Origin of the sequence: Campylobacter sp. CH186 (genome assembly GCF_004378925.1) — a bacterium.
GTDB lineage: Bacteria > Campylobacterota > Campylobacteria > Campylobacterales > Campylobacteraceae > Campylobacter_D > Campylobacter_D jejuni.
Genome location: NZ_RYYB01000007.1, coordinates 8,567 through 66,237, shown reverse-complemented (window position 1 = coordinate 66,237; position 57,671 = coordinate 8,567). Strand labels below are relative to the sequence as shown.

The window sequence follows — 57,671 nt, the reverse complement described above, 5'->3', positions numbered from 1 at the left end:
ATTCTTGATTAGATAAGCTTTCATTATTTTTTATTTTTTTAACTATTTTTTCAGTATCTCTAACATTAAGTTTTTGACCTATTATGCTATCAACCAACATTTTTTCATCTTTTTGATCTAAACCAACCAAAACTTTAGCATGACCCTGAGAAATTTTTCCAGAAGCAATCAACTCTTGAGTTCTAATATCTAAATTCAGAAGTCTTAAAGTATTTGTTATTTGAGTACGAGACTTATGAATAAGTTCTGCTAAATTCTCTTGAGTAATTTTATGAACTTGCATTAAATCCTTATAAGAATTAGCAAGCTCGATAGGGTTTAAATTCTCTCTTTGTATATTTTCAATAAGAGCCAATTCTCTAAGCTTATTCTCATCAATATCAGCAATAAAAGCTAGAATTTCTTTTTTTCCTAATGCTTTCACTGCTCTTAAGCGACGTTCTCCAGCAATTAAAATAAATTTATTATTTTTTTTAAATACAATAATAGGCTGAATAAGTCCAAATTCTTTGATAGAATTAGCAAGCTCATCTAAAGCTTCTTGATCAAAATTCTTTCTTGGCTGGAATGGATTAGGTGAAATTTGATCAATTTCTATCATAGTGCTTTGATTTTTATCAAAACCTAATTCTTTACTATAAACAGTATCCATATCACTAATTAAACTGCTTAAACCTCTATCTTTATTTAACCCCATTATAATTATCCTAATATAGAATACGCCAAATTTTGATAAGCAACAGAACCTGGTGATTTAATATCATAAAGAATTATAGGCTTTCCAAAACTTGGACTTTCTGCAAGTTTTACATTGCGAGGGATCACAATAAAGTCATCTTCATTTCCATTAATAGTAAAAAGTTGTTTTTTAAAATTTTGTTTCAAATCATCTACAACATCTTTAGAAAGATTATTTTGAGAGCTATACATTGTCGGTAAAAATCCACGAACCCTGAGTTTAGAATTAATAGTTTTTTTGATAATTTTAATTGTATTTAAAACCATAGCTACACCCTCAAGCGCATAAAATTCACACTGTATAGGGATAATTACGCTATCACTTGCTGCAAAAGCATTTATAGTAATACTTCCAAGAGCAGGCGGAGAATCAATAATAATAAAATCATACTCATCAATCACTTCTTGAATTTGATTTTTAAGCAGCATTTTTTTCTCATTATTTTCACCTTTAGCAAGCTCTTGCTCTATACCTACAAGACCTATATTTGAAGGAGCTAAATGAAGTTGTGGCAATTCTGTTTTTAAAATAATATCTGAAAGCTTTTTTCTTCCTATAAAAACATGGTAAATATTATATTCATAATTATTACGATTAAAACCAAGTCCTGTAGTCGCATTAGCTTGCGGATCAACATCAATCAAAAGTACTTTTTTCTCAGCCACAGCTAAAGAAGCGGCTAAATTTACTGCTGTTGTAGTCTTTCCTACTCCACCTTTTTGATTTGCTATTGTAATAATTTCGCTCATCTTAAACTATACACCCTTTTATCACCTAGTAAAATTGAACCATCTTCATACAAAAAAGAATTTTCAAGTGAAAAAACTTTACCTTCATGATGGACGCTAAATTTTCTTGATTTTTCAAATTCTAACATATACTTGCTAAAAATATTCTTCCATAAAATTTTTTTTTCTACTTTTTGCAAAAACTCACTCACTAAATCTTTAAGCGAAATTTCTATATCGCATAAAGCTGTATTTTGGGGTGAAAATTTGAGATTTAAACCCATACCGCCTATGATAAAATTTGAAATTTTAGCACTTATAACCCCTCCAGCTTTTTTATCATCTAAATATAGATCGTTAGGCCATTTAAGCCAAATTTTAGAACCTTTTTCTTGTAAAACTTCTTTAAGTAAATAAGCAAAATAAATACTCACAGAAGCTAAAGGTAAATCTTTTGGTAAATCTTCTTCTTTAATACAAAAAGAAAGATGTAAATTTCCTTTAGAGCTTTGCCAAGAATTTTCCCTACTTCCAACTCCATTTGTTTGTTCTAAAGCATAAATAGCAAAATTTTCATCAATCTTTCCATTGCGTATTTGCTCGCATAAAAAAAGATGAGTTGAGTCTATACTTTCAACACAAACTATCTTCACTTTTAAGCCTTTTTCCATTTAAATAAGTCCTACCATCAAGAGCTTTTTTTCCACTTTCTTGAAGTTTTTTAATACGCAAAACTCCTTGTTTGCAAGCAAGCAAAAAACTTTCTTTTTCTAATTCTAAAATTTCACCCATCCTAGCATTTTGTTTTAATTCATCCACAAGTTCAAGTTCTAAGAATTTAAGTCCATTTTCCAAGAAAACTCCAGGCCAAGGGGTAAAAGCTAGATATTTTTGATAAAGTTCTCTTGCATTTTGCAAATTTATAAGCCCATCTTCTTTTTTGATTTTTCTACAAAGCGTTGCTAGACTTTCCTCTTGTTTTTTAGGGGTAATTTTATCAAAATTTAAAAGAGTAGTGAGGATGAGCTTAGCGGCCAAATTTGCTAAAAGTTCAAAAACTTCACTTGAATTTTTATCTTTTATATCACACTCTAAGCTTTCAAGTATAGCACCTGTATCAAGCCCTTCTTCCATGAGCATGGTGCAAACTCCACTTTTTTCATCTTTATTTAAAATCGCACTTTGAATCGGACTGGCACCACGGTATTTTGGAAGTAAAGAAGCGTGCAAATTCACACAAGGTGCTAAATCCAAAATGGCTTTAGGTAAAATTTTTCCATAGGCAGCAACCACGATAAAATCAGGATTTAAATCCTTAATCTCTCTTATAATATTTTCATCTTTTAAAGAACTTGGAGTAAAAATAGGAATACTAGAATAATTTTGACTTAAAAAAGCCTTAGTATCACTTGGAGTTAAAATTTGCTTTCTACCTACAGCTTTATCAGGCTGAGTAAAAAGTGCTACGAGTTTAAAATTTTCATTTTCTACTAGTGCTTTTAAAATACAAGTTGCATAAGATGGAGTACCCATAAAAATAATTTTTTTCATTTTTTCGCTTTGTGTGAAATTAAAAGTTTTAATTATAGCTTATTTGATTTTAAAAGAGAATTTAATAAATTAATCACTCAAACAAAGTTCCGCCTATTTGTTTATTTTCAAGCAAAAAGGTTTCAATTACATTTAGATTAAAGCCACTTGCTAAAAACATTTTTTTATTGTGTTCAAGTAAAAATTTAGCTGCTTTAAGTTTGGTTACTATACCACCTGTTCCGTGCTCACTACCTGTTTTTATGGTTGCTTGTAGCCATTCTTCTTTAATATGAGTGATTTTTTCTAAACGCTTTGCATCACTAAATTCACTAGGATTTTTATCGTAAAATCCATCAATATCGCTTAAAATCACAAGCAAATCCGCATCAAAAAAATACGTAGCATAAGCACTTAGGCTATCATTATCACCAAAGACAATTTCTTCTATGGCTGTAGCGTCATTTTCATTAATAATAGGCAAAATTCCTAAATTTATCATCATATCGATAGCATTTTTTGCGTGTTTAGTAGCTTTTCTAGAGTCAAAATCCTTACCTGTAAGTAAAATTTGTCCGCCTAGTTTGCCAAACTTGGCTAAAAGCTCGTTATAAACACTGATTAAAAAAGGTTGTCCAATAGCAGCTAAAACTTGTTTATTAATGAGGTTTTTTCTATCGATATCTAGTTTGGCGTGTCCTGCTGAAATAGCCGCTGAAGTTACTAAAATCACTTCATATTTTTCCATGAGTTTAGCTAAAAATGCGACTAAATTTTTAAGACGCTCAAAACTTAAAGTGTTTTCTTCGCTAATCACATGAGAACCCACTTTAACAACTATTCTTTTCATGCTTATTCCTTAAAAAATTTTTATAATTTTAGCCAAAATTTCATATAAACTAGTTATTTTTTGAAAAAATAGGGAGTGTTTGAAATTTTTAATATAAAACACTTCCTAGATTGTTAAAATTTTTATTTGTTATTTCTTAAAGTTTTAATTTCTTCTAAAAGCATGAATTTAAGTTCTTTAAGTCCTGTTTTTTCAAGGCTTGAGACTTTGATTAAAAAGCTTTGTGAGTTATTTATTTCTTTGAGATAATTTTCTAACTCATTAATGTTTAAAGCAATTTGCTCGGCAAATTCTTCTCCTAAATTAACACTATCACTTTTTGAAATCATGATACCAAATTTACGCCCAAAAAGTTCACTGGAAAATTTTTCAAGTTCCTTTCTTAGCACTATAAATTGTTCTTTTAAAGGCATTTGCCTTATAGGATCTAATACAAAAAGCAAAAAGCTCGTTCTTTCTATGTGCTTTAAAAAGGCAAGTCCTAAGCCTTTGCCTCCACTTGCTCCTTCGATAATCCCTGGAATATCAGCCATAACAAAGGAATTATACTCATCTACATCCACGAGTCCAAGTTTTGGAGTAAGAGTGGTAAATTCATAATTTGCAATTTCAGGTTTTGCATTTGAAACAACGCTTATAAGAGTAGATTTTCCCACATTTGGAAAGCCTACAAGCCCTACATCGGCAATAAGTTTAAGCTCAAGTCTGACTAAGCGACTTTCTCCTTTTATGCCAGGTTGTGCGTAATCAGGACGTTGATTAGTGGCGTGTTTAAAATGAGTGTTGCCAAGTCCGCCTTTTCCACCTTTTAAAAAAAGCTCTCTTTGTCCTTCTTTGGTAAGATCGAGTAAAATTTCATTGGTTTGCGCATCAATAACTTGCGTTCCTTCAGGCACTATGAGTTCTAAATTTTCACCCTTTTTGCCATTTTTATTACGTCCCATTCCACCAGCACCATTTTGTGCGCGTAATTCTCTTTTGCCTTTGAAATTTACAAGAGTGTGGGTATTATTATCACATACGAAAATAATATCACCACCATTTCCACCATCTCCCCCATCAGGGCCACCAAGTGGAACATGTTTTTCACGACGAAAACTTACAGCACCTTTACCACCATCGCCTGAAGCTAAAGTAATTTTAACACTATCAATAAACATTTAAATTGCCTTTGACTTTAAATTTATAAAGCTAAATTTGAGTAAATAAAAGAAGTTAAATTTATAAATTTAAAGTTTTCAAGACGCTAAAAAGCGTCCTAAAAACTTATGCAGGATATACAGAAACTTTTTTTCTGTCTTTGTCTTTTCTTTCGAATTTTACAAAACCATCAATCAAAGCAAAGATAGTATGATCTTTTCCCATACCTACATTGTTACCTGCATGAGTTGCAGTTCCTCTTTGGCGGATGATGATATTTCCAGCTCTAACAAACTCGCCACCAAATTTTTTAACACCTAAACGACGACCTATAGAATCGCGGTTATTTTGAGTTGAACCTTGACCTTTCTTGTGTGCCATTCTTTACTCCTTAAGCTTTGATATCTTTTACTACAACGCGAGTAAATTGTCTTCTAAAACCGCGTTTGAGTTTAGAATCTTTTCTGCGTCTTTTTTTGTAAATCACAACTTTTTTATCTTTTCCGTGATTGATCACTTCCAAAACAACTTTTGCACCTGCTACGAAAGGCGCACCTACCTTTAATTCTTTATCATTGATAGCAAGAACTTTGCTTACTTCAATACTTGCTTTGCTTTCAGCTTCAAAGTGATCTAGTTTTAGCTCATCGCCAACACTTACTTTGTATTGCTTTCCGCTGTGTTTGATAATAGCATACATTGCTTTTCCTTATAAATTGGTAGTACCATAAAGCACCGCAATAACGGATTTAAAAGCTTTAGTGGTTTAATAAAATTTCGATTTTACAAAATTTTTCTTTAATTTTTGATGAATTTAAGAAAGGATTTAGAGTTTGAGAAAAATCAAACTCTAAAAATTTAAAAGCCTAGATTTACTCCGCCGCCTTCTTGGGTTTGATAATTTGCATCACGACCTATAGTGTAGCCATTTCCACTATTGCTACCAATTAAAGGTCTACAAATATCGCCCACTTTTACACTACCTTCTGTGATTTTTGCATAAGAAAGTTTAGGGCTTGTGCGAGTGATTTCAATACTTCCTGTTTTGCTTTCTACTCTTCCTGTATTTTCTTTTGTATAAGTATCTTTTATAGCCTTGCCAAGAGCAAAACATTCATAAACATCACCTTGATTTAAGCTTTGAGAAAATACCACTTCATTGTTTTCAACAGCTGCAACCTTTAAAGGATAAATTGCATTTAAAATATCTCCTGCAATACGATTTGCAATTTGTTTGAGTGCAGCTTCATTGGCACTAAGACTATTGTCTTTAAGATTGACTTTCATACTTAAAGTATTAGAAAATTTAATTTGTCTTGTAGCAAATAAAAGCACACGATAATCTACGATAACTTCAATTTCAGTTTTGCTTTTTCCTGTTAAATTGCTTGTTTTTTGTTTACCTTCAAGTCCTGAAATAGAAAACAATAAAATATAATCTGTTGCTAACACATTTTTAAGTTTATAAACTTCATCGCTAGCTGCGTCGCCACTTTTGATTAAAGCTTTTTCCATTTCATAATAGCCACTAGAATCACGGTCTAAAACATTAAATTTACGACTTTGCAATAAATCAGAAATGATTTTTTGTTGCAAAGCTGAGCCTATACCTCTTTTTGCAGCATCTGGAGTAGAATCAAAAACAGTAATACTTCTTCTATTATCTGCACTTAAACCTGGAGCTTGATACTTTTTTGTTGTTGTGGTTTTTTTAATCACAACTTTAACATTAAACCCGTCATTGGTTTGGATTTTAGAAATCACTTCATAAGAGTCAAAACTACCTTTTGTAGCACGACGAATTTCATCATTGAAGCTTTTTTCTAAATTTTGTCCATTTTTGTCTTTTGTACTTTTAGTTTTAAAATTTGTACTTTGACTTAAACTACCACCATACATACGAGATATGGCATCAGCTAAAGCTTTACCCACGGCTTGTTCGTAAGTAACACCATAACCTTCTCCTTGTGCTTGTTTTGTCGTGCTAGTGGTGACAACTTTAGCATTTAAAAATGCAAAAAAAACTAGTGATACAAATAAAACTCTCATTGATTTTCCTTAAAAATCATCTACATCAAGGTTTGATGAGTGTTTTACACTAGGTATAACTTTTTTTGGTGTGCTAGATTTTGGTGTTGCCCCATAGTTTGGATCAAATCTTTTATTAGCAGCTTCTATACTGCCCATAGAATAATAACGTATCGCACCTACTACTCTATAATCCCCCTTATCCACACTCCAAATTCTAGCATCTTCAATTCCTAATAAACTCATACTTGAATCAGCACTGAAATCTTTTGACATTTCTTTTATTAATGAAGTTTGAGGTCCTGTTTTTTTTGTATTGTAATTAGTAGTATCTCCTTGGGCAACAGCTTTAATCATAGCTTTTTTTATTTTTTCTTTTGTTGAGCTATCTTTAATGTTTGCTGATACCGAAGAAGATAAAAACGATGATATGAAAGCATCTGCTCTGCCTTTAGCACGCTCTTCTTCCTCTTCTTGATAATCTGCATTCATTCCTTCTTCTTTTATGAAAGAAGACATACCATAAGCTAAAATTGCTGGACGACAATTTTCATTAAAAAAGTATTTTATACCCAAATGAGAAAGCAATGCATCATCATCCATAGCATCAGCTATATCATCAGGATTTTTGCATTGTTCTTTTTTATCTGTAGGTTTTGATTGATGTCCTTGTTTTAAATCTCTAGCAAGTTGTAAAGAATTTGGCGTAGTATAAGCTAAAACACCTACTTGATAGCCATCTTCATCATTTACTATAAAAGTTTCATAAGGAATTAATCCTGTAATTTCATCCATGGCAGTTTTTGTAAAACCTTGATTATAAGTGTTTTCAAAAATTTTATCTTCAAGTTCTGCTACAAATTTAGAATCTTGTTTTTCAGGTGGTAGTTTTTGCGCAAATTCAGATATAAGCTTACCTATAAAATCAAAAATTTTATCTGCATCTGCTTGTTTTTCTTGTAATTTTTTTAGTTCTACATCTGCTTTTTTTTGCATTTCTTGATTTAATTTATCATCAGGAATGGTTTTATGAAAATAAGATAAAGTTTCTTTAACAGCAATTATCCCTGCTTTTGATAAAACCATATTAGCTTTAAGCTTTAAAACAGCTTCGGAATAAGCAGTTGCTAAATAATCATAATATTGCGAATCATCAGGTCCTACATCAATAGAAGCTTTTGCAGTATAAACTACAGCTTCAGGATTTTTTCTTTTAAGAGCTTTGCTCGCTTTATTCATAAGATTTGATAAATTCTCTGTTTTAGGTTTTGTAACTGGTGTTTGTTCTGTTTGTTCTGGCTCAATAATTTCTACAGGCTGGGAACCTTGTGCATAAAGTAAACTTGCCATAACTAAAGAGCCGATAAATAATATTTTTTTCATTTCGTATCCTTTTAAAAATCATAAAAAAAGCCCAAGCTAAACACTTGAGCTAAAAATTTTATTCATAAATTAATTTTTATTTTACCAAGTAACTGATTTACTAGAACCGGTTTTATCGATAGTTTGTTCATCTTCCCAATAAACTAAACCTGATGTTAAATCAGTAAGTCTTAGTAAGAAAAAGTATTCTACTTGAGTTTTACCATTGCTAAGTTTTACATTATCTTGTCTAATTTTACCCGCAAGAGAAAAATCAGGCGATACCAATGTCCCTTTTTTTGCTATGGTTTTTTGATTAAACTCATCATTATCTCTTAATTCTCTTACATCTTCACTCATGCTATCAAGTGCTCCGCCTGCAGCAACTGCTGAAGTTAGAACAAATTTACCTGATTTTCTTAATGCAGAAGTGATTTTTGCGGTAAGTTTTTCAGTATCGATTCTTTGCGGGGTATCATTCACAACCCTACCAATAGCAATAACCTTTCTTGTACCTGGTTTAATATTTGCAAAAGCAGGATCGCTTAACATACTATTTATCATAGTTTCAGCTGCACTTTCAAAATCTTGTCTATCAAGACCCAAGGTTAAAGCATCGTCTTTTTTCACCTGACTTGCCTTTCCATCTGTATAAGCTGTTTGCGCACAACCACTAAAAAGCAAAGCTCCAATAAGAGCTGTTCCTAAAATTTTTGTTTTTTTCATGATTTATCCTTCCTAAAATGAGATTAATTTTTTACTTTAATTTCTAATCTAAAATCCTTCGCTCTTGTATCAGATGCAAGTTTACGAAGAATCACCTCTTGTCCTGCTGGAATTCTAAGGGCTTGATAGTCCTCATTTAAAACATCTCTTAGCACAAAACCATCTTTATCTAACCAATCCACTTTATAAATTAAATCTTTAGCAAAAGTACTGCGTAAAATCACTTCAAATTCTAAATAACCATTGCTATTTATACGCTTTTGAAACTGTTTTACTAAACTTTTTGGTAAATTTGAACCTAAAATTACAGTATTTTGATTTGAATTTATTTGATAACTTGGTGCACAAGCACTAAGTAAAAACATTAAAATAAATAAAATAATTTTTTTCATCTTTTAGCCTTATTTTTCCATGATAGCAACACTTGCAGGTAAATACGGAGCAAAAGAACGCACTATCACAAGAGCATTTTTATTTTTATCCAATGATTTTTGAAACAAAATATTGCCTTGTGGATCTTTGATTTCTAAATTTCCGTCGTTTTCTATTATTGCTATGGCAATGCTTTTTGGCAAACCTCTCCAAGAACGCACATCAGCTTTGTTGGTTGCAGCAGTTGCTACTGCTGTTGCAAGACTTAGCCATCCACCTGTAGAGTCATTATTTGCAACAGCTACATTTAAAGTGGTTTTAATTATAGTTTGAGCTAAGGCTTTAGCAATCATTACAGGCATATTTATTTTAAATTCAGTAGCGACAATATTGTCTAAATCTACAAAATCATTTGTATTTTGACCATTTATATTTAAATTTGCAAAAGAAGCTTCCCTTTTTTTCAAGGTTTGTAAAGCAATATTTGTGCTAATAATTTTTTTATCCACTATAAAAGGTAAGGTTAAAGCAAATTCATCCTTAACTACACCAAATCCATTTTCATAAACTACAAAAACATATTTTTTAGCTTTTTTGACTTTTATTTTTGTGGCATATTCTTTAAAAATTTTAGCCTCTTTTTTGATAGTTTTATTTTTTGGATAAATAATAGCTACTTCTCTAAATAAATCTGCAGCTTTTCTATAATCTTTATCCATAAAGAAAAATATTGAAGCAAGATAAGTCGCATAAGGATTTATGAAATTTTTTGTTGTATCAAATTCTTTAAATAAGTTGTCATATTGCTCTTCTATAACTTTTGAATTTTCATTCATATTTTTATCATAATTTTTATCTTCTTTTGCCTTATCTAAATCAGCACGATTTTTTTCAATTTCTTTAGCAAAATATTCTTTTGCCTTATCTTGACGCATTAAAGCACGATTAAACTCAACTCTTGCATTTTCATAATCATCTTCTTCCATATAGTTTAGAGCTTTATATATATTAACCATAATTCTTTCATATAAAGAACCATCATAATCAACTATAGTATCATTAAGCAAGGTTGTACCAACAAATTTAGCTGCTTTAGAGCCTACATTTTCTAAATCCACATCATATTTATAAGATTCTTCCGCAGCATCAAAAAATACATTACTTTTGTTAAAATCACTACAATTTCTAGCAATCAAACCTGCATTTAATCCTGTATAAATGACATCATCATTTTTTTTAATTTTTTCTAAATTTTGATTGAAAAAATCATCACCACAATATTTTTGTGTTAAAGCATTTTCAAATGTTGTATTTTGTTTAACCTGATTAACACAGGCTGTTAAAAAAAGGCAAACAATACCTGAAAAAATCAACCCAACTTTTATCTTCATTAAATTCCTTTCTTAAAGAAAATTAAAAATGAATATTATAGCGTAGTATATACTTAAAAACTAATGAAAAAATTTTAACCCTAGGAGAGAAAAACCTAGGGTTTGATTTAAATAAGCATAGGAGCTAATACAAAGCCTAATGCTACAGCAATTGCAATAGCTAAAACTCCTGGTATAAAGAAAGAGTGATTAAATATAAATTTACCAATTCTAGTCGTTCCTGTATCATCCATTTGCACAGCACCAAGTAAGGTTGGATAAGTTGGAAGCACAAAAAGTGCCGAAACTGCTGCAAAACAAGCTACAAGCATATAAGAATCGTGCGGATTTGCTGCTGAAATTCCTAAAGCAGTGATAATTACAGGTACAATGGCCTTTGCAGTTGCTGCTTGAGAATATAAAAGCATACTTGCAAAGAAAAATGCAACTGCTAACATAGCAGGGGTTTGTTTAACCCAGTCGCCTGCTACTTCTTTAATAGAAGCTTCGTGTCCTGCAACAAAAGTATTTCCAAGCCATGCTACACCAAAAACGCAAACACAAGCAGTCATACCGCTTTTAAATACACTAGTGTCAAGAATTTTACCTGGTTCAACTTTACAAAGCCAAGTGATCAAAGTTGCTGCAGTAAGTAAAAAGCTCATAATAGCTGCATCTCTTGGAACCACAACAGGATCAATCCATTTAATATTGCTTGAAATTGCAGTTGCATAAAGTACAACTGCCAAAACAGTGATCAAGAAAATTCCTACTGAAAGTTTAGCACCTGGTTTATCTTCACCATGTAAAATAGATCTTGCATCTTTAACAAGTCCTGCTTTTAAGCGTTCTTGATAAACACTATCTTTGCTTAAATCCATAGGAGTGATTAAACTCACTATAAAAGCTGCAAGTATGCAAGCTATAAAAGTTGTACTGATCCAAATTCCAATTAAAGTTGGATAATTCCATCCAAGCGGCTCTAAAACTCCGCTCATATAAACCACAGCTGCACTCACAGGAGAAGCAGTGATTCCAATTTGCGAAGAAACAACCATTAACGAAAGCGGAACACTAGGTTTTATGTTTTGAGATTTTGCAACATCGACTACAACAGGCATTAAAGAAAATACTGCATTTCCTGTTCCTGCTAAGATTGTAAGCAACCATCCACAAGCTGGAGCTAAATAATTTATAAATTTAGGGCTTGATCTTAAAATTTTTTCTGTCACCCTTACCATATAATCAAGTCCACCTGCTTGTTGCATAGCAGAAATTGCTGCAATAGCTGCAGCAATAATTAAAATAACATCCCAAGGAATATTACCAGGTTTCATACCTAAAACAAGTCCTAGTATAACTACGCCTAATCCTCCAGCATAACCTATAGCAATACCGCCTAAACGAATACCGATAAAAATCGCCCCAAGAAGGACGATTACTTGCAAAATTATCATTATATCCATATTAAATCCTAAGTGCTATTTTTTAGCTTCCATGTGAGGATTTAGCATATTTGATGGAGTTAAAATTTCATCAATTTGTTCTTTACTTAAAAGCCCTCTTTCAAGTACAATATCAGCCACTCTTTTTCCAGTATTCATTGCCTCTTTAGCTATAGAGGCTGAATTTTCATAGCCAATATAAGGATTTAAAGCTGTTACTATACCTACTGAATTATAGACAAAGTCTGAACAAATTTTTTCATTTGCAGTAATACCATCTATACATTTATCAGCTAAAGTATACATTGCTTTTTCTAGCATTACAATAGAATTAAATAAGCTATACGCTGCAACTGGTTCAAAAACATTAAGTTGTAATTGTCCACCCTCGCAAGCAAAAGTTACAGTTACATCTGCTCCGATAACAAAATAACAAACTTGATTAACTACTTCAGGAATAACAGGATTTACCTTACCTGGCATGATAGAACTACCTGGTTGCATTTTTGGAAGATTAATTTCATTAAGACCACATTTTGGACCACTACTTAAAAGTCTTAAGTCATTACATACTTTAGAAAGTTTTGTTGCAACACGTTTTAAAACACCTGAAATTTGTACATAAGCTCCCGTATCTTGAGTCGCCTCAATCAAATCCTCAGCCACAGTATATTCAAAACCTGTCACTTCTCTTATTTTTCTTTCTACAACCTTGGGATAATCAGGATGAGAATTAATTCCCGTTCCAATAGCAGTTCCACCCAAATTGATCTCTAAAATCAATTTTCTAGCTTCTAATACTCTTTGTATATCTTCACCTATCATTACAGCAAAAGTTTTAAATTCGCGACCTAAAGTCATAGGCACAGCATCTTGCAGTTGGGTTCTACCCATTTTAAGAACATCTTTAAATTCTTCAGCTTTTCTCTCATAAGCTTTTTTTAGATGTTCCATAGCTTTTGCCAAATCACTTAAATAATCATGCAAGGCAAGGTGTAAAGCTGTAGGATAAGCATCATTAGTACTTTGGCTTAAATTAACATGATCATTTGGATGAAGATATTGGTATTCACCTTTTTTATGACCCATAAGTTCAAGCCCTATGTTTGCTATAACTTCATTAGCATTCATATTTGTACTTGTTCCAGCACCTCCTTGGATCATATCTACTACAAATTGATCATAATACCCCCCTTCTAAAATTTTATCGCACGCTTTAATAATCGCATCTTGAATATTTTTATCCAAAAGACCTAATTCATGATTTGCCATAGCTGCAGCTTTTTTTACTCTAGCCAAAGCTCTAACAAAGCGAGGAAAATCTTTTAATCTATCATGAGAAATATCAAAATTTTCAACAGCTCTAAAAGTTTGCACTCCATAATAAACCTCATCAGAGATTTCTAATTCCCCAATAAAATCATGTTCTTTTCTTGTTCCCATTTTGAACCTTTCATAAAAATATTTTAATTTAAAATCAAAAATTTTTGATTTAAATCATAAAATAATGATATTGCATTTTTAGTTAATAATTGGTTAATAAATAAACTACTTTCAAATACAATAAATTAAGTATTTTTATATCCTAATTATGTCTTTATATTTAATTTTTATTAATATAAAAAATTTTATTTACTTCAAAAAAAATTAATATATTTTTGTAAGCTTTTTTGTTAGAATAAAAATTTTTAATAATTTAAATAATTAGGAATAATATGGAAGAAATTACAATAAACATAGATAAGATTAAAATAAATGATGACTGGAAAGAATTTTTAAGAGACGAATTTCAAAAAAAATATTTTCTAGAAATCAAAAAACAATACCTAAATGCGATTAATCAAAATATAGTTATTTATCCGCCTGCGAATTTAATCTTTAATGCTTTTAATTTATGTCCTTTAAAAGAAATTAAAATTATTATCCTAGGACAAGATCCCTATCATCAACCAAATCAAGCAATGGGGCTTAGTTTTTCGGTTCCAAAAAATATAAAAATCCCACCAAGTCTTAATAATATTTTTAAAGAATTGCAAAATGATTTAAACATCACTCCAGCAAAAAGCGGAGATTTAAGCTCTTGGGCAAAACAAGGAGTTTTGCTCTTAAATTCTATTCTTAGCGTTGAAGCAAATAAAGCAGCTAGCCATAGTTCGTGGGGTTGGCAAGAATTTAGTGATGCTATAATACATAAATTAAGCAATGAAAAATCAGGACTTGTTTTTATGCTTTGGGGAAATTACGCAAAAAACAAGGAGATTTTGATTGATAATACTAAGCATTTGATTTTAAAAGCAGCCCACCCAAGCCCTTTAGCTAGAACAGGATTTTTAGGTTGTAAGCATTTTTCAAAGGCTAATGAATTTTTAAAAAAAGTTGGTAAAATTCCTATAGATTGGAAAATAGTTTAAAAAATTATTTTAAATTTTAATAAAAATATTAAAATATATTTATTTATTTAAAAATAAATCATATTTCTATGAAATATATTGTAATAAAATAACTCAAAAATTAATTCTTAAGGAGAAAAATGAAAACCATTGGTATTATGGCGGAATGAGTTTTGAAAGTACTATTACTTATTATAAAACAATAAATCAAGCTATAAATGATAAATTAAAATCTTTAAATTCTGCAAAAATTTTACTTTACAGTGTTAATTTTGAAGAAATAGAAAATTTACAAAGCCAAGATAAATGGCAAGAAGCTGCACAAATTTTAAGTCAGTGTGCTAAAAAATTAGAACTTGCGGGGGCTAGTTTTATAATAATTGCAACTAATACTATGCATAAGGTTTTTGATGAAATTCAACAAAACATAAATATCCCTATTTTACATATTGCAAAAAGCTCTGCTAAGGCTTTAAAACAAGAAAACATACAAAAAATTGGTTTATTGGGTACTAAATACACAATGGCTCAGGATTTTTATAAAAAAATGCTGATTGAAGAAAATATTAGCGTTATTACTCCTAGTGATGAAGATATAAAAATCGTTAATGATATTATTTTTAATGAGCTTTGCAAAGGTGAAATCAAGCAAGATTCTAAAGAAAAATATTTAAATATTATAAATAAACTACAAGAAAAAGGGGCAAAGGGAGTGCTTTTAGCTTGCACTGAAATTGGTTTATTAATATCCAAAAATGATACAAATATTAAAATTTTTGACACAAGCCTTATTCACGCCCTTGATGCTGCTAATGAAGCTTTAAAAGATTTATGATTAAAAGATGCCCAAAAATGGGCAAATTGCAATATTTTGAAAAGATTTATACTTATATCGGTTTAAATCTTATCTTGCTTTATAGTTTGCTATCTTTTTCTAATTGATTGATATTTAGCATTATAAATTTATAGCTTAGATAAATTACTAAAGGCCAAGCCAATAAAAACAAAGCATGTAACATTTTTTCTCCTTAATATGCGTGATCATCGTTTGCGATTTCTTCGCGTGTGATTTTTACTTTATCCATTGCATTCCAAACATAGATAATATAAGCTAAAACAAAAGGTACAAGTAAAGACACATAAGCCATGACGCTTAGAGTATAATAGCTTGAACTTGCATTTTTTAAAGTTAAAGAACTTTGCAAATCACTTAAAGATGGGTAAAAAGCACTTTGACCTAAACCAATACTTGATAATAAAGCAAAAACCGTTAAAACCGTTCCAAGTCCTAGGATAAAAATAGCTTTAGAGCAACCTTTTGCTCCTTGAACCATACCTAAAAGCACTAAAATCACACCGATAGCAAGCAAGATAGCAAAAATCATTTGATTTAAGAAATTATATAAATACAAATTCGCACTCATGCTTACAACTCCATTGGCATCTACGCTAAAACCATCTTTTAAAAAAATCCACGCTAAAAAACCTAAGAAAAAAGGTAAAAATAAAATACTATTGATCATAAGTTTTTTCATAGCTCTTATTTTGATATTCTCATCATTGATATTGTTCATAAAATACGCTGCGCCTAAAAGTCTTGCTAAAAATACTAAAGCTAAGCCTAAGAGATAATTAAAAGGATTGAGTAAAAGTTCTAAGCCGTGCAAAGGGTTTTGCCAAGAAACAAAATTATGCTCATTTAAGATAAATTCAGAACCGCTAAAAAAGCTACTTACTGCAACTCCGATTAAAAATACACCTAAATAGCCATTAATTTTAAGAAAAATTTCATAGGTTTTAGAGCCATAAACATTATTTTCTTTTTTACGATACTCATAAGCCACAGCTTGTAAAATAAAACAAAATAAAATACAAAGCCAAGCCCAATAAGCTCCGCCAAAACTTGTACTATAAAAAAGTGGAAAAGCTGCAAAAGCAGCTCCGCCAAAAAGTACGAGAGTTGTAAAACCAAGCTCCCATTTACGCCCTAAAGAATTGACTAGCATGGTTTTTTCAAGCTCATCCTTGCTAAGCTCATCGATTAAAGTTTGTCCACCTTGGACAAAAAACATAAAAACTAAAAGTCCGCCGAGCAAACTTAAAATCAACCACCAATAAATTTGCAAACCTTCGAGTTCTAAACCAAAAAACATCATTTTTCTCCTTTGCCCATAAGTGGAGTATGCTCTGCATGTGCGTCAAAACCTTTTTTAATCTGAGTAAGTATGATTTTAACTTCTGCAATCAATAAGGCTGTAAAAAGTACTGCAAAAATCCAAAATGAAATTTGAACATTGACTTTTCCAAGTTGCGTTGCTGCGATATGTACAGGAAGTAAGTCTTGAATTGCCCAAGGTTGTCTGCCTACTTCAGCAACAATCCAGCCTGCTTCAGCGGCGATATAACCCAATGGAATGGATAATAAACATACCCAAAGTACTTTTCTAAATTTCTCAATATCATTTGCCATAGTAAGATAAAGAGTAACGATGAAAAGTAAAAAGAAAAAACTTCCCAAAGCAACCATGATATGAAAGCTATAAAAAGTTAAAGCCACAGGCGGAATAGTATCGCTTGGTTTTTCTAGATATCCATAGCCAAAATCTTTAAAATGAGTTTCTAAAATAGATTTGTGATTTGCCATAGCTATTGTATCATTGTTTTCTTTAGCAAGCTTATAGTCTTTTAGAGCTTGTATAGCGATTTTTCCTCTATCGATACGATTTTGCATAGGTTCTATACCTTTGCTTTCATTTCCATAGATTAAATCTTCAATTCCTGGTACAAAAGAATTTGGATCACGGTTTCCTAATATAGAAAGAGCGTAAGGTATAGTAATGTCAAATAAAAACACACTTTCGTTATTATCTATGGTTTTTTTAGGGTTTAAGATTCCAAAAGGTACAAGTCCTGCACGATGTTCACCTTGATAAACCCCTTCCATAGCTGCAAGTTTCATAGGTTGAGTTTGAGTTACACGGTAAGCACTTTCATCTCCGCTGAAAAACAAAAAGATTGAACAAACCAAACCAAAACTAGCTCCTACAACTAAGCTTTTTTTAGCCTCGATAATATGGCGTCCCTTTAACATAAACCAAGCTGAAATTCCCATTACAAATAAAGCTGAAATCACATAACCACTGCCTATGGTATGTAAAAATTTTGAAATAGCCACAGGAGAAAGTGCTACTTCAAAAAAGCTTTGCATTTCATTTCTTGCTGTATCAGGGTTAAAGCTCATTCCTACAGGATATTGCATCCAACCATTTGCCACTAAAATCCAAAAAGCAGAAAGATTACTTCCTATAGCCACACACCAAGTTGAAAGTAAGTGAAAACCCTTACTTACTTTATCCCAGCCAAAAAACATAACTGCAAAAAAAGTAGCCTCTAAAAAAAATGCCATAATACCTTCAATCGCCAAAGGTGCACCAAAAATATCTCCCACAAACCAGCTATAATTTGCCCAGTTTGTTCCAAATTCAAATTCCATTATAATACCTGTAGCTACACCGATAGCAAAATTTATAGCAAATAATGAAAGCCAAAATTTGGTGATTTTTTTCCATCTTTCATTTTTAGTTTTTACATAGATAGTCTCCATGATAGCAATGATAAAAGATAAGCCTAAGGTTAAAGGCACAAACAAAAAATGATAAAGTGCAGTTAAAGCAAACTGCGCTCTTGACCAATCAACGCTATTAAGTTCGTTCATTTATTTTCCTTCGAGTGTAAGATTTTTGAGTACAAAAGTGCTTTTTTCTTTGTCGCTTTTAAAAATAGAATTAAAATTTACATCAAAAACAAAAAGTTTTAAAATCACAAACATAACAAAAAGTTTGATAAAGATAATTTTCCAAAGGGTCTTTCCAAGAGTTAAATTTTTAAAACCTTCTTTGTAAAAATTAAAAATTTGAGAAATACTAAAATATAAGTGTTTAAGATGCATGTAAATTCTACCTTTAAAAACAACAAAATAAAACATTTTAAGAAGCGGAAAATTATAATGAAAATTATGTTATTATTTTCTTAAAAAATTTAAATACATAATCAAGGTTTTTAATGCAAAAAATTAAAGTTTTTATTTTTTTTATGATTTTTTTCTTTAATGCATGTTCTTCTAAATTTTGAAAATGTAAATCCTTTGGGGCGTTCATTTGGAGAATTTGAAGATACTAATTCTTTTTCTTTAAAACTAGGACTTGAACCTATTTTTCCTACTAATCAAGAAATTCCAAGTTTAATTAGCAATGCTGATTTAGTACTTATTACTCCTATTACCCCACCTTTAACTAGAACAAGCAATAGTGCCAACAATAATGCAGTAAATGGAATCAATCCTCGCTTTAAAGACGAAGCTTTTAATGATGTTTTAATTTTTGAAAATCGCCCTGTGGTTTCTGATTTTTTAACCATTTTAGGCCCTAGCGGAGCAGCTTTAACGGTTTGGGCTTTAGCACAAGGAAATTGGATTTGGGGTTATACTTTAATCGATAGCAAAGGATTTGGCGATGCTAGAGTTTGGCAACTTTTGCTTTATCCTAATGATTTTGCAATGATTAAAAATGCCAAAACCAATACTTGTCTTAATGCTTATGGGAATGGAATTGTCCATTATCCTTGCGATGCAAGCAATCACGCACAAATGTGGAAACTTATCTCTATGAGCAATACAGCGGTTCAAATTAAAAATTTAGGAAATGGAAAATGCATACAAGCACCTATTACAAATCTTTATGGTGATTTTCATAAGGTTTTTAAAAATTTTTACTGTAGAGTGTGCAAAAAAAGATAATTTTGATCAACAATGGTTTTTAACTACTCCGCCTTTTACCGCAAAACCTTTATATCGCCAAGGAGAGGTGCGATGAAAAAAATTATATGTTTATTTTTATCTTTTAACCTTGCTTTTGCGAATTTAGAAAATTTTAATGTCGGCACTTGGAATTTGCAAGGCTCATCCGCAGCCACAGAAAGCAAATGGAGTGTTAGCGTAAGACAACTTGTAAGTGGAGCAAACCCCTTAGATATCTTAATGATACAAGAAGCAGGAACTTTACCAAGAACAGCCACTCCAACAGGACACCATGTGCAACAAGGTGGAACACCTATTGATGAATATGAGTGGAGTTTGGGAACTCTTTCAAGGCCTGATAGGGTTTTTATTTATTATTCTCGCGTTGATGTAGGAGCTAATCGTGTAAATTTAGCTATAGTTTCAAGAATGCAAGCTGAAGAAGTGATTGTTTTACCTCCACCTACTACAGTTTCAAGACCTATTATAGGAATTCGCAATGGAAATGATGCTTTTTTCAATATCCATGCTTTAGCCAATGGAGGAACAGATGTAGGAGCAATTATCACGGCCATAGATACACATTTTGCAAATATGCCTCAAGTTAACTGGATGATAGCAGGGGATTTTAACCGTGATCCTTCTACTATAACAAGTACAGTGGATAGAGAATTAGCAAATAGAATTAGAGTGGTTTTTCCAACTAGTGCAACTCAAGCAAGCGGAGGGACTCTTGATTATGCAATTACGGGAAATTCAAATAGACAACAAACCTATACTCCACCGCTTTTAGCGGCGATTTTAATGCTTGCAAGTTTAAGATCTCATATAGTTTCGGATCATTTTCCAGTAAATTTTAGAAAATTTTAGGACATTTAATATGAAAAAAATTATTACTTTGTTTTTATGTTTATAACTTTAGCCTTTGCAACTCCTACTGGAGATTTGAAAGATTTTACCGAAATGGTTTCTATAAGAAGCTTAGAAACAGGAATTTTTTTAAGTGCCTTTAGGGATACCTCAAAAGATCCTAATGATCAAAATTGAAATATTAAAGAAATTGTTTTAAGCGATGGGTTAAAACAAAAAGATAAATTAGCTGATGAACTTCCTTTTGGTTATGTGCAATTTACAAATCCAAAGGAAAGCGATCTTTGTTTGGCCATCTTAGAAGATGGAACCTTTGGAGCAAAATCTTGTCAAGATGATCTAAAAGATGGTAAATTAGAAACTGTATTTTCTATAATGCCAACAACAACTTCAGCTGTGCAAATTCGTTCTTTAGTTTTGGAATCTGATGAATGTATAGTAACTTTTTTTAATCCAAATATTCCTATACAAAAAAGCTTTGGAATAGCCCCTTGCACCCTAGATCCTAATTTTTTTGCTGAAGTAAATGAACTAATGATTATAACCCCACCTTTAACAGCTGCTACCCCTTTAGAATAAGATTTTTATCTTGTTCTATTTTTATATTTATTTAATATTTATGATATTACTAAAATACACAAAATAATTAATAACAATACGATGTAATTTACTTTACTCTATAATTTTTTTATTTTAATTTAATTTTTTGTTACAATAAATTTATACATAATAATTATCAAGGAGGAAAAATTGGAGCAAATTTTAACATGGCAACAAATTTATGACCCTTTTTCAAACATTTGGCTAAGTGCTTTAGTAGCATTTTTACCTATACTATGTTTTTTAGTTTGTTTGGTTGTTTTAAAACTTAAAGGCTATCAAGCAGGTTTTTTAACTGTTATACTTGCTACTTTGGTAGCTTTATTTGCCTATAAAATGCCTTGGAATTTAGTGGGTGCAAGTTTTATTCAAGGCTTTACAAATGGTATGTGGCCTATAGCTTGGATTATCATCGCGGCAATCTTTCTTTACAAACTTTCTATCAAGTCAGGTTCTTTTGAAATCATTAAAAAAAGCGTGATGAGTATTACTCCAGATCATAGAATTCAAGTGATTTTAATAGGTTTTTGTTTTGGTTCATTTTTAGAGGGTGCTATAGGTTTTGGTGGTCCTGTGGCTATAACTGCTGCACTTTTAGTAGGACTTGGCTTGCGTCCTTTGCAAGCTGCAGGGCTTTGTCTTATCGCAAATACCGCTCCTGTTGCTTTTGGTGCGGTGGGAATTCCTATCATTGCTATGGCAAATCTTGTCGGCATAGAACAGCATTCAGTTTCTGCCATGGTAGGTAGAATGCTAGTTCCTTTAAGCCTTACTATACCTTTTTTTATAGTTTTTTTAATGGATGGATTTAAAGGCGTTAAAGAAACTTTTCCAGCTATTTTAGTTGCGGCGCTAAGTTTTACAACTACTCAATTTTTAAGCTCAAATCACTTAGGAGCAGAATTGCCTGATATTATTTCAGCTGTAGTTTCTTTAGCGGTTACAACTATATTTTTAAAATTTTGGAAACCAAAAAATATTTTTAGATTTGACAATGAAAGCAATTTCACTCAAGATAACACACTAAACTTTAATCAAATTCTAAAAGCTTGGTCGCCTTTTATTTTACTCATTGTTTGTATTATCATTTGGACACAACCTTGGTTTAAAGCTCTCTTTGATAAGGACGGAATTTTAAGCTATACAAGTATTACTTTACAATTTAGCAATATCACAGCTGGAATTTTAAGTCCTTCTATCACAGGCATAGGAGAAGCTAAACCTTTATCTTTGGCCTTAGGTGTAGATTTAATCAATGGAAAAACCGTAGCTCAAGCAGGAACAGCGATTTTACTTGCAGCTTTTTTGACTATAGCTATTTTAAAAATCAAAGCCGAAGATGCAGCAGAATGCTTTTGGGCTACTTTAAAAGAAATGGCCATACCTTGTATCACCATAGGTTTGGTTGTGGCTTTTGCTTTTATTTCTAAAAATAGCGGTATGAGTACTACTTTAGGACTTGCTTTTGCACACACAGGCGATGCTTTTTCTTTCTTTTCGCCAATCATTGGTTGGATAGGAGTATTTTTAACAGGCTCTGATACAAGCGCTAATTTACTTTTTGGAACCTTGCAGCAAGTAAGTGCTCAAAAACTAGGTATTAGTGAAGCTTTATTTTTAGCGGCTAATTCAGTAGGTGGAGTCGTTGGAAAGATGATCAGTCCACAAAGCATTGCTATAGCTTGCGCGGCGGTTGGACTTGTAGGAAAAGAATCTGATCTTTTCAAATTCACATTAAAATATTCTGTAGCTTTTATTGTTTTAATAGGAATTTGGACTTGCATTATAGCTTTTTTCTTACAAGGAATCATCCCTGAAGTTATAGTGAAATAATTAAAAATTTAAGTTTTATTTCAACAAATATTCGTTTTTAGAATATTTGTTGGAAATTTTACTTTGCTTTTATTTTTACAGGATTAGAATATTTATCCTAAATTATCCCAAAAGGAGAGATGATGAAAAAGGTGTATTTTTACGCCACATGCTTAGGAACCGCTGCTATGCAACAAAGCGTTTTAAATGCAATAAAACTTTTAAGGCGTGAAGGTATTGAAGTGATTTTCAAAAAAAATCAAACCTGTTGTGCTCAACCTTCTTTTAACTCAGGTTATTTCGATGAAAGTCGTGAGATTGCTTTATATAATGTAGATTTATTTGATAAAGATTATCCCATCGTTGTGCCAAGTGGTTCTTGTGCGGGTATGATGAGTCATGACTATAAAGAACTTTTTAAAAACAGACCCGAATTTTCTAAAGTCAAAGATTTTAGCTCTAGAGTTATAGAACTTTCACAATACCTTGATGAAGTTTTAAAAGTAGATTATGAAGATAAAGGTGCACCTATAAAAGTAACTTGGCATTCTAATTGCCATGCTTTAAGAGTGCAAAAAAGTATACAAGCAAGCAAGAATCTTATCAAAAAACTAAAAAATGTGGAATTAGTAGAACTTCAATACGAAGAAGAATGTTGTGGTTTTGGTGGAACCTTTTCAGTAAAAGAGTCTGAAATTTCAAACGCTATGGTAAGAAGTAAAATCAAAGATATACAAAATAGTGGTGCAAAATATCTCATCAGTGGCGATGGAGGTTGTCTTTTAAATATAGATGGTACAATGAAAAGAATGGGTTTAGATATAAAAGGCATACATTTATATGACTTTTTACTTAAACGCTTAGAAGGAGAAAGACTATGAGTCAAAAAATTCCTCACGAACAAATCGTTCAAATTAAACTCAATGACAAACAAATGCAAGAAAATTTAATGACTGCCATGCATACTTTACAAAAAAATAGACTCAATGTTATCGATGCTAGATTTAAAGATTGGCAAGGTTTAAGAGCTAAAGCTAAACAAGCTAAAAACAATGCCTTAATGAGTTTAGAAGAAAGGCTTTTAGAATTTGAAAAAAATGCTACAAAAAATGGCATTAAAGTGCATTGGGCAAGTAGTGATGAAGATGCCTGTGAAATCGTCTATGAAATCATGAAAGAAAAAAATATTACCAAGCTTTTAAAAGGTAAATCTATGGCAAGTGAAGAAATAGGCCTAAATCACTACCTAGAAAAAAAAGGTTTAAAAGCCATAGAAACCGATCTTGGAGAGCTTATTTTACAGCTTAATGAAGAGCCTCCTTTACATATAGTTGTACCTGCTATACATAGAAACCGCCATGAAATCGGAGAAATTTTCAAAGAAAAATTAGGAGCAAATTTAGAAAACGATGAACCTGAAAGTTTAAATGCGGTAGCTAGAGAACATTTAAGAAAAGATTTTGAAGGCTTAAAACTTGGACTTAGTGGGGTCAATTTTGCCATGTCAAGAGAAGGAGCTTTTTGGCTTATAGAAAATGAAGGAAACGGTAGAATGTGCACTACAGCACCTGATATTCATATCGCACTTTGTGGCATAGAAAAAGTCATGGAAAGCTTTGAAGATGCGGCTACTATGGTTTCTTTACTCACTCCTTCAGCCACAGGACAATTTATACCAACTTATAACAATATCATTACAGGCCCTAGAAAAAATGGGGATTTAGATGGTCCTAAAGAAGTGCATGTGATTTTATTTGATCACAATCGCTCTAAAATGTTAGCTCATGAGGATTATTATGAGGCTTTGCGTTGTATTCGATGTGGGGCTTGTATGAATTTTTGCCCTGTTTATGATCAAATCGGCGGACATGCCTATCAAACCACTTATCCAGGACCTATAGGAGAAGTAATCAGTCCTAATATTTTTGGTATAGATCATACAGGAGATATTTTGAATTTCTGTTCACTTTGTGGGCGTTGTTCTGAAGTTTGTCCAGTGCAAATTCCTTTGGCTGATCTTATTCGCAAATTAAGATGCGATAAAATAGGACAAGGTAAAAATCCACCTTTAGGAGCAAACAAAGTTCATTACAATGCCCTAGAAGCCTTTGCTTTTAAACAATTTAAAAATATCGCAACCAATGGCGATAAATGGCGTTTTTCACTTTCAAAAGCACATTATTTCAACTGGGCAGTGCAAAATTTCGCAAGCGTTTTGCCTGTGATTAAAAAATGGTACGCTTTTAAAGAATTACCTCAAATTAAAATGGATCTTTATAAAGAAGTGCAAAAACTAGAAGGAGTAAGCTATGAGTAAAATCGATGAAATTTCAAGCAAAAGTAAAGCAAGTATTTTAGAACATCTTAAAAAAGCTTACAAAGAAACAGACTTTACGCGTATTGAGAGTATAGATCCTGTAGAACATATCCAAACCACCCAAGATATGCTTGCAGAAATGAAGCAAAAAATGAGCGATAACAAATACATCGTTGAAAATGCCACTAAAGATACCTTAGAAGAAAAAATCAATGAAATTGTCGCAAAATATGGCTTTAAAAGTATGATTTATGGGGCGGATTTAAATTTAGATTTAGAACAAATCAAGGCAGAAAAGAAGATTTGCTTTGATAAAGAAATCGAAAATCTAAGATCTGAAGTTTTTCATAGTGATTTTTCCATTATTCATGCAAGAGCAGGAGTAAGCTCTCACGGAGTTGCACTTATACCTTCAAGTAAAACCCAACCTAGAATGCTAAGCCTTGCACCTAAACTTTGCATAGTATTACTTAAAAAAGAAAATGTTGTTAAAAGTCTTAGCGAAGCTTTAAATTTAGTAAAAAAAGAAAATGAAATTTTACCTACTAATATCTTATTTATAGCAGGGCCTTCAAGAACAGCAGATATAGAACTTATCACTGTTTTTGGTGTTCATGGGCCACAAATTGCACATATTATTATTTACTGATTCTAGTTTAGAATCAGTAAGTCTTAATTTTTAATATTAATTATATATATTTTTTATACTATACAAATATAAATAAAATAAATAATTTCTAATTAATAATATTTTAATAAAATATAATGTAATATTTCACTCAAATATATTAAATTAATTTTAAATACAAAAATTAAAGAAGGTGCTTTTGGATAAATTAATTCCAACTTGGAATGAAAAATACAGTATTCATGATACAATGATTGACATTCAACACCAAAAGCTTTTTGAACTTGCGGGTAAGGTAGAATATTTGATTGATAAACCCGTTTATAAGGATGAGATTAAAAATTTACTTGCTGAATTTTTTAATTATATGAAAGATCATTTTTATCAAGAAGAGCGATACATGGAACTGATTAAATATCCAGATATTGAAACACATAAAAAAATTCATAAACATATTATCCAATCCATGATAGAACTGATTAAAAATATTAAATCCGCTAATGATTTAAAAGAAAAACTTTATTTAGCTGTTAAAAAATGGCTTTTAGAACATATACTTTATGAAGATATGAAAGTTGAACAATATAGAAGATCTTCTTTAGCTTCTGAAGATGATAAAGAGGTAAGCTTTGAAGAAGAAGGCGATGAAGAACTTGAAAATGCTGTTTATCTTTATATTTGCAAGTGCTCAGGTGCTATCCATGATGTGCCTTTTGGAATTCATGAAAAAATCAAATTACAAGGTAAGAAATTCAAATGTAAAAAATGTAGAGAAGCTTTAGAATTTTATAAGGTTTATTCGGAGGGGTTTTAAAAAATATTTCAACTAAATTTTATTAATTAAAAAAGCCATTAATATATAAAAAATAGAAACTTTTTATATTTAATACTATTTATATCTTATTTAAAAATATTAAGTTTTTATTTTATTTTAAATTTAAAATGTGTAATATATCATTAATAATATATATTAAACTTTTGTTTTGGAAGTAAAGATCTTGGATAAATTAATTCCTGTTTGGGATGAAAAATATAGTATCAATGATGAGAAAATAGATGCTCAACATCAAAAACTTTTTGAACTTGCAGCAAAAATAGAAAATGCGGTTTATAAATTTGTTCAAAGAGATGAGTTAAAAGAAATTTTAACAGAACTTTTTAACTATATGAAAGAACATTTTAGTAATGAAGAAGATTATATGCAAGAAATTCATTATCCTTATTTAAATGAACACAAAATCATGCATAAAAATATCATTCATGATATGTCTTATCTTATACAAAACATAAAAACCACTAATGATTTAAAAGAAAAACTTTATACTATAATGTCAGAGTGGCTTTTAGAACATATATTACATCATGATGTTATGATAGGAAATTGGCTTTCGGATCAAATTTTAAGCAAACAAGAAGAAGAGCTTGAAAAAATCAATGAAGAAATATTATACGAAAACACTCCAACAACTCCTACCGCCAAACAGGTAAAACATAAAGAATATGAATTTATCTATTCTTGCCCTTGTAGAACAAATCACATACTTTCATATACAGAACATCTTGACATTCTTTGTCATAAAAAACAATTAAGATGTAAAAAATGTCAAAAAAATTTATTCTACGTTAAAAGTGAGTTAAAGGATTAAAAATGTTTCCAAAATGGGATGATAACTATAGCGTTCATAATGCAAAAATAGATGAACAGCACAAAAAACTTTTTGAACTTGCAGGTAAAGTAGAGTTTATGTTTGATAAACCTGTTTACAAGGATGATGTAAAAGCTTTATTGGCTGAATTTTTTAACTACATGAAAGATCATTTTAATGATGAAGAAAAATACATGAAACTTATAGGATATCCTGACTTAGAAGAACATAAAAGAATTCATAAAGAAATCATTCAATCCATGATAGATCTTATTAAAAATATAAAGTCCACTAATGATTTAAAAGAGAAGCTTTACACAGTTTCTAAAAAATGGCTTTTAGAACATATACTCTATGAAGATATGAAGGTTGAACAATACAGAAGATCTTCTTTAGCTTCTGAAGATGATGGGGAAGTAAGCTTTGAAGAAGTTAAAGAAGAAAAAGATGATGAAAATGCAGTTTATCTTTATACATGTGAGTGTGTGGGACAAATGCATGATGTGCCTTTTGGAATTCATCAAAAAATTCAACTTAAGGGCGTAAAATTCAAATGTAAAAAATGCAAAGAAGCCATACAGTTTTATAAAAAATATTCAGAAAATTTCTAATTAACTATTTATGCGTTAAAATAATAAATAAAGTATAAGTTAGACAAAGAAGGAAATTTAATGGATAAAAAAATAAAATATTTTATTTTGGATAAATTTAACTATTCCTATCCTATACTAACCAAAGATACAAAATGCTCATTTTGTGAAAATTTTTTCCCGATAGAATATAGCTCAAACTTAAAAACAATAGAAAAAGAATGTCCATTTTGCAATAATAAAATGGACATTAAACTTAAAGACTAAGCCTTAGTTTTACTTACAATATTAATAATATTTGAAGCTACTTCATCAGCAAGTTCTAAATGAGAAGTAAAACCTACACAAGAACAATTAATCTCACCTAAAACATATTTATCATTGCCCTTTTCATCAGTATCTAAAATAAAATCAGCCGTCCAAATCAATGGTAAGTCGTAATTGCCTAATTTTTCCCTTACCTTAGGAAGCTCGCCTAAAAACATATCCACCAAAGTTTTCCAATCTTCTGGCTTATCATAGCGATATTTTGCCCCACTAAAAAGCGTAGCAGAAAAAGCATCAGCATCTTCGGCTGGTTTTTTATGCACTACATTTACAGGGGTGTTATAAAGCATTAAAAGTCTGATTTCACCTTCTTTAATGCGCGGTAAAAAAGTCATATCCACAAGCATACCATTATCACCTATGATATATTGCTCACAAAAATCCATAAATTCCCCAAGCTCTCTATGTTCTACATGATTATCCTTAGCTTCTGTGCATTTGATTTTTGTGTTTAAAGGCAAACTATCTCCACTAACATTATCCTCTACACTCACACGCCAAATTCCCTCTCCTGTAGAGCCACGATTTTGTTTTAAAACCCTTTCACCTTTAGCCAAACTTTTTGGAAAATTTTCTTTAAAAGTCTTAATATCATAGTAAGCATAAGTATCGCTTGGAACAAGATCAGTATCTGCTAATTTTGTAAGTGCATCTTTAGCGCCATAACCTATCATAGCATCAGGATGAGGCATGCCTACAAGCTTATCGGCACAAAGTTTTCTTAACATATCAAAATACTCATTTTCTTCTTTAAGATTGCCAGGATTGATGCGAGAAACATAACCATCAAAATTTTCTTTCACATATTTGTAAATTTCATCTTTTTTACCCACTTCAAAAAAAATCACCTCAGCATTCCAACCCTTAGCTTTTAAGGCATTTACCATAGGCATGGTATCTTTTCTATAGCCATCTTCACCTTTATCACTCCCACCTTTAACTTCGAAAAAAACAATATTTTTTTTCATTATTTTACTCCTTATCTAAGATATAAATAATTATTGCATAAAAATATTACAAAAATTAAATAAAAATATTTATATATTTTATCTAGCGTTTATAAAACTGCTATTAGTCTTATAAGCGATTTCGATTAAGCTTTTACTTATCAAGCTTGATGTTTGTCCTTCTAGGCGATTAAGAAATTTATCAATCTTATCTTCTTCTTTCCAAGCAGGATTTGAAACATTAGCAAGTTTTTCAAGCTCCTTTTTAGCATTTTCATAATTACTAAGCTCATCTATAAGACCAAGCTCCTTAGCTTTGGCAGCTAAAAATACTCTTGCATTTGCCCATTGATCTTTTTTATTAAGATCTAATGCTCTTTCCTTGGCAACAAAACCTGTAAAAAGATCATAACTTTGATCAATTAAACCCTGTAAAAAATTTCTTTCATTCTCATTCCAAGCTCTTGCAAAAGTTCCAGCACTTTTAAATTCACCCGCTTGAATAGTTTGTTCTTTAATACCGAGTTTATTAGCCAATCCGCTTAAATCAGCTCCTTGCATAATCACACCGATAGAGCCTATAAAACTTGCTGGATTGGCTAAAATTTTATTTGCTCCAACTCCTGCTAAATAACTTCCACTTGCCATAGTTCCGCTTGCATAGACAAGCACAGGCTTTTTAATTTTTAAATCCTTTATAGCTAGAGCTAGTTCCATACTAGGAGCAAAAGCTCCACCAGGAGAGTCTATAACAAAAAGCACTCCTTTAATATTGCTATCATTTTTAGCATTGATAATTTTTTCCAAAACCGCAGAGCTGTCAAAAATTTCACCCTTTAAATCAATGCGTTCTAAATTTGCAAGATTGGAGCTTGAATTTGCACTAGGCATTAAAATCCATATAACAATCAACAATAAAACAAAGGTTTTAAAATAAGTATTGATAAATTTTATACCGCATCCTAAAGCCTTAAAAAATGATTTTAAAATTTGCATTCTTTTCCTTTTATAAATAATTTATCCACTTCCTTAGCATTTAAAATAAACTGCAAAGGAGCTTGCTTTTTATCACATTCTCCTAGCTCAAATACGCTAAAATCAGCAATTTTACCTTTTTTAAGCTCTCCTAAATTTAAATTTAAAGCCCTTGCAGGATAAAGCGTTGCCATTTGCAAAAGCTTAGAAGCTAACTCCAATAAATCAAAATTCTTATGTATAAGCAAATTCGCGCGCATTTCATCAAGTAAGGACAATGAAATATTTGAGCTAAGTCCATCGGTTCCCAAATGGATATTTAATCCACTTTTTAAAGCCGTTTTTAAATCTAAGCTTTTTTGACTTAAAAGACGATTTGAAAATGCACAATGTGTGATAGAATGTAAATTTTTATCTAACCATTCATATTCTTTTAGATAAACACAATGCGTAAAAAGAGTCCTTACTCCTTTAAAGAGTTTAGCAAAATCCTTTGGTGTATAAAAAGGCTTAGGATGAAGTGTGAAATTTTCAAGCCATTTTTTAAAACCCCCTTTAGACTCTCTCAGCCAGATATTTTCAGCCTTACTTTCTAAAAAATGCGTACTAACTAGCAAATTTTGCTTTTTAGCTAAATCAAGAGCAAAATGAGCCAAACTAGGATGAGTTGAATAAGGGGAATGAATCGAAATTGCTGGGATAAAAAAATCATTTTTAAATTTCAAAGAATTTTCAAATCTTTTTAAAAATTCTTGTTTTTTATCTTCAACTTGATTTTCATTTGTACCCAAAATTTCATTAAAAAATACTATACGCACACCCTTTTGACTAGCCTTTAAGCAAGGATCTAAATCACTCCCAAAACTTGAAATTTCACCTATGGTGCCTATACCGCTTTTTTGCATTTTTTTAATGCTTTGAAGTATTAATTCTTCTTTGGCCTGTGTATTTAGCATGGAGCGAGAATTTATAATACTTTTAAGCCAAATTAAAAATTCTCCAAAATGCAAAGTTGTCGAATTTGCACTAAATTCTAAGTGTGTGTGAGGATTTATAAAAGCAGGTAAAATAACCGAATTTTTAGGTGTTTTAATGATTTTAGCCTTGGGATATTTTTTTCTTAAATTATCCAATTCACCCAATTCTAAAATTTTATCTTCAAAAACAAAGGCTTGATTTTCTAGTATTGTAAAATCTTCATCGCATAAAAAAAGATATCTTGCAGCAGCTATAAACACGATTTTCCTTTCAAAAATTACATTGTAGCAAAAATTTATTTTTAAAATGTTATAATAAAAGGTTAAAAAATAAATTTTTAAGGTTAAATCCATGAAAATAATGATTATCCAAGGCCCAAATGTTAATATGCTTGGCGTAAGAGAAGTGGGAATTTATGGTGCTATGAAAATGGAAGAAATTCATGAGCAAATGAAAATTGCAGCATCACAAAACAATGTAGAACTTGACTTTTTCCAAAGTAATTTTGAAGGTGAAATCGTAGATAAAATTCAAGAATGCCTTGGAACAGTTGATGGAATTATTATCAATGCAGCAGGCTATACTCATACTTCAGTAGCTATTCGCGATGCTATTGCAGCAGTAGCTTTACCTACAATTGAAGTACATATTAGCAATGTTTATCGCAGAGAAGAATTTCGTCAAAAAAGTCTTATAGCACCTGTATGTTCTGGAACTATTGTTGGTTTTGGTCCTTTTGGCTATCACTTGGCTTTAATGGGTATAATTCAAATTTGCGAACAAATAAAAAATTTGCGCGCGATGCAACAAGCACAACAAACGAATAAATAATAATGCTAAAAATTCAAGGAGTAAAACACTTTGAAAAAAGTCGTTTTTTTCCTTTTTTTAGTCAAAATATACGATCTTTTAAATATTTAGCTCTTATAGGCTTAGGAAGCAATATAGAGCCCGAAAAAAAAAGATTTGATATGCTTTTTCGAGTAATGATGGATGATAAAAGATTTAAAATTTTATCCACATCTCCTATGTTGATAAATGAAGCCTTTGGTTTTAAAGAGCAAAAAGATTTTACCAATGCTGTTATGTTGATACAAACTAATTTGCATGCACGAGCACTTTTGAAAGTTTTACTTTATTATGAAGTAAAATTTAAACGCAAGAGAACTTTCAAAAACGCTCCTAGAACGCTTGATTTAGATCTTTTATACTTTTCACAAAAAGTCAAGCGTGATAAGTGGTGTGAGGTGCCTCATAAAGGGGCTAAAGAAAGAGTGAGTGTAATTTTGCCTTTAGGCATGATATAAGGAATATAAATGGGACAACTTATACATACTTTTACTGTTGAAGATACAGAACAAATTATACCCAAAGTAAAAGAAGATTACGGAGATAAAGCTTTAATTATAACAAATAAACAAATTCGTCCTAAAACCTTAAATCGCAGTGCGCTTTATGAGGTTATGGTAGCCATAGAAGAAAGCGACTATGAAGAACACTTAAAAAAACAAGGAAAATCTTTACCTGCAAAAAAAAGCTCGCCAAAACCATCTTCTACCTCTCTTGCAGAAGAAAAAATTAGATCTCAAATCCCTCAAGAAGATGAAGATGTAGTCTTGGATTTCTCAAACACTCGCTTAAATACACATTTAAACACTGTAAAAAACAATGGCTTAACTAAAAAAACCCATCAAGATTTTCCACAAAACAAAATCAACCCTCATCAAAATAAGACTCTAGGCTTTGATGATTTTAAAGAAAAACTAAGTGAAGTTAGCAATGAAATTTCTAAAGTCACAAACACACCTTTAGAAAATTACACCCCTAATCCAAATTATAATAAAAAAATAGAAAATTTTGAAAAGCAATTTGAAAAACAAATCAACAAGCTTAACGATAAAATAGATCTTCTTGCAGATATGATGTGGGACGATAAAGCTGAAGCTAGAAAAAATCTTATGATACCTCCTGAATTTGCAAGTATTTATAAACAAGCCAAAGAAAGTGGAATGCTTGAAAATCATCTAGAAGCGATTATGAAAGCAACTATAGAAAATATGCCAGCTGCTATGAAAACCAACAAAGATGCAGTTCAAAGATATTTTCACTCACTTTTAAGAAATATCTTGCCTTGTCGCGTTGAAAGCGATATAAAAAAACAAAAAATCATGATGCTAGTAGGCCCAACAGGAGTCGGAAAAACAACAACATTAGCTAAGTTAGCTTTTCGCTATGCTTATGGAGATAAGCGTTATAAAACAGGTATTATTACGCTTGATACCTATAGAATCGGTGCGGTTGAGCAACTTTTTCAGTATGCAAAAATGATGAAACTTCCTATTATTGATAGCATAGAACCAAAGGATTTAGATGAAGCGATAAAAAGCTTAAATAATTGCGAAGTAATTTTAGTTGATACTATAGGAAATTCACAATACGATCAAAGCAAACTTGCTAAAACTAAAGAATTTTTAATGCACTCAAATGCAGAAATTGATGTAAATTTAGTGGTTTCTGCAAACACCAAACATGAAGATTTAATGGAAATTTATAAAAATTTTTCATTCTTAAATATTGATACTTTGATTATTACTAAATTTGATGAAACAAAGGTTTTTGGAAATATCTTCTCTCTTATTTATGAAACGAATATTCCTCTAAGCTTTTTCTCTACAGGACAAGAAGTGCCAGATGATTTAGAAGTAGCCAATAGTGATTTTCTAGTTCATTGTATTTTAGAAGGGTTTAATAAAGGAAAAAATAATGAATAACCAAGCAAATAAACTTCGCAATCTCATGAGTCAAAATGGAACCAAAAAATCCCAAAACACTCATTTTATAGCTATTACAAGTGGAAAAGGTGGCGTTGGAAAAAGTACGATTAGCGCAAATCTAGCCAATGTTTTAGCAAATAATGGCTATAAAGTTGGGCTTTTTGATGCTGATATTGGCTTGGCAAATTTGGATGTCATTTTAAATGTACGCATACAAAAAAATCTCTTGCATGTTTTACGTGGAGAATGCTCCTTGGAAGATATTTTAATAGAAGTTAAGCCAAATTTATGGCTCATCCCAGGCGAAAGTGGAGATGAGATTTTAAAATATAATGATAAAAATATTTACGAGAGATTTTTAAATCAAGCAAGTATTTTAGATGAGCTTGATTTTCTTATTATCGACACAGGTGCGGGTATTGGTGGAAATATTTTAAATTTTTTAGAAATGGCTGATGAAGTTATAGTAGTAACTGTTCCTGATCCTGCAGCAATTACCGATGCGTATGCAACCATAAAAACAACTTCTAAGACAAAAGAAAATTTACTAATGCTCTTTAATGTTGTAAAAAATGAAAATGAAGCTTTAAAAGTTTTTGAAAATATTAAAAAAGTTGCAGATGCAAACATTAAAAATCCTTTAAATTTAGAATTCTTAGGTCATTTAAGCGCTTCTAAAGATGTAAGTGGTAGTATTAAAAAAAGAACTTTATTTAGCGATGAAAACACAGCCTCAAGTGATGAGCTTAAAGCCCTAGCCTCCAAGCTTTTATATAGATTGGAACGGAAAGTGCTTGATAATGTTTCAAATCGTAGTTTTTCAAGTTTTTTTAGAAAAATTATTGAAAGATTTTAGCAATAAAGAGAAGAGATTATGAGGCCAGAAAATTACGTAGCATTTTTCACTGTTTGTGGATTTTTTATAGGACTTGCATTTAGCATTATTAGTATAGATGAAGCCTTTGATATACTGATTTTTACTTGTTTTATTACTTTTATGTTTTATGTTTTTGTTCATATTGCTATTATGAATTTTATAGATGTAAAGAAAATTAGTGGCAGAATCTTTAATAAACACGATTATGAAAAAACTAGCAATAATATTATCAACGATTTAGTTATTCGTGAAAAGAAAATGGATATAATTTTAGAAAAGCTCAATGAAGAAAGAGAAGAGCTAAAGAAAAATGAATCCAAAGAAAGACGAAGAAATGCTAAAAGAGCCGCCTAAAGCTTATGCACAAATGCTAAAGAAAGAGCAAGATGAGCTTGTGCTTTCTTACATGCCAGCTCTGCGCGCTATGGCTTTTAGACTAAAAGAACGCTTGCCTTCAAGTATAGATGTTAATGATCTTATTAGCATAGGCGTTGAAGAAATGATAAAGCTTTCACGCCGTTACGATAAAGAACAAAATGATAACTTCTGGGGTTTTGCAAGAAAAAGAGTTAACGGCTCTATGCTTGATTATCTTAGAAGTCTTGATGTAATGAGTCGCAATAATCGCAAAATTATTAAAGATATTGATGCAATCATGGATGAATATTTCCTTGAGAATGAATGCGAACCTGATGATGAGTATCTAGCCAAAAAACTTGATTTAGATGTAGAAAAAATCAAAGAGGTAAGAACAGCTCATGCTATTAGCTATACCCTGCCCATCGATGAGCAAATCGAACTTTATAACGAAGACAATACTTTAGAAAAAATTGAAAAAGAAGAACTTTTAGAAAAAATTCACGAAGTGCTAGATGATCTTAAAGAGCGCGATCAGTTAATTATTCAGCTTTATTATTATGAAGAATTAAGCCTAAAAGAAATCAGTGAAATTTTACAAATCAGTGAAAGCAGAATTTCACAAATTCACAAAAAACTTCTTAAAAAACTTAGAGAAAGGCTAGTGTAATGGCTGAGATACTTTCCCAAGAAGAAATTGATGCTCTACTTGAAGTTGTCGATGATAACACCGACACACCCATAGCCTCAAATTCAAAAGATGAAAAAGATGAAAGAAATATCGTTGTATACGATTTTAAGCGTCCAAACAGAGTTTCAAAAGAACAACTTAGGACGATTAAAGGCATACATGATAAATTGGCAAGAAATTTAGCCTCTCAAATTTCATCAATGATGAGAAGTATTGTTGAAACTAAACTTCATTCAGTCGATCAGATGACTTATGGAGAGTTTTTAATGTCTTTGCCAAGCCCAACAAGTTTTAACGTTTTTTCTATCAAACCTTTAGATGGAAACTGTGTTTTAGAAATCAATCCAAGCATAGCTTTTCCTATGATAGACAGGCTTTTAGGTGGTCAAGGCGATAGCTATGAAGCTTCGCGTGAGCTTACGGATATTGAGCTTAATTTGCTTGATTCTATTTTACGTATCATTATGCAAAGACTTAAAGAAAGCTGGGCTACCGTAACTGAAATTTATCCTAGTATAGAAGCTAAAGAATCAAGTCCAAATGTTGTGCAAATCGTATCTCAAAATGAGATTGTTATCATGGTAGTAATGGAAATCATCATAGGAAATTCAAGCGGTATGGTAAATATCTGCTATCCTGTAGTGCATTTAGAAAGTATATTAAGCCGTTTGGCAAACCGCGACATTATGATGGGTGAAACCTCAGCCAAAAAATCACGCAACAAAGAACTTAAAACTTTAATCGGTCGTGCTGAAGTGGTATATGAGGCAATTTTAGGAAAAACTCTAATTAATGTTCATGAATTTTTAGAACTTAAACAAGGTGATATCTTAAGACTTGATAGAGAAGCAGATGATAAAGCTATAGTAAGCATCGATAAAAAAGATGTTTTCTTGGCACAAATTGGATTGCATCGTTTTAGAAAATCTATTAAAATTTTAGAACTCATACGCACAGATAAAGATGAAATCAAAGAAATTTTGGAAAAATACGAAGAAGAACGTAAAGCTAAAGCTAGTGTTTATGATGAGCCTGAAGAGGAGGATGAAGAAATATGATCAATGATTTTTTAAAAATGTTTACAAATGAATGCATCAGCACCATTGAAGGTTTAACAGGAAAAAGTGCTGAATTTAGCGAATATAAAGAATTTGATGTCAATGCAAGTGATACTTTAAAAGCACCTTTAGTGTATGCTATATTTGATATAGCAAATGGTGGAAAAATAGGAATTTTAGCCGGTGCTGTTTTAATGAGTGCTATTGGTGAATGGATGATGGGCGAAGAAGAGATCACCAAAAACGATAAACTAGGTCCTGATGAAATGGATGCAGCTAAAGAAGCCATCCAAAATATCGTTTCAGCGTTTTCTACAACTTTAGGAGCTCAAAAAGACATTCCAAAAATGGATTTTAGTATAGAATCTTGTGAATTTGTGCCTGAAAGCGTAGATTTTAAAGATTTTAAAAAATTATTTTTATATGATGTAAAAATAGGTGATTTAGAAGAACAAGTTTCTTTAGCCATGGATCAAACACTTCACAACATCCTAAGCGGAAAACCTGCTGAAACAGGAAATACAAGCACTGATTCTAATCACAACGCTGAAGAAAAAGCAATAATGCTTAGCGAAGAACTTAAAAATATCAATCTTATCATGGATGTTCGTTTGCCTGTGCGTGTGCGTATAGGCAATAAAAAAATGCTTTTAAAAGATGTTTTAACTATGGATATAGGTTCAGTTGTGGAGCTTAATCAACTTGCAAACGATCCGCTTGAAATTTTAATCGGAGATAAAAGAATTGCTTATGGCGAAGTAGTAATTGTCGATGGTAATTTTGGCGTTCAAATTACAGAAATCGGATCTAAAAAAGAAAGATTAGAGCAATTAAGATAAAATTACTCTATAAATTTAAAAAAATTAGCTATAATCATTTTTTATAGTTTTGCCAAAAAGGTATTTGATGGATACAAAAATCATAAAAGATGTTGAAAAATTTGAAAATATACCCGAGCTAGAAAAGGCTGTTACTTTTTTTGGTTCAGCAAGACTTAAAGAAGATAATTTTTATTATCAGCAGGCTAAAATTTTGGCACAAAAATGTGCTCAAAATGGTTTTTGTGTGATAAGTGGTGGTGGTGGAGGCATTATGCGCGCAGCCAACGAAGGCGCTTTTTCACAAAAAAATAATACAAATTCAATAAGTTCTGTAGGGTTTAATATATTTTTACCTCACGAGCAAAAACTTAATGATTTTGTAGAATATAATATTACTTTTGAGAGCTTAGCCATACGCAAAATGGCTCTTATTGAAAAGAGTCTAGCTTTTGTGATCTTCCCAGGCGGCTTTGGAACACTTGATGAATTGTGTGAAATTCTTACATTAAAACAATTAGAATTTAAAAAAGATGTTCCTATTATTTTGTTTGGGAGTGAATTTTGGCGAGGTTTTGATGAGTTCGTCAGAAATTCTTTACTCAAACTTGAAGTGATTTCTAAAGGAGATGAGTTAAAGTATAAGATCACTGACGACTTGGATTTTATAATTAATACTTTAAAGGAAATTTAATGAAAATTCTAGTCGCTATGAGCGGTGGAGTTGATAGTACAGTCACTGCTTATAAACTTAAAAATTTAGGTCATGAAGTTATAGGTTGTTATATGAAGCTTCATGGCAAACCAAATTACCACGAAGAAAATATCAAAAAAGTAGAAAAAGTTGCAAATTTTTTACAAATTCCTTATCATATTTTAGACTTACAAGAAGATTTTAAAAACAAAGTTTATATGCCTTTTGTGGATACTTATAAAGAGGGTAAAACACCAAATCCTTGCGCTTTATGCAACCGCTTTATCAAACTTGGAAAACTTTTGGAATTTGCTAAAAGTTTAGGTTGTGAAAAACTTGCCACAGGGCATTATGCAAGACTTGAAAACAACTTAATAAAAACCGCAGTAGATGAAAGCAAGGATCAAAGCTATTTTTTGGCTAGTGCAGATAAAGAAGCTTTAAAATATCTTATTTTTCCACTAGGCGAAATGAAAAAAGAAGATGTGAAAAAATTTGCTTCCACTATAGAGGTTTTAAAATCTTTTGCCACTCAAAAGGAAAGTTCTGAAATTTGCTTTGTTGAAGATACTTATGTGCAAGTTTTAGATCAGTTTATGGATACAAAAATTCCTGGAGAAGTATTAGATAGTAGCGGAAAAGTGGTGGGCAAACATGAGGGCTATATGCACTATACCATAGGCAAAAGAAGGGGTTTTGAAGTGCGTGGGGCACATGAACCACATTTTGTTTTAAAAATCAATCCTAAGCAAAATCAAATCATCGTAGGAACCAAAGAAGAACTTAAAATCAGTGAATTTAAGCTAAAAAATATCAATCTTTTTATAGATGCTAAAGAGCTTGATTGCGAAGTAAAAATCCGCTATCGTTCAAAATCTACACCTTGTAAGGTAGAAATTTATGAAGATAAAAGCGCAAAAATCACTCTAAAAGATCCTGTTTATGGACTTGCTAGCGGACAAATGGCAGTCTTTTATGATATTGATAAAGTCATAGCAAGCGGTTTTATAGAATAATTTCTAGGAATTACTTCCTAGAAATTATTAATAAAATCCTAAAATTTTCCACCAAAAAAGCCCAACAGCTATCATCACTACTATATCAACTATGGAAATCACAAAACCTATACTCCACCATTTTTTAAGAGTTACATAGCCTGTTCCAAAAATAACAGGAGCTGTTCCTGTTGCATAGTGAGTTAATGCCATCATAACATTACCTGAAGCTATCATAATAAAAGCATAAAGAAGTGGTGGTGCTCCTAAAGCAAGCCCTGCACTATAAAAAACAAAAAACATTGCTGATATATGAGCTGTAGTAGAAGCAAAGAAATAGTGTGTATATAAAAAAGCAAGGCTTAAAAATATCATAATAGAAATTTCCCCAAGTCCCATAGCAGAAGCAAATTCACCTAAAGCTTCAGCTAAAAACTGTGTAACACCAAGTTTGCCAAGTAAAGTTGCCATCATTACAAGAGCTGAAAACCATACTAAAGTATTCCAAGCAGCTTTTTCAGCCAAAACTTCCCCAAAAGTTAAAACTCCACTAATCAACACCAAAGACAACCCAAGCAAAGCCACGCTAGTCGCATCAAGAGAAATTCCAAAAAGCAAACCAAAAGTCCCAGCCCATAAAAGCAAAAGCAAGACAAAAACACTGAGCATGATTTTTTCACTATTTTTCATTTTTCCAAGCTCTTTTAATTTGTCTTTAGCAAAAGTGGAAGCATTAGGCGTGGATTTAATTTCTGGCGGAGAGAGAAAATAAAGCACCAAAGGCATCAAAAGCATAGCAGCTATACCAGGTAAAAACATCCCTAAAGCCCATTGCCCCCAAGTTAAATGCACTTCTAAATTTGTAGCTTGTACTATAAGATCAACCACCAAAGGATTTGGAGCTGTAGCTGTAATAAACATAGCTGATGAAATAGGATTAGCTTGATAATTTACCAAAGAAAGATAAGTGCCTATTTTATTTTGTGTTCCATCTTCAGGAGTGGATTTAAAACTTCTTGCAATAGCTTGAACTATAGGATTTATGATAGCCCCTGCTCTTGCAGTATTTGAAGGAGTAACTGGAGCTAAAATGGTTTCACAAAAAGCTATAGAATAAGCAATACCTAAGGTTTTTTTACCAAAAATACTGATAAAATGATAAGCTAAACGCTCTCCAAGTCCTGTTTTAATAACTCCACGAGCCACGATAATAGAAATAACTATAAGCCAAATAAGAGAATTTGAAAAACCACTTAAAGCGTCTTTTATACCCGTTTTAGATTTTAAATTTGATATAGCAGTATTTACCTTTTCATCTATACTCTTTTGAGATAAAAAATCAAGTGCTAAAGTATTTAAAGCTAAAATTTTAGTCTCATCAATAAGTTGTTGCGTAGAAGTTTTTGAAGTAGCTTTGGTGTAAATTTTTACTTAGATTTTCAATTTGATAATTTACATCTGTGCTTGATTTTAAAATTTCATCAACTTTTGCTTTTAAATTTCTACTTATATTAGCATTGATTAAAGCCTGCAAAGTAGCGGCTTCAACTGCCTCATCCATAGTTGTTTTATAGATATTAGAATTATCTCTTAAAACAATTCCCTCAAGAGTTTTTATATGCGTAGCACGCACAGAACTTTGGGTAGTGGTAATGCCGCTAAGAGCTACTATGACAATAGCTATCATACAAACAGCCCCCAAAGGCATTACTTGTAAAATCACTGCCATAATCACAGCAATAAAAAGCCCAAGAAAATGCCAAGAATTATCTTGCAAACTAACAAGAGTAGGTATAAGCCAAAACACAGCTGCAATTAAAATACGCAGCACCAACAAGGGAATTTTCTTTCTATCCATTGTTTATCCTTTGATATTGGTAATGTAATTTACAATGCTTAAATTCTAATTAACTAATATTTTAATAAATCTTAAAATTATAATTTTTAAATAAATTTTTAATTTATTGTTACAAACATACATAATTTTTTATGTTATAAAGAAGCTAGTCTAATTGAAAAATAAATAGGGAATTTTAAATGAATAAAACCCTTCCCCAGATAACTGCGGCACACACTAAAATCAAGTGCTCTGCTGTGTTCCCACCCTGAAGCGGTGCTTAAAAATAGCATTGCACAGGTCTAAGAAAAGGCAAAGAAATTATATCATAATATACTTAAAAAGTGTTGAGCTATAAAAACTAAATATAAAAATGTATAAATATGTAACAAATTGGCTATATTTTATATAAATTTTTAAATTTAATTTGCAAAATTATTGTTTTTTTCAAGGAAATACGATTATATAGATATATTATATAAATTTTTAAGGAAAAATCATGGAAATCAAATGGAGTAAAGATTTTAGCATTAAAAACATACAATTAGATAAACAACACGAACTAATTTTTGAAATTGCTGAAATTGCAAACGATTTAGCTTTAAAAATTCAAGATAATGATGTGCAACACAAAAATGATTTAAAACAAATTCTTACAAAGTTATTCCAATATGTAAAAATTCATTTCAAAGATGAAGAAAAATTTATGGAAAGCATTGATTTTCCTTTGATTGAAGAACATAGAAAATCTCATCAAATATTATTAAAAAAGACTAAAGAACTTTTAGAGCATTCAGATAATATTGTAAAAATGTCTCAAGAACTTTCCATATTAACCAAAGATTGGATTTTAGATCATTTTGCTATTGAAGATTTATGGATAGCTAACTTCACAAAAAAAGCTCTACATCTTCAAGAGATTCATTATAATCTAGAGCAATACATAAAATTAAAATCAATTAGGCAAGATTTAAAGACTGAAAAAACCTATGATTATATTTGCAACTGTTATTTGCGTACTCATGCAGTTCCACAAACCATACACGAAGAACTTGTTAGCAAAGAAAATACTTTAAAATGTGAAAAATGTGGACAAATTTTAGTGCATTTAGATCATATTGATTTAAATCAAAATTATGAAATGTTAAATCATATCCTCGAAAACATAGGAGTGTAATGATGAGCTATGAAATAAAAACTTTAGAAACTTTCAATCCTTTTGAAAGTTTAAAATATGAACAAGCCAGCACAGATCAAATTCTTGATTTTAGAATTATAGATTTTAAACTTCTGTGTTCTAATATAAAACCAGCAAAAACAAAAACTTATGAAAGAAAGGATTTTGACTTATTTTATGCGGATGATTTTTTTGTAAAAAATTACAATACCATGGTGCAAAAATTTCTTATAGAAATTTATCCAAAAACACAAAAAAACTGTTTCGTGGTTAAGCTTAAATCTAATCCTAGTTTAACTTATCTTAAGGTCAATATTAATTTTTTGGATAATTTTAAATACTATCCAAATTTAAAATTTGACATTTTACAAAATATTTATAAAGTAATGATCAAGCAAAAATTTTTAATCTTAAGACTTGATAAAAATTTATTTGACAAGATTGATGATTTTATCTTATCAATACAAAAAAATCCATCTATTAAAGAAATAGAGCTTGAAATTGCCAAAGGTGTAGATAAGATTGAACATAAAAGCGATGAAATTATTTATCATAGAGATGTTAACGAAGAATGTTTTGACGAAAATATTAGCTATGATGAAGGAAGCTACTGTAAACCTATTGAAAAAAATGAGCTACTTTTTGAATACATTTATAGAATTCTTGGAAAAGAAGGTAGAAATTTAAGAGGAGAAATCCTTCATTTAAACCCAATAGCTTTTTTTGATAATCCTTTTATCATAAAAGATGAAAGCATTTATACAGAAGAACTAGAAGATAGAATTAAATATTTTAGTGCAAATTATGGATTTTTAAATAAAGACCGATCAGGATATAGTGTTACAAATAATTTAAAATTATCACAAGTAGGACTTAAAACAACCGGTTCAATCAAAACAAATACTGATGAAAATATAAACTTAGAAATCGCTAATTTTGATATAAATGATGATGCTGTTAAATCAGGCATTGTAAATGTTCAAGCTTCAGACATAAAAGTAAACGGAAGCATTGGAGCGACAAAACTTTATGGAAGAAATATCAGCATCAAAGGCCTAACTCATGCAAAAAGCGAAATTTTTGCACAAGATATTTTTATTACAACACACAAAGGAACTTTGCAAGCTGATACTGTGTATATAAAAAATTTAGAAAACGGGATAGTTATAGCCAAAAATGTATTTGTTGAAAACTGCATGGGTGGAAAAATAGAAGCAGAAAATATTTATATTTGCAATTTATTAGCAGATAATATCTTATATCCCAAAAAAAATCTAATCATAACAAATAATATAAAATTTAAAAATAATATTGTAATTTCTCCACTAGATTTTATTAACAATAAATCAAACTCAGAAACTGAAAATCTTACAAATTTAAGCCTTAAAACAAAGAGTAAACTTGATAATATCATAAGTCAAATGCAAAATTACTATGATTATCTAATCAAAAATCAAATCAAGATTATCAAACTTCAAAAAACTGAAAAACTTAATGCTATAGATATGAAATTTTCAAATCTTTATCGTGATATCATAAAAAAATATAATCATCTTAGCGTCTTGTATAAAAAACTTATAAAATTAAAATATCATATTGACGCAAAGCTAAATTTTTTAGATGAAATGGTTTATAATGTAAAAATATACATAAAAGCCGAAAATATTGGAGAGGATAATTTTTTAAAATTTTATCCTAAAACAAACACTGAGCTTGAACTAAAGCATCAAATAAATTTAAAAGATTATGAAAAAGTTTTATACCTTGAAAAAGGGCAACAAGCAAGCTATATTAAATCAAGTCATGATTATAGCGAAAGCGATATAGAAGAAATTAAAATTATTTTTGAAAAACTAGAAAAAGATAATTCCTAAAAATTATCTTTTCATATTAATAGCCTTTTGTATCATTTGATCGCTTGTGGTAATGCTTTTTGAGCTTGCATCAAAGGCTTTTTGAGTTACTATAAGATTTGAAAGCTCTACACTTAAATCAACATTAGATTGCTCTAAAAAACCACCTTTAAATTTAGCTGTATTAACAATCTGTCCATTTTTCATAATAAAACTTGCATCACCACTATTAGCTGTTGCAGCAAAGATATTATCGCCCATAGCAGCCAATCCTTGCTCATTGATAAAATTATATAAAGCAAGCTTTCCAACTATAGCATTTTTACCATTGCTAAATTGCGCTACAATACTTCCATCATCAGATATATCATATTGTTTAAAAAATCCTTCGGCTACACCATCTTGCTGTGTAACTACATTTTTTTCAACGCCTTCTTTAATATAAATCCCACTATAACCCGAACCAGGTTTATTAGCATCATAAGGAGAGCCTAAATCAATATTAATTGTTCCGCCATTTGGGTTTGCAATGCTTGTAATATTATTTTGAAGCAAAGCACCATTTTTATCAAAAACCATATTTCCTTCAGTTGGATTGCCTACAGCATTGCCATTAGAATCATAAATTTGGGCAATGGCTTTATATTGTATATTATCGCCTTCTTGCGGCAAAACCCTTTCAAGCGTAACCCTTAAAGTACTTTTACTTCCATCTGCATTATAAATAGGGGATTCTAAAATATCTTTATTGGCTTTTTGTTGTTCTGTTGAAATTTGAGCTGTATCAAGCTTGATGCTATTTTCATCCAAACCCTTTAAATCAAGCTCATTGCTTTTAAAATTAAGATTTTCATCTAAAGTTGCTTCAAAGCTTTTTTTTACGCCATTATCGTCAGTGAAATTTAAAATGATCCTATCACCCACTTTAGCACTAAACACATCTTCTTTGCTAACACTACCGCTAACTACATATTTTCCATCTTCGGTTTTTGTAATGTTAAATTTACCAGGATCAAGATCCACTTTGACCACTTCTGTTGTTGTGTTAGTATTTAAACTTCCACTCCATTTTACATTTTGAGTTACTTGAGGAGGTAAATACATATTCACAGGTACTTTAATAGCCCCTTGAGAAGCAGTTGTGCCTATACTGAAAGAATTATTTGAATTTACGGTAAAACCATTATTTACCGGAGTTCCTGTGTTAAGATAATCCCCCATAAGCCCCGCAACCCTATCGCTATAGTTGATACCGGTAAAAGCAGGGTTCATTGTTCCTAAAACAAAATTTCCATAAGAATCTACCAAATATCCATTTGCATCTCTTTTAAACGATCCATTTCTAGTATAGTAAGCATTACCATCCGCCCCCAAAACCCCAAAAAATCCTTTTCCTTGTAAAGCCACATCAAATTCGCTATCGCTTGCCACAAGAGAACCTTGTTCAAAAACCACATTAGAAGAAGCTGATCCTGAGCCATATCCACCTTGAGCAGGATTAGTTGATTGAGTAGTTATGGTGCTATAAAAAATATCTTTAAATTGAGCATCAGAATACTTAAAACCTGTAGTATTAACATTAGCTATATTATTTGCATAAATATCAATACCAAAACTATTTGTTTTAACTCCAGAAATTCCATTATAAAATGAATTCATCATGGCTTATGCCTTTTCCTCTTTGTCGCCTTCTTCTGTGGATCCAGAATTAGAAGAATCTCCATCACTTGAGTCTCCACCTGAACTATCTCCAACGGAAGTTGAAGATGAACCAAGTTTATAATCACTAATTTCACCAATATCATCAAAACTTACATATTGACCACCCATTTTTGCATAAGCAACCCCATCAACAAATTTAATACCCTCTATAGGATAAGTTCCATAATTTGCAGTGATCTTTTCCCCGTTTTTATTATTATAAACCACTTTAACACTATACTCTCCATCCCCAGCATAAACACCATCATTATTTCTACCAGGCCACTCTAATGTAAATAAACCTTTTGATACTTCTTTTCCCTCATTACTTTTTTCACTAAATACCAACTTATTATTTTTATCATAAACCTCTAAGGTGATTCCTTTATCATCCGAATCTTCAGGCAAATACATTTTTAGTGCAATAACCTCATCTGCGCCTGTTAATTTGACTTTGTTTTCATTTACCGTAGCCATTTTTCCTATAGCTCCCACTGCTGCAGTACTCATGCTCGTGCTAAAAGAATTGGAAAGTTTTTCCATAGTTTCAACCATTTTTTGCATAGTTGTATTGGTATTTTGCTGCATTTCAAGTGCACTAAGCTGTGAGGTTTGTGTAAGCATTTTATCACTATCCATAGGATCGGTTGGATCTTGATGTTGAAGCTCAATCAAAAGAAGTTTTAAAAATGCATCTTTATCTAAGGTAGCATTTGGATTGCTCACTATTCCTGAGCTACTGCTTGAATCTGTTCCAGTTGTTCCACTAGTACTTCCTGAAGAAGTAGTACCTGAAGTTGTAGCGGCAGTATTTAAATTCCAATCCGATGATGATATCATTATAAACTCCTTTTTATTTAGTTTTTTATTATTTAAGCAATAAGTGTTCCAACTTAGAAATACTTCGCTAAAACAAGCTCTAGATTGACTTTTTCACTTTCATTTTTTCCATCTAAAGCATCTTTAAAACCATATCCACTACGATTTTTTCCTTGATTTTGATTTTGCTCTCTTTTACCTTGATCGCTAAAATTCATTTCAAGTCCAGTAAATCCCATATTTACAAGAGAATTTTTAAACTCGGCTTGATTTTGAATAAATAAATTCATTGCATTGGTATTGGAGTTGAAATTGATATGAAGGTTATTGCCTCTTTGTATCAAAGTTACCTCCACTTCTCCAAGATTATTAGGATTTAAAGTGATGCTAAGTTTAGTAATAGGCGCTTTATATTGATCCACAGCCTCTTTTAAATCTTGTGAAAAATGTTGCAAAGTCTCTTTAGGAGTGATATTGCGAGCATTGTTTTGTGTTACTTTATTTAAGTCTTTGACTAAAGAATTTAACTCATCTAAACTATTTTTATCTACATTTTCACTGTGCGTTTTTGTTTGCTCTTGAGTAAAAGTTTCTTTATTGGTATTGTTATTAAAATTTGCATTATTCTCTTTGTTTTGAACTACTTGAGTTTTATTTAAATTTTCAAAATTTAATTTTTGATCAAAGAAATTCTGTTTTATATCTTTATTTTCTTTGTTGTTGTTTTTAGGCTCCTTATTTAAACTAAAATCTTTTTGTGTTAAATTTGAAACTAAATTCTGAGCATCTTTGACAATTTCTTTATTTAAATTTTTATCAAGATTTAAATTTTGATTATTGTTCTTTAAATTTTTATTCTGATCTTGTATATTCTCTTGATTTAAATTGTTTTTTTCTTGATTTTTATTTAACTCTTTATTAAAATCTTTGTTTTCTTTATTAAAATCTTTAAGATTTGTAAGCTCCTGAGTGCTTGCATTGTCTTTTAACTCTTTGTTTAAATTTTTATCTTGTTTTGTACTATCTTTAATCAAATCTTTAAGATTGTTATCTTTATTTAAATTATCTTGGTTTTTTTTATCTTTTATATTTAACTCTTCTGTTAAATTTTTTGTAAACTCATCATTTTTGATATTTTTTAAAGTATTTTTAGCATCTGTGACATCTTCTTCTATTTTTGATTTAACTTTATCATTTTTTTCGTGTTTGCTTTCTTTGGATGAAAGTATGGAGTCTAAATTTTTTAAAGTTTGAGAAAGCAAAGAACCGCTATCTTTAGAATTTATTTTTTGCGTAGAATGAGTGCTTGTAGTATGAGTTGTATTTTGTAAATTGTGATTTAAATTTTTACTCACATTGGAAATTTTATTATTGATGATTTCTTTAAAAACATTATCCACAGCACCCTTAAAAAAATCAGCCTTATCTAAATTTGGAAAAGTTGCTTTAAGATCAAGAAGACGATCTACTTTAATATTTTTTACATTTAAACCCAAATCTTTAGCTATGTCCAAAAGCTCACTAAGATTTGATGCGCCTTTTAAAGCATTAAAATTAGCCTCTGTTTTAATAAGACTTGAAAGTTGAGTAGAAAGATTTGCCAGTTTAACATCTGCTGTATCTGTTTTTAGCTTATCCAATAAAGAAAGAATTTGCATAAAAGAAGCAGATTCGAAAATGCTTATCTTATCACTCTCATCAAAAGCTCCTTTTTGAAGTCTGTTCATCGCTTCATTAACAACTTCTTTTTGACTGATCTTCATATGATCAGGTAAAAATTCATTAGTTTCATCGATAGAATTGAGCAAAGAATTTAAAAAACTCTCTGTATCATCTTGAGTTGAATTTTTACTATCACTACTTTCATGTTCTTTATTTTTACTAGTTTTACTAAAAGAACTGCTAGTAGTAGAAGTTTTACTCGGCGTAAGATTTAAAACATCATTTTGCGGAGCTAAATTTGACATCACTTTTCCTTCAAAAAATTATTTTAAAAATTTATCTACCATTACATTAGGAAATTTTTCTTTCAAATAAGAATCTTCATATACTTTAATCATCTTGTCTTCATTTAAAGCAGTTAAGATATTTAAAAGCTCTTCTAAATTTTTAGCATTTAAAATTTTTTCTAAATTTTCTTCATTTTCTAAAATTTCTGTAAGCTCACTTGAAATTCTTGCCATTTTTTCGTTTTTATCTGATCTAAAAGTTTCTAAAAGTTCTAAAACTTGAAGCAAAACTTCATTTTTTCTCTCAGCTAAATCACTTTTAAATTCAACAAAAATCTCTTCATTTAATGGTTTTGACATTTTAACTTCCTTTTTAAAATTTTAATTTCATAAGTTTTTGAAGCAAGAAGTGTTCCAAGTTTTGATACTTTGTAGTTTAAGTTAAATTTTTGTATAATCTAAGCTTTTAAAAATTTAGCTTTGGAGAAGAAAATTTGGAAAATATTAGAAATATAGCAGTTATAGCTCACGTTGACCATGGTAAAACCACTATGGTAGATGAATTGTTAAAACAATCAGGCACCTTTAGCGAAAGAGAACAAATTTCAGAACGCGTTATGGATAGCAACGATATAGAAAAAGAACGCGGCATTACCATACTTTCAAAAAATACAGCAATCAATTACAAAGGTACAAAAATCAACATCATAGATACTCCAGGGCATGCTGATTTTGGCGGAGAAGTAGAACGCGTTTTAAAAATGATTGATGGAGTTTTGCTTTTAGTAGATGCTCAAGAAGGCGTTATGCCACAAACTAAATTCGTGGTTAAAAAAGCTTTATCTTTAGGGCTTAAACCTATAGTTGTAATCAACAAAATCGACAAACCAGCTGCTGATCCTGAAAGAGTGATCAATGAAATTTTTGATCTTTTTGTAGCCCTAGATGCAAACGATGAGCAACTTGACTTTGCCATAGTTTATGCTGCAGCAAAAAATGGTTATGCTAAGCTTGATCTAAACGATGAAAGTGATAATATGGAGCCACTTTTTAAAACCATACTTGAACGCGTTCCAGCACCAAGTGGCACAAATGATAATCCTTTACAACTTCAAGTTTTCACTTTAGGATATGATAATTTCGTAGGTAAAATAGGCATTGCTAGAATTTTCAATGGGGTTGTGAAGAAAAACCAAAGCGTAATGCTTGCAAAAGCTGATGGCACCAAAGTAAATGGTAGAATTTCAAAACTCATTGGCTTTATGGGCTTAGAAAAAATGGATATTGAAGAAGCAGGAAGTGGAGATATCGTAGCTATAGCAGGTTTTGAAGCTTTAGATGTAGGTGATAGCGTTGTAGATCCAAACAATCCTATGCCACTTGATCCTTTACACATTGAAGAGCCGACTTTAAGTATAGTATTTTCTGTAAATGATGGCCCATTAGCAGGAACTGAAGGAAAACATGTAACTTCAAATAAAATCGCTGAACGCTTAGAAGCTGAAATGAAAACTAATATCGCTATGAAATACGAAAGCACAGGCGAAGGCAAATTTAAAGTAAGCGGTAGGGGTGAACTTCAAATCACTATTTTAGCTGAAAATATGCGTCGTGAAGGTTTTGAGTTTTGCATGGGAAGACCTGAAGTTATCGTAAAGGTTGAAGATGGGGTTAAAACAGAACCTTTTGAACATTTAGTTATCGATGTGCCTGAGGAATTTAGCGGTGCGGTAATAGAAAAACTTGGCAAAAGAAAAGCTGAAATGAAAACTATGGCACCAACAGGCGATGGACAAACAAGACTTGAGTTTGAAATTCCAGCACGCGGACTTATAGGTTTTAGAAGCCAATTTTTAACCGATACTAAAGGCGAAGGTGTGATGAATCATAGCTTTTTAGAATTCCGTCCTTTTAGCGGTGCGGTTGAAAAGCGTAATAATGGAGCTTTAATTTCTATGGAAAATGGCGTGGCTTTAGGGTATTCCTTGTTTAACCTTCAAGAGCGTGGAGTGCTTTTCATAGAGCCTCAAACTAAAGTTTATACTGGTATGATTATAGGTGAGCACTCTCGTCCAAATGATTTAGATGTTAATCCTATCAAAGGAAAGAATCTTACCAATGTAAGAGCGAGTGGAAGCGATGATGCAATCAAGCTTGTGCCACCTAGAAAATTAAGCCTTGAAAGAGCTTTAGAGTGGATAGAAGAAGATGAACTTGTAGAAGTTACGCCTATAAATGTGCGTGTTCGCAAACGCTATCTTGATCCAACTCAAAGAAAAAGAATGGAAAAAGCAAAATCTTAATGGATTTAAAAAGCTTAGAAAATAATAGACTTTATATACTTAAACGCTTAGGAATCTTAAAATTCCTAAGCATTATCGAAGCCCTACTTGTAGGTTTTTTAGCCTTTGTTTTTATAAGAGATGCCTTAATCGCAGTGATTTTAGCTGTTTTTGTAGGTGTTTTTTTCTTTCGTTTTACAGCCAAAAAACTAAAACTCGCACAAAAAGAATTACAAATTGATGCTTTAAATTTGTTTTTGCGTCGTTTTGGGGCGAAATTTAAAAAGCAAAGTTTAAGCCAAAAAGACTTTTTAAAACTAGGGCTTACAAAGGATTTGAAAGAATTTAAAAGTCAAAACTGCTTTGAATTTAAGGATTTTAAAATTTATGATATTCAGTTTTTGGACGAAAACAAACGCTTTTTTTGCGGAATTTTACTCGAAATTTTAAGTGCAAACAAAAATCCTAGCTTTGAAAACAAAGACCAAATTTATATCAAACTTAAAGATAAAAATTTCACTTTAAATCATATCTTTTCTAAAGAAAATCATTATCTTATCGCTACTTTAAGCAATCCTTTCTTTATAGATATAAAAAAAGATTTAGAAAACAATTTCAAAAATTTAGAAGAAAATCTAAACTCTATAAAAAACAAACTATTTAAATAATTAACATAAAGTTAATATTATAAAATTTTAATAAATATTAATTATATACTTTAAAAATATATTACTTTTAGTAACACTTTAAAATTTAATTTTATTTAAATTATTCTTATTATGCTTAATATTTAAGAAAAAATACACTAAAATCAATTTGAACTGCAAATAAAAAGGAGGAAAATCATGAAAAAACACATTTTATTGCTTGGTTTATGTCTTAGTTTGAGTCTTAGTGCTAAAAGCGTGAGTGATTACAAAGTAGGAGAAGAATTAAGCGACAAGGAAGGAGTAGAGTATTTTAAGGAACTTTCCAAAAGACCTGTGCAAGAATGGCCAAATAAAAATTTAAGCATCAATGATGTTCCAAAAGGTAAGCAAGGGGATTTAATCCGTTATGGCATAGAGCTTTTAAGCAAGACAGAAAGTACTCTAGGACCCTATAGCAAGCTAAAAAAGACAAGCAACGAAGTAAACTGTATTTCCTGTCACATGGACAATGACGGCAATGGTTTACCAGGGACAAAAAAATATGTTATTCCATTTTTAAATGTCCTAAACAATTATCCAAGACTTGACATAGAAACGATGAAAATCATCTCTGTTGAAGATAGAATTCGCGGAATGGGTGGAACTGACTCTCATAGATTTCCTAATGATTCTAAAGAAATGAAAGCAATTTTAGCTTATTTTAAGTGGCTAAAAGAAGCTTATGGCATCAAAGACGGCGTAAAGCTTGAAGGAGATTTTTTTGCTAAGATGAATTTTCCAAATCGCCCAGCTGACCCTGTGCGTGGAAAAAAACTCTTTGAAGAAAATTGCGTTGCTTGTCATGGCGAAAGAGGACTTGGGGTAAAAAATGATAATTACGAACAAGGTAGCGGACATTTATATCCATCTTTACTTATCTATCCTGATGGTGGACACATGGCTATGATACCATTTTTAGCAAGATTTTTAAAATCAGCCATGCCTTTTGGTGCGAGTGCAGATAATCCTATATTAAGCGATGAAGATGCACTAGATATAGCAGCTTATGTCAATACAGGTTTTGTAAGAATGCCTATAACCACTACAGAAAATCGTGCAGGACTTGATACAGCTTATAGCAAATCCCCATCATTAAAACCTGAGTATTTTGCTTCACCGCAACAAAATTTAGACCCTAAAGAATACATAAAAGTAAAATACGGACCTTGGAAAAATCCAAATCACTTCCCAGGAGAATGATTAATTTTGGGCTTAGCCCAAAATTAATCCTCATCTTTTGCTAAATTTTCAAGACTTTTAATCCCTTCTTCGCCTATCAAATTTCCACCTTGTAAGTCGCTAAATATCGCGTTTAAAGAACTCACTATGGCAGTGGAATTAAAACTTAGATTTTCTATAGCTCTTTCTCTTTTTTTCCATATATTTTGTAAAGCCCTTTTTTCAGCTTCTAACTCTTCTTTCATATTTTGGTAAGTTTTGAGTATAAAAGTGATTTGCGTGTTAAATTCCTTAGAATTTAAGTATTCGTATAAAATGTGATTTTTTTCATCTTTGTTTTGTAGGGCATTTTTGAGTTTATAAGCGTTTATAATGCTTTCTCTAAGCACTGCTAAAACACCTTTGAATTCATTAAAAGTACAAATCAAAATTCCTTCTTTAAAATGCGTTTTTTCTTTATCTTTTGGCATAGTTTTTGTGATCAAAACCGCTATATCACTTTTTGCAGCTATACTATCTAGTTTAAGTTTATCAAGCCATTCTTTATTAAATTCTTTAGTGCGTTTGCTTTCATATAAAATACTTCCGCAAATATTTCCAAAATTATCCTTTACTATATGCAGACAATCAGCTCCATTTACGCCCTTTGGCACTTCTTTTACTTCATCACTTAAATACTCACTTTGTATGTATTCTTCTATAAGTAGTTCAGCTGCTTCGCCTTGGAGTTGCTGTGAGCCTTGTTCTATCCTGCGTTGTGCGTCTTCTAGCTTTTGGGCTACGCTTTTAAAATTCGTTTCTAGTTCTTTGTATTTAAGATCTTGCTCTTGAGTACTTTTTTGAAATTCAAGACGCATTTTTTCTCTTTCAAATTCCAAATTTTTGCTTTCTTGTTCTTTAAATTCTTTAAAAGCCTCTTCTTTGGCTTGAAATTTCAATCTTTCTTCATTTTCTTTTTGCTCTCTTTTTAGCCTTTCATTTTCAGCCTTTATGCTTAAAAACTCGCTAAGCTCTTTGCTTTTTTTCTCGAGTTCTTCTTGCATGATTTTCATTTCATTTTCATGCTCTTTGTTAAATTTCTCGCTAAATTCTTTTTGGAAATTTTGCTTTTGCATGAGAAGTTCTTGTTCAAATTTTTGCTTTTCTAAAAGAAGCTTTTGGCTTACTTGCTCGCTTATGAGTTTTTCTTGTTCTATCTTTTGAGTTTTTAAATCATTTAAAGCTTTGGTGTATTCAGCTCTTTTGGCATTTACCTCATCATCAAATTCTTTTTTTTGTTTTAGCATTTCTTGCTTAGCTTTATCTAAAATTTGAGCATATAAAGCAGTGCTGATATCGATAAAACTTCCACAACTTGGGCATTTGATTTGTTCATTTTGGTTTAAATTTTGCATAAAATTTCCTTAGAATTTTTCCCTAAATTTAACATAGAAAAACAAAGATTATTCTAAGATTGACTTGTTAAAATCATTCTTTTAGAATAATTAGGATTACAAATGCAAAAACACACCAAAATTCACGGCTTTGCCAAATTTAAACTTATCATTATCCTTGCTTTGATGTCAAGCATAGCACCACTTTCTACAGATATGTATTTGCCTGCACTTTCTCATGTGGAGCAAAGTTTTCAAACCAACTCTTTTTTAACCCAACTTAGCCTTGCAAGTTTTTTTATCGCTTTTGCTTTAGGACAGCTTATATATGGGCCTTTAAGTGATATTTTTGGGCGTAAAATTCCAGCTTTGGTGGGGATATTTTTCTTCATCGTTTCGAGTTTGTTTTGTGTGATTATCGATGATATTTATGCTTTTATCGCTTTAAGATTTTTTGAAGCACTTGGGGGTTGTGCAGGTGTGGTTATCGCAAGGGCTATTGTCAATGACTTGTTTGAGATCAAAGAAGCTGCAGGGATTTTTGCTTTGATGATGGTTTTTAGTTCTCTTGCTCCTATGCTTTCGCCAACTTTTGGGGGAATTTTGCTAGAGTATTTTTCATGGCATAGTATTTTTGCGACTTTGTTTGCTTTGGGAATTTTGCTTTTTTTGATGATACTTTTTGGTTTAAAAGAGTCCGCACCTCATCTTAAAAACAAAAAATTTTCCCATCATGAAGCGATGAAAAGCTACAAATTTGTTTTAAGCGATAAACGCTTTTTGGTTTATATACTGTGTGCTTCTTTTGCTTTGGCGGCGATGTTTGCTTATATCACAGGATCAAGCTTTGTTTTTACGCAGTTTTTTAGCTTAAGCGAGCAACAATTTGCCTTGCTTTTTGGGGCAAATGCTTTAGGTTTTGTCATCTGTGCAAATATCAATGCAAGATTGGTTTTAAAATACGAAAGCGAAAAAATTTTGGCAAAAGCTTTGATGATAATGTTTATATCGACCGTGATTTTACTTGTAAATGCCTTTTTTCATCCAAATTTCTTGCTTTTTGAACTTAGTATTTTTACAAGTATCGCTATGCTTGGTTTCATCGCACCCAATACCACAACTTTGGCTATGGCAAGGTTTAAAGAACATAGCGGAACTGCTTCTGCGGTGCTTGGAACGATACAATTTGGTTTTGCAGGGCTTATTTCTTTTGTGGTTGGGGCTATTAACGCAAATACGCCGATAATCCTTGCTTTTGTAATGTGTGCTTGCGTATTGGTTGCAAATATGATATATTTTCTAATCAAAATAAAGGAGAAAAAATGAAAACAAATAATATCTTTATGGCTTTAGCCATAGTTTTGGCAAGTTTGATTCTAGCTTTTGGATTTAACAAGGCTTTAAGTGATTTTAAAACATTTGAAAGAAGTGTAAGTGTAAAGGGTTTAAGTCAAAAAGAAGTCGAAGCGGATACTTTGATACTTCCTATAAAATTCACAAGATCAAATAATAATCTTACAAATTTATACGAAGAACTAGAACAAGATAAAGAAAATATCATCAAATTTTTAAAAGAACAAGGCGTAAAAGAAGATGAGATCAGCTACAACTCGCCAAACATCATAGATCGTTTAAGCGATCCTTATAGCAACGATACTCAAGCTACATACCGATACATAGGTACTGCGAATTTACTCATCTATACGCAAAATGTAAAGCTTGGAAAAAGCATACTAGAAAACATTTCAAGTCTTGCAAAATTTGGCATAGTAACGAAAATCGATAATTATGACATAGAATACCTTTATACTAAACTCAATGAGATAAAACCTCAAATGATAGAAGAAGCAACGCTCAATGCTAGAAATGCAGCGATAAAATTCGCACAAGATTCAAACAGCCATCTAGGCAAGATAAAAAAGGCTTCTCAAGGACAATTTAGCATCAGCAACAGGGATAAAAACACCCCTTACATCAAAACCATAAGAGTGGTTTCTACTATAGAATACTACTTAAAGGACTGATGATAAATTTTCAAGCTAAGCTTTAAGGCTTAGCTTGGCACTATGGAATTTTTTCGTGCGGTTTTTTGGAGCGAGAAAAGGACTAAAGCTAAAAGTATGGTATAAATCGTAATCAAAGCATTTTCAAAGCCATTATAACTCTTATCACCTATAATATTTACTATTCCAAAGATTATTTTCGGCATATAACATATCACCCATAAAACTACAATCAAATTAAGATACACAAAAAAATCAAATTTTTTTATACATCCAAACCAATACAAACAAAGCAAATTAAAAACACCAACTATACTTAAACATACTCCGTATTGATTTAAAGCTTTTAACAAGCTAATATCCTGAATCATTCGTGAAGCAAAATACAGTAAAGCGAACAAGCCTATCACTACAACCAACCATTTTAAATTTAAAAGCAAATCTGTATGATGATCACAAAGCTTGCGATAAAAGACAAGTTGCCATCGTTCTATTTTTTCTTTTAAACTTTTGTTTTCTTTATGTTTTAATTCTAATTCTCTGGCATAAAGCTCTTGAGCTCTTAATTCTGAAGCGTCAATTAGATTATGATGAGCTATACGATTGCTTTTTAATTTTCTAAATAAATCTCTATAATTTAATAATTTATCATATTCTTGTGTTTTTTCAATCTCATCAAATTTATATTCTATATATTTATGTTCTATATTAAATTGATCAGAAAAAGTACAGTTTTCAAAATTTGGCTTACAATTATTATCAAATCTAATATTATCAAAACTAACTATATTGTTAAATATAACATTTTTAAAATTTAAAGTATTAATATTTAAATTTTCAAAATTTACAATGCCTTTAAAATTAACATTATTAAAACTAACATTGTTGTGTAAATTTACGAATTCAACATTATTTTTAAATTTTGCCATTTTAAAATTTATTTGAGTATTAATTTTTGTTTTATTAAAATAAACCTTATCTTCAAATACAACTTCTCTAAAATTATTTGCAATTTCATTATCTAATTTTGATAAAAACTTAGTTTCAACAAATCTAATCTCACCTTTAAAACGAGAAATCTTAAAATCTATTTTTGAAACAATTTTTGCTTTATAAAAATTAGTTTTATTATAAAAAATAGTTTCACTAAAATTATTTTCAATAATTTTATGATTATTACATTTTGCTAAAAATTCAGTTTTTATAAATCTAGCATTTTCTTTAAAAATTGAAATTGTAAAGCTAACTTTTGATTCAAATTTTGCTCTTCTAAAAGTAACATTATTACAAAATTTTACTTCTTTAAAATTATTTTCAATAATTTTATGATTATTACATTTTGCTAAAAATTCAGTTTTTATAAATCTAGCATTTTCTTTA

53 protein-coding genes, 1 other RNA gene and 4 pseudogenes (1 of these 58 cut by a window edge) are annotated in these 57,671 nt (G+C 30.9%); 30 read left to right on the top strand and 28 right to left on the bottom strand.

Annotated elements, in window-relative coordinates; genetic code table 11:
- From ELQ09_RS07015 to aspA, 15 genes are all read right to left on the bottom strand, one after another.
- A protein-coding gene (locus ELQ09_RS07015) for a ParB/RepB/Spo0J family partition protein (protein WP_134224911.1) crosses the window boundary here: on the bottom strand, nt 1-697 show its 5' portion. 140 nt of this gene lie to the left of the window's left edge; only the first 697 of its 837 coding nucleotides appear in the window; its start codon is at nt 695-697; its stop codon lies off the left edge, out of view.
- 5 nt (nt 698-702) lie between these two features.
- Nucleotides 703-1,488, bottom strand: a complete 786-nt coding sequence (locus ELQ09_RS07010) for an AAA family ATPase (RefSeq protein ID WP_002851697.1) — start codon at nt 1,486-1,488, stop codon at nt 703-705.
- The gene (locus ELQ09_RS07005) at nt 1,485-2,138 is read right to left on the bottom strand and encodes a biotin--[acetyl-CoA-carboxylase] ligase (protein WP_002867821.1); all 654 of its coding nucleotides are present in this window, start codon (nt 2,136-2,138) and stop codon (nt 1,485-1,487) included. The genes ELQ09_RS07010 and ELQ09_RS07005 overlap by 4 nt, the downstream gene beginning before the upstream one ends.
- A complete protein-coding gene (fmt, locus tag ELQ09_RS07000) occupies nt 2,101-3,018 on the bottom strand; it encodes a methionyl-tRNA formyltransferase (protein WP_134224912.1) in 918 nt (305 codons plus the stop codon). The genes ELQ09_RS07005 and fmt overlap by 38 nt, the downstream gene beginning before the upstream one ends.
- A 73-nt stretch (nt 3,019-3,091) precedes the next feature.
- Complete coding sequence (proB, locus tag ELQ09_RS06995; protein ID WP_134224913.1) at nt 3,092-3,847, bottom strand: glutamate 5-kinase; 756 nt, start codon at nt 3,845-3,847, stop codon at nt 3,092-3,094.
- A 122-nt stretch (nt 3,848-3,969) separates the two neighbouring features.
- Nucleotides 3,970-5,007, bottom strand: coding sequence for a GTPase ObgE (gene obgE / locus ELQ09_RS06990; protein WP_088303767.1), 1,038 nt, complete (start codon nt 5,005-5,007; stop codon nt 3,970-3,972).
- 106 nt (nt 5,008-5,113) lie between these two features.
- A complete protein-coding gene (gene rpmA, locus ELQ09_RS06985) occupies nt 5,114-5,368 on the bottom strand; it encodes a 50S ribosomal protein L27 (protein ID WP_002800974.1) in 255 nt (84 codons plus the stop codon).
- A gap of 10 nt (nt 5,369-5,378) precedes the next feature.
- Nucleotides 5,379-5,687: a 50S ribosomal protein L21 gene (rplU, locus tag ELQ09_RS06980; protein ID WP_070316460.1), complete on the bottom strand. Its 309-nt coding sequence runs from the start codon at nt 5,685-5,687 to the stop codon at nt 5,379-5,381.
- A gap of 158 nt (nt 5,688-5,845) precedes the next feature.
- Entirely contained in the window at nt 5,846-7,036 is a 1,191-nt protein-coding gene (locus ELQ09_RS06975; protein WP_134224914.1) for a CsgG/HfaB family protein, read from the bottom strand.
- A 9-nt stretch (nt 7,037-7,045) separates the two neighbouring features.
- Nucleotides 7,046-8,398, bottom strand: coding sequence for a hypothetical protein (locus ELQ09_RS06970; RefSeq protein ID WP_134224915.1), 1,353 nt, complete (start codon nt 8,396-8,398; stop codon nt 7,046-7,048).
- A gap of 81 nt (nt 8,399-8,479) precedes the next feature.
- Nucleotides 8,480-9,103, bottom strand: a complete 624-nt coding sequence (gene lpoB, locus ELQ09_RS06965) for a penicillin-binding protein activator LpoB (RefSeq protein ID WP_070317340.1) — start codon at nt 9,101-9,103, stop codon at nt 8,480-8,482.
- A 23-nt stretch (nt 9,104-9,126) separates the two neighbouring features.
- Complete coding sequence (locus ELQ09_RS06960; RefSeq protein WP_002934140.1) at nt 9,127-9,495, bottom strand: YcfL family protein; 369 nt, start codon at nt 9,493-9,495, stop codon at nt 9,127-9,129.
- Nucleotides 9,496-9,504: 9 nt separating this feature from the next.
- The gene (locus ELQ09_RS06955) at nt 9,505-10,866 is read right to left on the bottom strand and encodes a COG3014 family protein (RefSeq protein ID WP_070316456.1); all 1,362 of its coding nucleotides are present in this window, start codon (nt 10,864-10,866) and stop codon (nt 9,505-9,507) included.
- A 107-nt stretch (nt 10,867-10,973) separates the two neighbouring features.
- Nucleotides 10,974-12,311 carry an anaerobic C4-dicarboxylate transporter gene (locus ELQ09_RS06950; RefSeq protein WP_070316455.1) on the bottom strand — a complete coding sequence of 446 codons (1,338 nt, stop codon included), beginning with the start codon at nt 12,309-12,311 and terminating at the stop codon, nt 10,974-10,976.
- A 15-nt stretch (nt 12,312-12,326) separates the two neighbouring features.
- Entirely contained in the window at nt 12,327-13,733 is a 1,407-nt protein-coding gene (aspA, locus tag ELQ09_RS06945; protein ID WP_002894249.1) for an aspartate ammonia-lyase, read from the bottom strand.
- 272 nt (nt 13,734-14,005) lie between these two features.
- On the opposite strand from aspA, the gene ung reads away from it, so the two are divergent.
- Nucleotides 14,006-14,701, top strand: coding sequence for a uracil-DNA glycosylase (ung, locus tag ELQ09_RS06940; protein ID WP_134224916.1), 696 nt, complete (start codon nt 14,006-14,008; stop codon nt 14,699-14,701).
- A 119-nt stretch (nt 14,702-14,820) separates the two neighbouring features.
- Nucleotides 14,821-15,515 (top strand): annotated as a pseudogene (locus tag ELQ09_RS06935) (aspartate/glutamate racemase family protein).
- A gap of 193 nt (nt 15,516-15,708) precedes the next feature.
- Here ELQ09_RS06935 and cydB read toward each other — a convergent pair.
- The 3 genes from cydB to ELQ09_RS06920 are packed head-to-tail and all read right to left on the bottom strand — an operon-like array spanning nt 15,709 to nt 18,629.
- Nucleotides 15,709-16,833, bottom strand: a complete 1,125-nt coding sequence (gene cydB, locus ELQ09_RS06930) for a cytochrome d ubiquinol oxidase subunit II (RefSeq protein ID WP_134224918.1) — start codon at nt 16,831-16,833, stop codon at nt 15,709-15,711.
- Nucleotides 16,833-18,395 (bottom strand): cytochrome ubiquinol oxidase subunit I, encoded by a 1,563-nt coding sequence (locus ELQ09_RS06925; protein ID WP_134263857.1) that lies wholly within the window; start codon nt 18,393-18,395, stop codon nt 16,833-16,835. The genes cydB and ELQ09_RS06925 overlap by 1 nt, the downstream gene beginning before the upstream one ends.
- A complete protein-coding gene (locus tag ELQ09_RS06920) occupies nt 18,396-18,629 on the bottom strand; it encodes a DUF4492 domain-containing protein (protein WP_002860921.1) in 234 nt (77 codons plus the stop codon).
- A gap of 113 nt (nt 18,630-18,742) precedes the next feature.
- Between ELQ09_RS06920 and ELQ09_RS06915 the strand changes: the two are divergent.
- The 11 genes and pseudogenes from ELQ09_RS06915 to ELQ09_RS06865 all read left to right on the top strand — a co-directional run bounded on the left by ELQ09_RS06915 (nt 18,743) and on the right by ELQ09_RS06865 (nt 28,205).
- A pseudogene (locus ELQ09_RS06915) lies at nt 18,743-19,551 on the top strand (cytolethal distending toxin subunit A/C).
- Nucleotides 19,548-20,345: a cytolethal distending toxin nuclease subunit Cj-CdtB gene (gene cdtB, locus ELQ09_RS06910; protein WP_134224919.1), complete on the top strand. Its 798-nt coding sequence runs from the start codon at nt 19,548-19,550 to the stop codon at nt 20,343-20,345. Before ELQ09_RS06915 ends, cdtB begins: the two are co-directional and overlap by 4 nt.
- Before the next feature lie 10 nt (nt 20,346-20,355).
- A pseudogene (gene cdtC, locus ELQ09_RS06905) lies at nt 20,356-20,924 on the top strand (cytolethal distending toxin subunit Cj-CdtC).
- Between the two features lie 171 nt (nt 20,925-21,095).
- Nucleotides 21,096-22,778 (top strand): L-lactate permease, encoded by a 1,683-nt coding sequence (locus ELQ09_RS06900; protein ID WP_070316449.1) that lies wholly within the window; start codon nt 21,096-21,098, stop codon nt 22,776-22,778.
- A 119-nt stretch (nt 22,779-22,897) separates the two neighbouring features.
- Complete coding sequence (locus tag ELQ09_RS06895) at nt 22,898-23,638, top strand: (Fe-S)-binding protein (protein ID WP_079862111.1); 741 nt, start codon at nt 22,898-22,900, stop codon at nt 23,636-23,638.
- Nucleotides 23,635-25,074, top strand: coding sequence for a LutB/LldF family L-lactate oxidation iron-sulfur protein (locus ELQ09_RS06890; RefSeq protein ID WP_070316447.1), 1,440 nt, complete (start codon nt 23,635-23,637; stop codon nt 25,072-25,074). The genes ELQ09_RS06895 and ELQ09_RS06890 overlap by 4 nt, the downstream gene beginning before the upstream one ends.
- Nucleotides 25,067-25,723 (top strand): lactate utilization protein C, encoded by a 657-nt coding sequence (locus ELQ09_RS06885; RefSeq protein WP_070316446.1) that lies wholly within the window; start codon nt 25,067-25,069, stop codon nt 25,721-25,723. Before ELQ09_RS06890 ends, ELQ09_RS06885 begins: the two co-directional genes overlap by 8 nt.
- Before the next feature lie 178 nt (nt 25,724-25,901).
- Entirely contained in the window at nt 25,902-26,516 is a 615-nt protein-coding gene (locus tag ELQ09_RS06880; protein WP_079862110.1) for a bacteriohemerythrin, read from the top strand.
- 184 nt (nt 26,517-26,700) lie between these two features.
- Nucleotides 26,701-27,348 (top strand): hemerythrin family protein, encoded by a 648-nt coding sequence (locus ELQ09_RS06875; RefSeq protein ID WP_002871084.1) that lies wholly within the window; start codon nt 26,701-26,703, stop codon nt 27,346-27,348.
- Between the two features lie 2 nt (nt 27,349-27,350).
- Entirely contained in the window at nt 27,351-27,959 is a 609-nt protein-coding gene (locus ELQ09_RS06870) for a bacteriohemerythrin (protein ID WP_070316445.1), read from the top strand.
- Nucleotides 27,960-28,019: 60 nt separating this feature from the next.
- A complete protein-coding gene (locus ELQ09_RS06865; protein WP_052793667.1) occupies nt 28,020-28,205 on the top strand; it encodes a hypothetical protein in 186 nt (61 codons plus the stop codon).
- Here ELQ09_RS06865 and ELQ09_RS06860 read toward each other — a convergent pair.
- The 3 genes from ELQ09_RS06860 to ELQ09_RS06850 all read right to left on the bottom strand — a co-directional run bounded on the left by ELQ09_RS06860 (nt 28,202) and on the right by ELQ09_RS06850 (nt 31,425).
- Entirely contained in the window at nt 28,202-29,233 is a 1,032-nt protein-coding gene (locus ELQ09_RS06860; RefSeq protein ID WP_134224921.1) for a Cj0069 family protein, read from the bottom strand. The genes ELQ09_RS06865 and ELQ09_RS06860 overlap by 4 nt on opposite strands.
- Before the next feature lie 78 nt (nt 29,234-29,311).
- Nucleotides 29,312-30,208 carry a signal peptide peptidase SppA gene (gene sppA / locus ELQ09_RS06855; protein WP_070316443.1) on the bottom strand — a complete coding sequence of 299 codons (897 nt, stop codon included), beginning with the start codon at nt 30,206-30,208 and terminating at the stop codon, nt 29,312-29,314.
- Complete coding sequence (locus tag ELQ09_RS06850) at nt 30,196-31,425, bottom strand: metal-dependent hydrolase (protein WP_134224923.1); 1,230 nt, start codon at nt 31,423-31,425, stop codon at nt 30,196-30,198. Before ELQ09_RS06850 ends, sppA begins: the two co-directional genes overlap by 13 nt.
- A 91-nt stretch (nt 31,426-31,516) precedes the next feature.
- Between ELQ09_RS06850 and aroQ the strand changes: the two genes are divergently transcribed.
- The 10 genes from aroQ to mnmA all read left to right on the top strand — a co-directional run bounded on the left by aroQ (nt 31,517) and on the right by mnmA (nt 39,450).
- Nucleotides 31,517-31,996: a type II 3-dehydroquinate dehydratase gene (gene aroQ / locus ELQ09_RS06845; RefSeq protein ID WP_134224924.1), complete on the top strand. Its 480-nt coding sequence runs from the start codon at nt 31,517-31,519 to the stop codon at nt 31,994-31,996.
- Nucleotides 31,997-31,998: 2 nt separating this feature from the next.
- Nucleotides 31,999-32,472: a 2-amino-4-hydroxy-6-hydroxymethyldihydropteridine diphosphokinase gene (gene folK / locus ELQ09_RS06840; protein WP_002851803.1), complete on the top strand. Its 474-nt coding sequence runs from the start codon at nt 31,999-32,001 to the stop codon at nt 32,470-32,472.
- 9 nt (nt 32,473-32,481) lie between these two features.
- Nucleotides 32,482-33,936: a flagellar biosynthesis protein FlhF gene (flhF, locus tag ELQ09_RS06835; protein WP_070316442.1), complete on the top strand. Its 1,455-nt coding sequence runs from the start codon at nt 32,482-32,484 to the stop codon at nt 33,934-33,936.
- Entirely contained in the window at nt 33,929-34,795 is an 867-nt protein-coding gene (gene flhG, locus ELQ09_RS06830) for a flagella biosynthesis ATPase FlhG (RefSeq protein WP_002854691.1), read from the top strand. Before flhF ends, flhG begins: the two co-directional genes overlap by 8 nt.
- 18 nt (nt 34,796-34,813) lie before the next feature.
- Nucleotides 34,814-35,170 (top strand): hypothetical protein, encoded by a 357-nt coding sequence (locus tag ELQ09_RS06825; RefSeq protein ID WP_002854547.1) that lies wholly within the window; start codon nt 34,814-34,816, stop codon nt 35,168-35,170.
- On the top strand, nt 35,151-35,843 hold the full coding sequence (locus ELQ09_RS06820; protein WP_002883199.1) for an RNA polymerase sigma factor FliA: 693 nt from the start codon (nt 35,151-35,153) through the stop codon (nt 35,841-35,843). The genes ELQ09_RS06825 and ELQ09_RS06820 overlap by 20 nt, the downstream gene beginning before the upstream one ends.
- Entirely contained in the window at nt 35,843-36,922 is a 1,080-nt protein-coding gene (gene fliM, locus ELQ09_RS06815; RefSeq protein WP_002851710.1) for a flagellar motor switch protein FliM, read from the top strand. Before ELQ09_RS06820 ends, fliM begins: the two co-directional genes overlap by 1 nt.
- Nucleotides 36,919-37,761, top strand: a complete 843-nt coding sequence (gene fliY / locus ELQ09_RS06810) for a flagellar motor switch protein FliY (protein WP_052799639.1) — start codon at nt 36,919-36,921, stop codon at nt 37,759-37,761. Before fliM ends, fliY begins: the two co-directional genes overlap by 4 nt.
- Nucleotides 37,762-37,828: 67 nt before the next feature.
- Nucleotides 37,829-38,434: a TIGR00730 family Rossman fold protein gene (locus ELQ09_RS06805; RefSeq protein WP_052785502.1), complete on the top strand. Its 606-nt coding sequence runs from the start codon at nt 37,829-37,831 to the stop codon at nt 38,432-38,434.
- On the top strand, nt 38,434-39,450 hold the full coding sequence (gene mnmA / locus ELQ09_RS06800) for a tRNA 2-thiouridine(34) synthase MnmA (protein ID WP_052785501.1): 1,017 nt from the start codon (nt 38,434-38,436) through the stop codon (nt 39,448-39,450). The genes ELQ09_RS06805 and mnmA overlap by 1 nt, the downstream gene beginning before the upstream one ends.
- A gap of 27 nt (nt 39,451-39,477) precedes the next feature.
- Here the strand turns inward: mnmA and ELQ09_RS06795 are convergent.
- Together ELQ09_RS06795 and ffs are read right to left on the bottom strand one after the other, a co-directional pair.
- A pseudogene (locus ELQ09_RS06795) lies at nt 39,478-41,287 on the bottom strand (DASS family sodium-coupled anion symporter).
- A gap of 190 nt (nt 41,288-41,477) precedes the next feature.
- An RNA gene (gene ffs / locus ELQ09_RS06790) (signal recognition particle sRNA small type) lies at nt 41,478-41,575 on the bottom strand.
- A gap of 190 nt (nt 41,576-41,765) precedes the next feature.
- On the opposite strand from ffs, the gene ELQ09_RS06785 reads away from it, so the two are divergent.
- Nucleotides 41,766-42,443 (top strand): bacteriohemerythrin, encoded by a 678-nt coding sequence (locus ELQ09_RS06785; protein ID WP_134224926.1) that lies wholly within the window; start codon nt 41,766-41,768, stop codon nt 42,441-42,443.
- A gap of 2 nt (nt 42,444-42,445) precedes the next feature.
- Nucleotides 42,446-44,317, top strand: coding sequence for a flagellar assembly protein A (locus tag ELQ09_RS06780; protein WP_134224933.1), 1,872 nt, complete (start codon nt 42,446-42,448; stop codon nt 44,315-44,317).
- A 3-nt stretch (nt 44,318-44,320) separates the two neighbouring features.
- On the opposite strand, the gene ELQ09_RS06775 is transcribed toward ELQ09_RS06780, so the two are convergent.
- From ELQ09_RS06775 to ELQ09_RS06760, 4 genes are read right to left on the bottom strand one after another with little or no spacing between them, the layout of a single operon-like run.
- The gene (locus tag ELQ09_RS06775) at nt 44,321-45,958 is read right to left on the bottom strand and encodes a flagellar hook protein FlgE (RefSeq protein WP_070283796.1); all 1,638 of its coding nucleotides are present in this window, start codon (nt 45,956-45,958) and stop codon (nt 44,321-44,323) included.
- Nucleotides 45,959-45,961: 3 nt separating this feature from the next.
- Entirely contained in the window at nt 45,962-46,837 is an 876-nt protein-coding gene (locus ELQ09_RS06770; protein WP_002933283.1) for a flagellar basal body rod modification protein, read from the bottom strand.
- A 53-nt stretch (nt 46,838-46,890) separates the two neighbouring features.
- On the bottom strand, nt 46,891-48,786 hold the full coding sequence (locus tag ELQ09_RS06765) for a flagellar hook-length control protein FliK (RefSeq protein ID WP_134224927.1): 1,896 nt from the start codon (nt 48,784-48,786) through the stop codon (nt 46,891-46,893).
- A gap of 15 nt (nt 48,787-48,801) precedes the next feature.
- On the bottom strand, nt 48,802-49,125 hold the full coding sequence (locus ELQ09_RS06760) for a hypothetical protein (protein ID WP_002868349.1): 324 nt from the start codon (nt 49,123-49,125) through the stop codon (nt 48,802-48,804).
- A 134-nt stretch (nt 49,126-49,259) separates the two neighbouring features.
- Between ELQ09_RS06760 and typA the strand changes: the two genes are divergently transcribed.
- The 3 genes from typA (at nt 49,260) to ELQ09_RS06745 (ending at nt 52,936) form a co-directional block, all read left to right on the top strand.
- The gene (gene typA, locus ELQ09_RS06755) at nt 49,260-51,068 is read left to right on the top strand and encodes a translational GTPase TypA (RefSeq protein ID WP_002860889.1); all 1,809 of its coding nucleotides are present in this window, start codon (nt 49,260-49,262) and stop codon (nt 51,066-51,068) included.
- Complete coding sequence (locus ELQ09_RS06750; protein WP_057100388.1) at nt 51,068-51,715, top strand: hypothetical protein; 648 nt, start codon at nt 51,068-51,070, stop codon at nt 51,713-51,715. Before typA ends, ELQ09_RS06750 begins: the two co-directional genes overlap by 1 nt.
- Before the next feature lie 177 nt (nt 51,716-51,892).
- Nucleotides 51,893-52,936 carry a c-type cytochrome gene (locus ELQ09_RS06745; RefSeq protein WP_002860887.1) on the top strand — a complete coding sequence of 348 codons (1,044 nt, stop codon included), beginning with the start codon at nt 51,893-51,895 and terminating at the stop codon, nt 52,934-52,936.
- A gap of 23 nt (nt 52,937-52,959) precedes the next feature.
- Here the strand turns inward: ELQ09_RS06745 and ELQ09_RS06740 are convergent, their stop codons facing one another.
- Nucleotides 52,960-54,309, bottom strand: a complete 1,350-nt coding sequence (locus ELQ09_RS06740; protein WP_134224928.1) for a DUF2130 domain-containing protein — start codon at nt 54,307-54,309, stop codon at nt 52,960-52,962.
- A gap of 102 nt (nt 54,310-54,411) precedes the next feature.
- Here ELQ09_RS06740 and ELQ09_RS06735 point away from each other — a divergent pair, with 102 nt between their 5' ends.
- On the top strand, nt 54,412-55,614 hold the full coding sequence (locus ELQ09_RS06735; protein WP_134263856.1) for a multidrug effflux MFS transporter: 1,203 nt from the start codon (nt 54,412-54,414) through the stop codon (nt 55,612-55,614).
- On the top strand, nt 55,611-56,312 hold the full coding sequence (locus ELQ09_RS06730; protein ID WP_134263855.1) for an SIMPL domain-containing protein: 702 nt from the start codon (nt 55,611-55,613) through the stop codon (nt 56,310-56,312). The genes ELQ09_RS06735 and ELQ09_RS06730 overlap by 4 nt, the downstream gene beginning before the upstream one ends.
- Nucleotides 56,313-57,671 lie beyond the last annotated feature (1,359 nt).

What these genes read in the sequence shown, in the direction of transcription:
- fliM (WP_002851710.1), top strand. Translation starts at nt 35,843, where the DNA reads ATGGCTGAGATACTTTCCCAAGAAGAAATTGATGCTCTACTTGAAGTT.
- ELQ09_RS06770 (WP_002933283.1), bottom strand. Translation starts at nt 46,837, where the DNA reads ATGATATCATCATCGGATTGGAATTTAAATACTGCCGCTACAACTTCA.
- fmt (WP_134224912.1), bottom strand. Translation starts at nt 3,018, where the DNA reads ATGAAAAAAATTATTTTTATGGGTACTCCATCTTATGCAACTTGTATT.
- ELQ09_RS06785 (WP_134224926.1), top strand. Translation starts at nt 41,766, where the DNA reads ATGGAAATCAAATGGAGTAAAGATTTTAGCATTAAAAACATACAATTA.
- rplU (WP_070316460.1), bottom strand. Translation starts at nt 5,687, where the DNA reads ATGTATGCTATTATCAAACACAGCGGAAAGCAATACAAAGTAAGTGTT.
- ELQ09_RS06955 (WP_070316456.1), bottom strand. Translation starts at nt 10,866, where the DNA reads ATGAAGATAAAAGTTGGGTTGATTTTTTCAGGTATTGTTTGCCTTTTT.
- ELQ09_RS06890 (WP_070316447.1), top strand. Translation starts at nt 23,635, where the DNA reads ATGAGTCAAAAAATTCCTCACGAACAAATCGTTCAAATTAAACTCAAT.
- aroQ (WP_134224924.1), top strand. Translation starts at nt 31,517, where the DNA reads ATGAAAATAATGATTATCCAAGGCCCAAATGTTAATATGCTTGGCGTA.
- ELQ09_RS06805 (WP_052785502.1), top strand. Translation starts at nt 37,829, where the DNA reads ATGGATACAAAAATCATAAAAGATGTTGAAAAATTTGAAAATATACCC.
- ELQ09_RS06760 (WP_002868349.1), bottom strand. Translation starts at nt 49,125, where the DNA reads ATGTCAAAACCATTAAATGAAGAGATTTTTGTTGAATTTAAAAGTGAT.
- cydB (WP_134224918.1), bottom strand. Translation starts at nt 16,833, where the DNA reads ATGTTTTTTGGTTTAGAACTCGAAGGTTTGCAAATTTATTGGTGGTTG.
- ELQ09_RS06825 (WP_002854547.1), top strand. Translation starts at nt 34,814, where the DNA reads ATGAGGCCAGAAAATTACGTAGCATTTTTCACTGTTTGTGGATTTTTT.
- ELQ09_RS06975 (WP_134224914.1), bottom strand. Translation starts at nt 7,036, where the DNA reads ATGAGAGTTTTATTTGTATCACTAGTTTTTTTTGCATTTTTAAATGCT.
- aspA (WP_002894249.1), bottom strand. Translation starts at nt 13,733, where the DNA reads ATGGGAACAAGAAAAGAACATGATTTTATTGGGGAATTAGAAATCTCT.
- ELQ09_RS06740 (WP_134224928.1), bottom strand. Translation starts at nt 54,309, where the DNA reads ATGCAAAATTTAAACCAAAATGAACAAATCAAATGCCCAAGTTGTGGA.
- proB (WP_134224913.1), bottom strand. Translation starts at nt 3,847, where the DNA reads ATGAAAAGAATAGTTGTTAAAGTGGGTTCTCATGTGATTAGCGAAGAA.
- ELQ09_RS06870 (WP_070316445.1), top strand. Translation starts at nt 27,351, where the DNA reads ATGTTTCCAAAATGGGATGATAACTATAGCGTTCATAATGCAAAAATA.
- fliY (WP_052799639.1), top strand. Translation starts at nt 36,919, where the DNA reads ATGATCAATGATTTTTTAAAAATGTTTACAAATGAATGCATCAGCACC.
- obgE (WP_088303767.1), bottom strand. Translation starts at nt 5,007, where the DNA reads ATGTTTATTGATAGTGTTAAAATTACTTTAGCTTCAGGCGATGGTGGT.
- mnmA (WP_052785501.1), top strand. Translation starts at nt 38,434, where the DNA reads ATGAAAATTCTAGTCGCTATGAGCGGTGGAGTTGATAGTACAGTCACT.
- ELQ09_RS07010 (WP_002851697.1), bottom strand. Translation starts at nt 1,488, where the DNA reads ATGAGCGAAATTATTACAATAGCAAATCAAAAAGGTGGAGTAGGAAAG.
- lpoB (WP_070317340.1), bottom strand. Translation starts at nt 9,103, where the DNA reads ATGAAAAAAACAAAAATTTTAGGAACAGCTCTTATTGGAGCTTTGCTT.
- folK (WP_002851803.1), top strand. Translation starts at nt 31,999, where the DNA reads ATGCTAAAAATTCAAGGAGTAAAACACTTTGAAAAAAGTCGTTTTTTT.
- ung (WP_134224916.1), top strand. Translation starts at nt 14,006, where the DNA reads ATGGAAGAAATTACAATAAACATAGATAAGATTAAAATAAATGATGAC.
- ELQ09_RS06950 (WP_070316455.1), bottom strand. Translation starts at nt 12,311, where the DNA reads ATGGATATAATGATAATTTTGCAAGTAATCGTCCTTCTTGGGGCGATT.
- ELQ09_RS06865 (WP_052793667.1), top strand. Translation starts at nt 28,020, where the DNA reads ATGGATAAAAAAATAAAATATTTTATTTTGGATAAATTTAACTATTCC.
- ELQ09_RS06780 (WP_134224933.1), top strand. Translation starts at nt 42,446, where the DNA reads ATGAGCTATGAAATAAAAACTTTAGAAACTTTCAATCCTTTTGAAAGT.
- ELQ09_RS06750 (WP_057100388.1), top strand. Translation starts at nt 51,068, where the DNA reads ATGGATTTAAAAAGCTTAGAAAATAATAGACTTTATATACTTAAACGC.
- ELQ09_RS06730 (WP_134263855.1), top strand. Translation starts at nt 55,611, where the DNA reads ATGAAAACAAATAATATCTTTATGGCTTTAGCCATAGTTTTGGCAAGT.
- ELQ09_RS06970 (WP_134224915.1), bottom strand. Translation starts at nt 8,398, where the DNA reads ATGAAAAAAATATTATTTATCGGCTCTTTAGTTATGGCAAGTTTACTT.
- ELQ09_RS06920 (WP_002860921.1), bottom strand. Translation starts at nt 18,629, where the DNA reads ATGCATCTTAAACACTTATATTTTAGTATTTCTCAAATTTTTAATTTT.
- rpmA (WP_002800974.1), bottom strand. Translation starts at nt 5,368, where the DNA reads ATGGCACACAAGAAAGGTCAAGGTTCAACTCAAAATAACCGCGATTCT.
- ELQ09_RS06775 (WP_070283796.1), bottom strand. Translation starts at nt 45,958, where the DNA reads ATGATGAATTCATTTTATAATGGAATTTCTGGAGTTAAAACAAATAGT.
- ELQ09_RS06860 (WP_134224921.1), bottom strand. Translation starts at nt 29,233, where the DNA reads ATGAAAAAAAATATTGTTTTTTTCGAAGTTAAAGGTGGGAGTGATAAA.
- ELQ09_RS06745 (WP_002860887.1), top strand. Translation starts at nt 51,893, where the DNA reads ATGAAAAAACACATTTTATTGCTTGGTTTATGTCTTAGTTTGAGTCTT.
- ELQ09_RS06735 (WP_134263856.1), top strand. Translation starts at nt 54,412, where the DNA reads ATGCAAAAACACACCAAAATTCACGGCTTTGCCAAATTTAAACTTATC.
- flhF (WP_070316442.1), top strand. Translation starts at nt 32,482, where the DNA reads ATGGGACAACTTATACATACTTTTACTGTTGAAGATACAGAACAAATT.
- ELQ09_RS06925 (WP_134263857.1), bottom strand. Translation starts at nt 18,395, where the DNA reads ATGAACGAACTTAATAGCGTTGATTGGTCAAGAGCGCAGTTTGCTTTA.
- ELQ09_RS07005 (WP_002867821.1), bottom strand. Translation starts at nt 2,138, where the DNA reads ATGGAAAAAGGCTTAAAAGTGAAGATAGTTTGTGTTGAAAGTATAGAC.
- ELQ09_RS06960 (WP_002934140.1), bottom strand. Translation starts at nt 9,495, where the DNA reads ATGAAAAAAATTATTTTATTTATTTTAATGTTTTTACTTAGTGCTTGT.
- cdtB (WP_134224919.1), top strand. Translation starts at nt 19,548, where the DNA reads ATGAAAAAAATTATATGTTTATTTTTATCTTTTAACCTTGCTTTTGCG.
- ELQ09_RS06820 (WP_002883199.1), top strand. Translation starts at nt 35,151, where the DNA reads ATGCTAAAAGAGCCGCCTAAAGCTTATGCACAAATGCTAAAGAAAGAG.
- sppA (WP_070316443.1), bottom strand. Translation starts at nt 30,208, where the DNA reads ATGCAAATTTTAAAATCATTTTTTAAGGCTTTAGGATGCGGTATAAAA.
- flhG (WP_002854691.1), top strand. Translation starts at nt 33,929, where the DNA reads ATGAATAACCAAGCAAATAAACTTCGCAATCTCATGAGTCAAAATGGA.
- ELQ09_RS06885 (WP_070316446.1), top strand. Translation starts at nt 25,067, where the DNA reads ATGAGTAAAATCGATGAAATTTCAAGCAAAAGTAAAGCAAGTATTTTA.
- ELQ09_RS06895 (WP_079862111.1), top strand. Translation starts at nt 22,898, where the DNA reads ATGATGAAAAAGGTGTATTTTTACGCCACATGCTTAGGAACCGCTGCT.